The organism is Maribacter antarcticus DSM 21422 (assembly GCF_000621125.1).
GTDB lineage: Bacteria > Bacteroidota > Bacteroidia > Flavobacteriales > Flavobacteriaceae > Maribacter > Maribacter antarcticus.
On record NZ_KK211214.1, the window covers coordinates 1022670 to 1080340 of the forward strand.

At 34.5% G+C, this 57671-nt stretch carries 46 protein-coding genes and 1 tRNA gene (2 of these 47 cut by a window edge); 30 read left to right on the top strand and 17 right to left on the bottom strand.

What is annotated here, in order from left to right; translation table 11 throughout:
- From Q360_RS24150 to Q360_RS0121095, 26 genes are all read left to right on the top strand, one after another.
- On the top strand, positions 1 to 465 hold the 3' portion of the coding sequence (locus Q360_RS24150) for a GntR family transcriptional regulator (protein ID WP_051554849.1). The gene continues 39 nt to the left of window position 1, outside the view; only the last 465 of its 504 coding nucleotides appear in the window; the start codon falls outside the window, past its left edge; it ends in the stop codon at positions 463 to 465.
- Positions 466 to 680: 215 nt separating this feature from the next.
- Positions 681 to 3803, top strand: coding sequence for a TonB-dependent receptor domain-containing protein (locus Q360_RS0120975; RefSeq protein ID WP_027078828.1), 3123 nt, complete (start codon positions 681 to 683; stop codon positions 3801 to 3803).
- 4 nt (positions 3804 to 3807) lie between these two features.
- A complete protein-coding gene (locus Q360_RS0120980; RefSeq protein ID WP_027078829.1) occupies positions 3808 to 5394 on the top strand; it encodes a RagB/SusD family nutrient uptake outer membrane protein in 1587 nt (528 codons plus the stop codon).
- A 228-nt stretch (positions 5395 to 5622) separates the two neighbouring features.
- A complete protein-coding gene (locus tag Q360_RS0120985) occupies positions 5623 to 6657 on the top strand; it encodes a TRAP transporter substrate-binding protein (RefSeq protein ID WP_084273517.1) in 1035 nt (344 codons plus the stop codon).
- 8 nt (positions 6658 to 6665) lie between these two features.
- Positions 6666 to 7175, top strand: coding sequence for a TRAP transporter small permease (locus tag Q360_RS0120990; protein ID WP_084273518.1), 510 nt, complete (start codon positions 6666 to 6668; stop codon positions 7173 to 7175).
- A gap of 1 nt (position 7176) precedes the next feature.
- On the top strand, positions 7177 to 8457 hold the full coding sequence (locus Q360_RS0120995; protein WP_027078832.1) for a TRAP transporter large permease: 1281 nt from the start codon (positions 7177 to 7179) through the stop codon (positions 8455 to 8457).
- 40 nt (positions 8458 to 8497) lie between these two features.
- On the top strand, positions 8498 to 9541 hold the full coding sequence (locus Q360_RS0121000; protein WP_036196355.1) for an aldo/keto reductase: 1044 nt from the start codon (positions 8498 to 8500) through the stop codon (positions 9539 to 9541).
- 20 nt (positions 9542 to 9561) lie between these two features.
- Positions 9562 to 10662 carry a mandelate racemase/muconate lactonizing enzyme family protein gene (locus Q360_RS0121005; protein WP_027078834.1) on the top strand — a complete coding sequence of 367 codons (1101 nt, stop codon included), beginning with the start codon at positions 9562 to 9564 and terminating at the stop codon, positions 10660 to 10662.
- Positions 10659 to 11420: an SDR family NAD(P)-dependent oxidoreductase gene (locus Q360_RS0121010; RefSeq protein ID WP_027078835.1), complete on the top strand. Its 762-nt coding sequence runs from the start codon at positions 10659 to 10661 to the stop codon at positions 11418 to 11420. Before Q360_RS0121005 ends, Q360_RS0121010 begins: the two co-directional genes overlap by 4 nt.
- A gap of 15 nt (positions 11421 to 11435) precedes the next feature.
- Positions 11436 to 12815 (top strand): M24 family metallopeptidase, encoded by a 1380-nt coding sequence (locus tag Q360_RS25010; protein ID WP_027078836.1) that lies wholly within the window; start codon positions 11436 to 11438, stop codon positions 12813 to 12815.
- Between the two features lie 25 nt (positions 12816 to 12840).
- The gene (locus Q360_RS0121020; protein WP_027078837.1) at positions 12841 to 14550 is read left to right on the top strand and encodes a DUF885 family protein; all 1710 of its coding nucleotides are present in this window, start codon (positions 12841 to 12843) and stop codon (positions 14548 to 14550) included.
- Positions 14551 to 14731: 181 nt separating this feature from the next.
- A complete protein-coding gene (locus Q360_RS0121025) occupies positions 14732 to 15793 on the top strand; it encodes a hypothetical protein (RefSeq protein ID WP_027078838.1) in 1062 nt (353 codons plus the stop codon).
- A 384-nt stretch (positions 15794 to 16177) separates the two neighbouring features.
- The gene (locus tag Q360_RS26240) at positions 16178 to 17638 is read left to right on the top strand and encodes a hypothetical protein (protein WP_027078839.1); all 1461 of its coding nucleotides are present in this window, start codon (positions 16178 to 16180) and stop codon (positions 17636 to 17638) included.
- A 14-nt stretch (positions 17639 to 17652) separates the two neighbouring features.
- Positions 17653 to 18999, top strand: coding sequence for a M24 family metallopeptidase (locus tag Q360_RS0121035; protein ID WP_169734686.1), 1347 nt, complete (start codon positions 17653 to 17655; stop codon positions 18997 to 18999).
- A gap of 11 nt (positions 19000 to 19010) precedes the next feature.
- The gene (locus Q360_RS0121040) at positions 19011 to 20660 is read left to right on the top strand and encodes a DUF885 family protein (RefSeq protein ID WP_027078841.1); all 1650 of its coding nucleotides are present in this window, start codon (positions 19011 to 19013) and stop codon (positions 20658 to 20660) included.
- 26 nt (positions 20661 to 20686) lie between these two features.
- Positions 20687 to 21412, top strand: a complete 726-nt coding sequence (locus Q360_RS0121045) for an urea amidolyase associated protein UAAP1 (RefSeq protein WP_027078842.1) — start codon at positions 20687 to 20689, stop codon at positions 21410 to 21412.
- A 6-nt stretch (positions 21413 to 21418) separates the two neighbouring features.
- Entirely contained in the window at positions 21419 to 22054 is a 636-nt protein-coding gene (locus tag Q360_RS0121050; protein ID WP_027078843.1) for an urea amidolyase associated protein UAAP2, read from the top strand.
- Positions 22055 to 22065: 11 nt separating this feature from the next.
- Positions 22066 to 25665, top strand: a complete 3600-nt coding sequence (uca, locus tag Q360_RS0121055; protein WP_027078844.1) for an urea carboxylase — start codon at positions 22066 to 22068, stop codon at positions 25663 to 25665.
- A gap of 1 nt (position 25666) precedes the next feature.
- Positions 25667 to 27463, top strand: a complete 1797-nt coding sequence (gene atzF, locus Q360_RS0121060; protein WP_027078845.1) for an allophanate hydrolase — start codon at positions 25667 to 25669, stop codon at positions 27461 to 27463.
- A gap of 66 nt (positions 27464 to 27529) precedes the next feature.
- Positions 27530 to 27868, top strand: a complete 339-nt coding sequence (locus tag Q360_RS0121065; protein WP_027078846.1) for an SUMF1/EgtB/PvdO family nonheme iron enzyme — start codon at positions 27530 to 27532, stop codon at positions 27866 to 27868.
- A gap of 277 nt (positions 27869 to 28145) precedes the next feature.
- Positions 28146 to 28316, top strand: coding sequence for a hypothetical protein (locus Q360_RS0121070; RefSeq protein ID WP_156950211.1), 171 nt, complete (start codon positions 28146 to 28148; stop codon positions 28314 to 28316).
- 2 nt (positions 28317 to 28318) lie between these two features.
- Positions 28319 to 31054, top strand: a complete 2736-nt coding sequence (locus Q360_RS24160) for a WD40/YVTN/BNR-like repeat-containing protein (RefSeq protein ID WP_051554851.1) — start codon at positions 28319 to 28321, stop codon at positions 31052 to 31054.
- A 61-nt stretch (positions 31055 to 31115) separates the two neighbouring features.
- Complete coding sequence (locus Q360_RS0121080) at positions 31116 to 31346, top strand: branched-chain amino acid transport system II carrier protein (protein WP_027078848.1); 231 nt, start codon at positions 31116 to 31118, stop codon at positions 31344 to 31346.
- 27 nt (positions 31347 to 31373) lie between these two features.
- Positions 31374 to 32192 (top strand): hypothetical protein, encoded by an 819-nt coding sequence (locus Q360_RS24165; protein ID WP_211251611.1) that lies wholly within the window; start codon positions 31374 to 31376, stop codon positions 32190 to 32192.
- A 25-nt stretch (positions 32193 to 32217) separates the two neighbouring features.
- Positions 32218 to 33426: a hypothetical protein gene (locus tag Q360_RS0121090; RefSeq protein ID WP_036196357.1), complete on the top strand. Its 1209-nt coding sequence runs from the start codon at positions 32218 to 32220 to the stop codon at positions 33424 to 33426.
- A gap of 73 nt (positions 33427 to 33499) precedes the next feature.
- Positions 33500 to 34438, top strand: coding sequence for a hypothetical protein (locus tag Q360_RS0121095; protein WP_027078850.1), 939 nt, complete (start codon positions 33500 to 33502; stop codon positions 34436 to 34438).
- Between the two features lie 355 nt (positions 34439 to 34793).
- Here the strand turns inward: Q360_RS0121095 and Q360_RS0121100 are convergent, their stop codons facing one another.
- From Q360_RS0121100 to Q360_RS0121110, 3 genes are all read right to left on the bottom strand, one after another.
- Positions 34794 to 35696: an Abi family protein gene (locus tag Q360_RS0121100; protein WP_036196358.1), complete on the bottom strand. Its 903-nt coding sequence runs from the start codon at positions 35694 to 35696 to the stop codon at positions 34794 to 34796.
- A gap of 226 nt (positions 35697 to 35922) precedes the next feature.
- On the bottom strand, positions 35923 to 36504 hold the full coding sequence (locus tag Q360_RS0121105; RefSeq protein ID WP_027078852.1) for a hypothetical protein: 582 nt from the start codon (positions 36502 to 36504) through the stop codon (positions 35923 to 35925).
- A complete protein-coding gene (locus tag Q360_RS0121110; RefSeq protein WP_027078853.1) occupies positions 36501 to 36878 on the bottom strand; it encodes a hypothetical protein in 378 nt (125 codons plus the stop codon). Before Q360_RS0121110 ends, Q360_RS0121105 begins: the two co-directional genes overlap by 4 nt.
- A gap of 974 nt (positions 36879 to 37852) precedes the next feature.
- Between Q360_RS0121110 and Q360_RS0121120 the strand changes: the two genes are divergently transcribed.
- Positions 37853 to 39043, top strand: coding sequence for an AAA family ATPase (locus tag Q360_RS0121120; RefSeq protein ID WP_027078854.1), 1191 nt, complete (start codon positions 37853 to 37855; stop codon positions 39041 to 39043).
- Positions 39044 to 39074: 31 nt separating this feature from the next.
- On the opposite strand, the gene Q360_RS0121125 is transcribed toward Q360_RS0121120, so the two are convergent.
- From Q360_RS0121125 to Q360_RS0121170, 10 genes are all read right to left on the bottom strand, one after another.
- The gene (locus Q360_RS0121125; protein WP_027078855.1) at positions 39075 to 42356 is read right to left on the bottom strand and encodes a DEAD/DEAH box helicase; all 3282 of its coding nucleotides are present in this window, start codon (positions 42354 to 42356) and stop codon (positions 39075 to 39077) included.
- Between the two features lie 3 nt (positions 42357 to 42359).
- Positions 42360 to 44279 (bottom strand): site-specific DNA-methyltransferase, encoded by a 1920-nt coding sequence (locus Q360_RS25015; protein ID WP_051554853.1) that lies wholly within the window; start codon positions 44277 to 44279, stop codon positions 42360 to 42362.
- A gap of 3 nt (positions 44280 to 44282) precedes the next feature.
- A complete protein-coding gene (locus Q360_RS0121135) occupies positions 44283 to 47027 on the bottom strand; it encodes an ATP-dependent helicase (RefSeq protein ID WP_027078856.1) in 2745 nt (914 codons plus the stop codon).
- A 77-nt stretch (positions 47028 to 47104) separates the two neighbouring features.
- Positions 47105 to 47758: an NUMOD1 domain-containing DNA-binding protein gene (locus tag Q360_RS0121140; RefSeq protein WP_027078857.1), complete on the bottom strand. Its 654-nt coding sequence runs from the start codon at positions 47756 to 47758 to the stop codon at positions 47105 to 47107.
- A gap of 116 nt (positions 47759 to 47874) precedes the next feature.
- On the bottom strand, positions 47875 to 48993 hold the full coding sequence (locus Q360_RS24175) for a VapE domain-containing protein (protein WP_051554855.1): 1119 nt from the start codon (positions 48991 to 48993) through the stop codon (positions 47875 to 47877).
- A 537-nt stretch (positions 48994 to 49530) separates the two neighbouring features.
- On the bottom strand, positions 49531 to 49791 hold the full coding sequence (locus Q360_RS24180; RefSeq protein ID WP_027078858.1) for a hypothetical protein: 261 nt from the start codon (positions 49789 to 49791) through the stop codon (positions 49531 to 49533).
- 68 nt (positions 49792 to 49859) lie between these two features.
- Positions 49860 to 50840: a DUF3871 family protein gene (locus tag Q360_RS0121155; RefSeq protein ID WP_027078859.1), complete on the bottom strand. Its 981-nt coding sequence runs from the start codon at positions 50838 to 50840 to the stop codon at positions 49860 to 49862.
- Complete coding sequence (locus Q360_RS0121160) at positions 50824 to 51714, bottom strand: AAA family ATPase (protein ID WP_027078860.1); 891 nt, start codon at positions 51712 to 51714, stop codon at positions 50824 to 50826. Before Q360_RS0121160 ends, Q360_RS0121155 begins: the two co-directional genes overlap by 17 nt.
- Positions 51715 to 51826: 112 nt before the next feature.
- Positions 51827 to 52171, bottom strand: a complete 345-nt coding sequence (locus tag Q360_RS24185) for a hypothetical protein (protein WP_036196359.1) — start codon at positions 52169 to 52171, stop codon at positions 51827 to 51829.
- Positions 52172 to 52327: 156 nt separating this feature from the next.
- Positions 52328 to 52837, bottom strand: coding sequence for a hypothetical protein (locus Q360_RS0121170; RefSeq protein WP_027078861.1), 510 nt, complete (start codon positions 52835 to 52837; stop codon positions 52328 to 52330).
- Positions 52838 to 53003: 166 nt separating this feature from the next.
- On the opposite strand from Q360_RS0121170, the gene Q360_RS26895 reads away from it, so the two are divergent.
- Both Q360_RS26895 and Q360_RS0121180 read left to right on the top strand, forming a co-directional pair.
- Positions 53004 to 53156 (top strand): helix-turn-helix domain-containing protein, encoded by a 153-nt coding sequence (locus tag Q360_RS26895; RefSeq protein WP_262493243.1) that lies wholly within the window; start codon positions 53004 to 53006, stop codon positions 53154 to 53156.
- A 189-nt stretch (positions 53157 to 53345) separates the two neighbouring features.
- Positions 53346 to 54842, top strand: coding sequence for a P-loop ATPase, Sll1717 family (locus tag Q360_RS0121180; RefSeq protein ID WP_027078862.1), 1497 nt, complete (start codon positions 53346 to 53348; stop codon positions 54840 to 54842).
- Positions 54843 to 54891: 49 nt separating this feature from the next.
- Here the strand turns inward: Q360_RS0121180 and Q360_RS0121185 are convergent, their stop codons facing one another.
- Together Q360_RS0121185 and Q360_RS0121190 are read right to left on the bottom strand one after the other, a co-directional pair.
- Positions 54892 to 56091: a site-specific integrase gene (locus tag Q360_RS0121185; protein WP_027078863.1), complete on the bottom strand. Its 1200-nt coding sequence runs from the start codon at positions 56089 to 56091 to the stop codon at positions 54892 to 54894.
- A 221-nt stretch (positions 56092 to 56312) separates the two neighbouring features.
- Positions 56313 to 56385, bottom strand: a tRNA-Lys gene (locus tag Q360_RS0121190).
- Between the two features lie 137 nt (positions 56386 to 56522).
- Here Q360_RS0121190 and Q360_RS0121195 point away from each other — a divergent pair.
- Positions 56523 to 57038, top strand: a complete 516-nt coding sequence (locus tag Q360_RS0121195; RefSeq protein ID WP_027078864.1) for a shikimate kinase — start codon at positions 56523 to 56525, stop codon at positions 57036 to 57038.
- Here the strand turns inward: Q360_RS0121195 and Q360_RS0121200 are convergent.
- Both Q360_RS0121200 and Q360_RS24195 read right to left on the bottom strand, forming a co-directional pair.
- Positions 57030 to 57527 (bottom strand): phosphoribosyltransferase family protein, encoded by a 498-nt coding sequence (locus Q360_RS0121200; RefSeq protein WP_027078865.1) that lies wholly within the window; start codon positions 57525 to 57527, stop codon positions 57030 to 57032. The two genes, Q360_RS0121195 and Q360_RS0121200, sit on opposite strands and share 9 nt — an antisense overlap.
- Before the next feature lie 41 nt (positions 57528 to 57568).
- Positions 57569 to 57671 carry the 3' end of an RNA-binding S4 domain-containing protein gene (locus Q360_RS24195; RefSeq protein WP_051554857.1) on the bottom strand. 329 nt of this gene lie beyond the right edge of the window, so only the last 103 of its 432 coding nucleotides appear in the window; its start codon lies beyond the right edge, outside the window; its stop codon occupies positions 57569 to 57571.

The following is a 57671-nucleotide window of genomic DNA, read 5'->3' on the forward strand; positions in this document are numbered from 1 at the left end:
CTAGCAGAAAAAGTTAATCAAATTTTTGAAGAAATGATTGAAACATTAAAGTTGCAGCCAGGAACTATAATTTCGGAATCCGACTTACAAGAGAGACTAGAAATAGGACGAACACCTTTAAGACGAGCACTCAAAAGGCTAGCACAAAAAAGATTGGTTACCATTCTTCCTAGAAGAGGAACGCTTATTAGTAAGGTTGATATTCAAGCACAGCTGGAAATTGTAAAGTTGAGAAAAGTAGTAGATAAACTAATTGTAGGCGAAGCGACAAAGCGACTAACCTTAAATCAAGCTTTGCGATTGGGCGAAATAGCCGAAGAAATCGTAGTTGCCGCTGAGCGTGATAATATTTTAGAATTTATTCGGTTGGACAATGAATTTGACCAAATGCTTCAAGTAGCGTCACGTAATTTTTTTGCATCTCATGTAGTGGAAACTACACATGCACATTGCCGCCGTTTTTGATTTATCTATAGGATTGACAGTGATTTGGCTGATTCTGCAATCCTACATGTTAACATGGTGAAGGCCATCGCTAGAGGTGATATGGCTGAAGCTGTGAAAGCTTCCGATTTACTGAGTGATTATATAAAAAGATTTACTAAACCAATAATTAATAACTAAAATAAATGCCAACAAAAAAAAATAATTAATAACTAACTTTTTAAAATTATGAAATTATGAAAAATTTAAATGTTTATCTTTTGCGCAATAGGTACCGTGATAAGTCTTTATCCTTTATTATTAAGATAATCTTTTTTATGCTACTGACCAATAGCGCTTTCGCGCAATCTCAAGGAACTTTAACTGGAGTTGTCTTAGATGGTCAAACTCAAGAACCGCTAGTAGGAGTAACAATTTATATTGATGAACTAAACGTATATGCCATAACTGATTTTGATGGTAAGTATTCCATAACAAGCATATCAAGCGGCACATACAAGGTAACTTGTAGTTATATAGGCTATAAAAATATAATACAACAAATTACCGTTGATGGTCAACAACTGACACTTGATTTTAATATGAAAGTCGATGTACTATCTCTAGATGCGGTTGTAGTTACCGGCGTAGCTTCTAAAAATTCAAAGGCAGTTGCAGCTGTAGCCGTTGCACGTGTTAATGTAGACGATTTAACAGATAAAGTCAACTACAATGGTGTGGATGACTTACTAACTGGTAAGGTCGCTGGGGTATCAGTCCAAAAATCTGGAGGTGGATTTGGTTCAGGATCAAGATTTGTAGTTCGTGCTGGTGCGGGAATCAATGGAAATGGACAGCCATTAATTTTTATTGATGGCGTAAGGTTGGAAAATAACTCATCTACAGGCACTGGTGGAAGCGGTAGAGGTTCTGGGGGTATATCTTCTTTGGTGGGCCTAAACAATGAAGATATTGCCAATATAGAAGTTATTAAAGGTCCTGCAGGCTCTGCCTCATATGGAACAGGTGCCGCTAATGGAGTCATTTTAATTACAACTAAAAGAGGTGCCGCAGGCGGGTTGGAAGTTAATTATAGAAGCACAGTTGGTTTTCATGACGTCGGAAATGTTTTAGATGAAAGAAATTATAGAAATCATGAATTCCTTAGAAGTGACGTTTTTCAAACGGGTGCAATTTTTAAAAATAGTTTAAATGTATCTGGTGGTAACGATGTTTTCAGAGCTTTTTTCTCAATAGATAGAAACGAAGAGGAAGGTATAACTCCAGATAACAGTATAGAACAAACGAGTACCCGTTTTAATATAGATTTTAATCCGTCTTCAAAGTTTAGTTTAAAAGGAAGTACGCAATATAGTAGTACAGATATATTATTGCCTCAAAGAGGTCGTGGAGATGGGGAATTTGGATCTGTAAGTTTTAATCCAGCTAATTACAATCCTGATTTTGACCCAACAAGACCGTCATTTTGGGATACATCTTCAGATGATAATAAAATAAATAATTTTACGGCTTCTTTTCAAGGAAAATATATCCCTTTTGCAGAAAGTGGAAGTGCTTTAAAAGGTCTATCAGCTGCTTTTACTGCAGGGGTGACAAGTAGAAATGAAAATGGCAAATTTGTTCAAAAACGTACGAGCGAAGCTATTGAAGGAGTGGATAATCCTGGAACAGTAATTGTGGCCAATGATGAATCTAGTAGTTTAACTTTTACTAATAATATTGATTATAGTTATGATTTCGGTAAATTCTCAGGTTTAATATCGGTAGGATCGCAAATTTTTAGCCAGCGTTCTACTGGGAACTATATTGCAGGAGAAGATATCCCTCCAGGATTTAGCACATTAAATGCTGCAAATACAATTTTTCCACCGACTGAAACTGCTTTTAATTCAAAATCTGCTGGAATCTTTGCTTCAACCGAATTATCTTATGACGATATCTTTTACTCAACTTTCATGATTAGAAGAGATTATTCAAGTGTTTTAGGTAACCTAGCACCAAGCATATCATATCCTGCGGGAAGTTTTCTAATTAGATGGGATAAATTTGATTTTATGCCAGAAATATTCAGCTTTCTTAAAACCCGGGTTGCTTATGGTGAATCAGGAACATTACCTGACGTTACTGCAGGTATTCCTTTTCTTTATGCTCCAGGAGCATCCCAGTATGGCGTAGGTCTTGATGTGACTTCACTTGGAAATCCGCTTTTAGAACCCGAAAGAATTCAGCAATTCGAGGTAGGCTTAGAAGCTGAAGTTGGAAACTTTGGTTTAGAACTAACGTATTATACCAACAAAGCCAAAAAATCTTTAGTACCAAGACCTCCATTATCATCAACAGGTTTGGCTAATTTTGCACCATTTGTAAATGTTGGTTCTGTGGAAGGTTCTGGTGTAGAACTTACATTGAGTACGAGTTTTGGTGGTGAGGCCTTAGGTGGATGGAGAGCAGGCTTTACCTTATTAGGAGCATATCAAGAAAACACCGTTACAAATTTAGGCTTTGATGGCCAGATACAAGGTGGACCTGGTGGAGGAACTCAAGTTTTTAGAACTGGTTTTCCTAGAGGCGCATATGTTAATTCAGTAACCTTGGGAGCATTGTTTTCAGATGGTACGAACATACAACAAATAGAAGGTTTGCCAAATGAGGGAGAAGTTGTACCTGTAGGAGCACTTTATGATTTCCAAAATAGTGATGGCGATGTATTTATTGGAGTAAACGACCCAGCATATACAGCGAGTTTTAGTACAAATATAAGCGTAGGAGACTTTAGTTTTTATGCGCTATTAACAGCTAAAACTGGATTTGAAGTCTATAATGAACAAACGATTGATCAAATATTTTTTGGACTAGATACTGATTATTTTAATGGTACTGGAACAAATTATTTGGCATTTGACAGATTGTACCAGCAGTTGGGATATGGAGACTTTGGTACAGGAGATGCTGTCTTAACACCTGGCACACCCGCTTATACAGATGCTGCTAATCAATTCGCATCTTTATCCCCTTTTAATGATGCTAATGGCATTCAAACAGCTGATTTTTTAAGACTTCAAGAGATAAGTTTAAGTTATAATTTAAAAAAATTGGCTAGTAAATCAAAATTTATCAAGGCTCTTAATATTGGAGTTACAGCATCCAATGTTTTAACCTGGTATAAACGTACAGCAAGCAGACATACAGTGACATCGATAGATACTGGCGAGGAAATAGAACGTTGGATATCTGGCTATTCTGGCTTAGATTCTCAAGCTAATGCAGGTGCATTTACAAGTAGTCCTTCAACGGGAGTACAATCTGGACAACTTCCTCCAAGTAGAACGTTTAGCTCATTTGTAACCTTAAAATTCTAGTAGAATGAAATTAAATCTAACAATTATGAAAAACATAAAACTAATTATTTGTTTTGTTTCGATCTTAGGTTTTTCCTTAACATCGTGTGAGAGTTATGTACAAGATATAGATCCACTTTTGAACCAAGTGGAAGGAGATGATTTGAATAATGAAACCAGTTTGCAACTACTCGTAAAAGGAGCTAAAGGCCAAATGGGAAGTACTGGTGATCAAGGAGAAGGGATTGAACGTATAATTTGGCGAGTTGCGGGCTTTTCTGACGAAATGATTCTAGGAGCATTTGGTTCTGCGGCTGATCATATAACATTTGTTCAGGATTTACCAGGGAACCTTACTTTTTATGAAGAGGATTGGAATAATTATCAGCTTTTACGTTTTCTAGGAGACGATTTAGTGCGTAGAGTAGGATTTATTGATGCCAACGGAGGTTTCACTAATGAAGAAATAAAAGGAAATGCCTTGTGGTGGGGTAACTTTTTAGGAGGTTTATCACGTATGTATTTAGCTGACCATTGGGGTGCAAGAGCGACAGTTGGGGACTCACCAGGTGCGTCAATTACAACTAGCGAGCAACTAGCAAATGGTGAAATAGGTTCCTTTTTTAGCCCAAATGAGTTACGAGCACTAGCCCGCGATAAATTTAATGCATTGGTTGGCATAGACCCAGGTGATGTTCCAAACCCAGAGAAATTAGCATGGTCCTTAATTGCAAGAACATATTTATTTGATGGTTTGTATACGGAAGCAAAATCTGCTGCTGAGCAAGGGTTACAACAAGGAGATGAAGCGTTCAGTATAATACATACGCCTATTAACCCGAATCAAATGTGGTTACAATCTGGCAGGACTAATGATGATGGGGAATTTATTTTTAGCCCACATCCAAGATTTATTCAATATGTATTAGATGATAGAAAAGAAGGTGAAATTATTTCTGAATTAAACCAAGAGAATTTAGATAATGGTATTGCTTCAAGATCTCTTCGAGGTTTAGAATCTAATAGTGGTGAACCTGGAAATGCTGCAACTAATAATCCAAGAATCGGTTTACTTAATCAGAATGAACGTTTACCATTATGGGAAAAAGAGATTACCACAGCTTCAGTTTCAGGAATCAATGGGGCCACACAGTGGTCAGAGTTTGCTACTGGGGCTAATGCCACCCAAGATATATACACAAGTGCGGATAGCCCTTTTTATATTATTGATTGGAGAGAAATGGAATTAATTTTAGCGGAAGTCGCTATTAGAGATGAAGATAACATCACTGGACTTACACATATTAATAATGTACGTACTTTTCATGGTTTAGATGCTTATACTGAAACCCAAATGGTTGCTTATGATAATTCTAAAGGAGGGGCAAGTGCAGTAGGCATCGGTGTAAAAGCTACCTTATCGGCTACAATAAATTATACAGGCCCTTTAGGTTTATTGATTGAAGAAAGAGATAAGACTTTATTTTTAAAAGGCACACGCATAGTGGATCAGGCTAGATTTGATCTTTGGCATTTAGAAGGAAATGTTTTTAAATTTTATATGCCAATTCCTAGAAGTGAAACAGATATTAATCCAAATATCCCGAATTAATATATAAAATTATGGCATATCTAAATCTAGATATGTATCACTTAAAATTTAATGCCAAGCGCATATAGTATAGACACGCCTCCTTAGGTAGCAAAATATTTATATTTGAGTTAGTTTAAGTTTAGTGTTTGATTTGCAAACGTAAAAGGAGGTGTGTTTTTTAATTCATGGGAACATTTTATATACTGTTAATTACTAAACGATTACGGTAAGTAAACAGAAAGAATTATGGATAATTATCATATATTTCCCAACAAACTGAAGAGCAAAATGTTTAGAAAAAGTAATTGGTATTTATGGCCATTGTTAGTTTTGACCGTGGGTCTTTTTTCCTGTAAGTGGGATAATGGTGGCAAGAATATCGTCATGAAAAATTCGCATAATGCCGGTGAAAAACATTCTTTTCAGAAAGGATACTTTTCTATGAAAGAGCATTTGGAAAAAGAAAGTGAAGACAAAATTGATTTTCAAATTTTTCCTGCGGCACAAATTGCTACAGAAAAAGAGGCTATTGAGATGGTGAAATTAGGGGTAATTGCTTCCTCGCCAGTTAATGTAGGTGCGCTGGCATCTTTCGTTCCAGAAGTCGATTTATTTAATTTCCCTTTTCTTTTTAGAGACACAGAGCACTTTTATAATGTCGTAGACGGACCAGTAGGCAAGCAAATTGCTAAAAAAATTGAAGCTAAACTAGATTGTATCGTTTTAGGATGGTGGTTTGGAGGGGGTAGAAATGTTTGGAATAAAGAACGCCCTATTCATAAACCTGAAGACCTTCAAGGATTAAAAATTCGTGTAATTGGAAGTTCAATAATTTTAGACGGGTTTAATTCCTTTGGCGCCCAAGCTACTAACATGTCATTCAATCAATTGTATTCAGCCGTTTCGACAAAAGTAATCGATGGTGGAGAATGTGACAACACGGATCTTCTTGATATGAAATTCTACGAAGTAACAAAGTATATTTCCAAGACAGAACATTTATTTCCAGCGATAGCATTAATTTTTAGCAAAAAACAATATAATAAACTACCTCCGGATATTCAAAAAGAAATTTTGGAAGCAGGGCGTATTTCCGTCGCAGTTCAGCGCCAATCAATGAATCAAAAAACAAAAGAAGCAGTGGCTGAACTTGAAGAGCATGGAATGATTTTTAATGATGTGAATAAGAAGCCATTTCAGAATCTTGCTAAAAAACTCTATATACAATATGCAGAGAAAGTTGGTGGCATGCAATTAATTGAACAAATAATAAATCAATAGTTCTTACTATGAAAGTAAATACATCATCTATTGAAATAGATATAAAGAATTTGTGGAAATACCCGCTAGAGTTGATACTTTGTTTAATGCTTAGTGGTATTGTTATAGTAACTTTCCTACAAGTTGTGTTTCGTTTTTTTCAACTACCTCTAGGATGGACAGAAGAATTGGCCACCTATTTATTTATGTGGGTTTCAGGACTTTCCGTAGGTTATGCTTTTAAAACGAAATCTCATTTCGCACTTCGTTTCGTGGTAGATTGCTTTGGTTCAAAAGCACAACGAATGGTGTCTATATTGGTTTCGACAATAATGGTTATCTTTTTGGTATTGTTTACATGGAAATCTATAGAATTTACTATTGGCGCCTCAGATTCTACTGGCCCTGGTACAGGTTTGTCATTGTCAGTACCTTATTCTTCGTCAATTTTCGCAGGTTTTATAATGCTATACTATGTGATAAAAAATTGGTTTGATGAAACCATAAATACACAATTAATAAGGAAAGATATTAAATAATATGTGGTGGATTGTAGTAATTGTATTGATTTTAGCATTGCTTTTAGCAGTGCCTGTAGGCATGGCTTTAGCAATTACGGCCTTAACTGCTATGCTTCTATTGCCTAATGATATTCTAATTATGATGCCGCAGAAGTTTTTGTCACAATTTGAATCTTTCCCCTTAATAGCGATTCCTTTGTTTGTGCTCGCCGGCCAGCTTATGGCACAAGGAGGGTTGGCAAAACGGATTGTTGATTTGGCCATGGTTTTTGTTGGAAGAATTTATGGAGGTTTAGGATTGGTTGTAGTATTATCAACAATGTTAATGTCCGGTATATCGGGATCCCCTAGTGCAAATACAGCGGCAATTGGCTCTGTTGCTTTACCTGGGATGAAAAGAATGAAATACCCTCCGGAATTTGCAACGGCACTTTTAGCTGCTGCAGGTGGGGTATCTACTTTAGTACCACCGGCAATAGATTTAATTATCATTGGTGTTATCGCGAATATTTCTATCGGAGGGTTATTTGCGGCAGGAGTTGTACCGGCCATTTTTAATGGTTCGGCTATTATGGCCTTGGCGTATTATTATGCCCGTAAAATGAAATTGCCATTAGCGAATAAAATGCTATTGAAAGAAAAGCTTCATGTTATAAAAGAAGGTTTTTTACCTGTATTAATGGTAGTAATAATATTGGGTGGTATATACGGAGGCGTTTTTACGGCCACGGAAGCCGCATCGGTAGCTGTCGTTTATGGTTTAATTGTATCGGCTTTTGTGTATAGAACATTAAAAGCAAAAAACTTACCAAAAATATTATTGGATACCTGCGCTCTCACCGGTGTAATAATGCTTGTGTTGGGAATGGCCTCCATGTTTTCTTTTGTATTGACTTTTGAGAGAATACCCCATGTAATGGCAGAATGGATTACAACCTACGCGGATAGTCCTTTGGTGTTTCTTTTGTTCGTGCACATTATTTTTCTAGTTTTAGGAATGGTAATGGATGCCTTACCCCCAATTATTGTTTTATTGCCCATTTTGGTTCCTATAGGAGTTACATTGGGTATTGATCCAATGCACTTAGGAATTATGATAGCTGCCAATGTAGGTATAGGAATGATATCACCACCCATGGGTATTTGTCTTTTTGTAGCTTGTGGTGTAAATAACGTTCCTATAGAGAAAGTCGTAAAACCGTTATTACCATTTTTATTGGTTTTAATATTTACCCTTGTAATAATTACGCTTGTACCAGATATCACTTTGTTTTTACCTAGGTTGATGGAGTCATTCTAAAACTAAAAAATAAATTAAATATATCAATAGAAAATAAATTATGGAATATAGGACTTTAGGGCGTACAGGTGTAAATGTATCTTCATTGGTTTTAGGCACGGATAACTTTATGGATCCCTCTCCAGCAGCCGAATGTGAACGTATATTATTAAAAGCGTTAGATGCCGGTATTAATATGGTAGATACAGGAGATGTATATGCGGACGGGGAAGGCGAACGTATTATTGGTAAAATCTTAAAAGAGACAGGTAGGCGAGATCAAGTAATTATTGGTACAAAAGTAGACCATGGACAACGCAGACCTGGTTTCACACTAGAAGAATACAAACCAGAATTAGGTCCAAATCAACACGGACATACACGATTAAATATTATTCGGGCCTGTGAAAATTCATTGAAAAGATTGGGGACAGATTATATTGATTTATATCAATTACATCGTCAGTCTCCTAACATCCCTATGGATGAAATTTTACGCGCTTTAGATGATTTAGTAACATCTGGTAAGGTACGTTATATAGGTTGCTCGACACATCCTGCGTGGGCTGTTGTAGAATCTATCATGTTGAGTGAAATGAAAAATTATGTTCGTTTTGTATCTGAACAACCTCCATATAATTTATTAGATCGTCGTATTGAAAATGAATTAGTGCCAGTTTGTCAAAAATTTGGAGTCGGATTAATTACTTGGGCACCAATGGCCATGGGCGTATTAGCGGGTCGTTATACCAACGCTAATAAATTTCCTGAAGGTTCTCGTGCAGCACTTCGAGGAGGATTTTATGCCGATAGAGTTACAAAACGAGGTATTGAAGTAGGTATTGAATTCACCAAAATAGCAAATGAATTAGGATTAACACCAGCTCAATTAGCGGTTTTATGGTGCAAAGACCAACCTGGCATTACGGCGCCACTTATAGGCCCACGAACTGTTGAGCAATTAGAACCTCTATTACCAATTCTCGAAATGAAACTTACAGATGAAACAAGAGCTGCTTGTGATGCGCTCGTGCCTCCAGGAAGTACAGTAGCAAACTTCCATAATACGGCAGATTGGATGATAGGTCAAATAGCAGATAGTTAATATAAACTAATTATTGAAAAATGAAAATTACCAAAATTGAAACTATTGCTTATGGAATTCCTGTAAAAGGTTTTGCTGATGCCTATACAAGTTTTACAAGATCAGATGCTATTTTAGTAAAAATATATACAGATGAAGGGTATGTTGGTATTGGAGAAGCTTGCGCTTGGGAACCTGAATTTTATGGAGAAACACGAGAATCAATTGAATCCACAATATTAAATTACGCAGCTCCAAAAATAATAGGTGAAGATCCATTTAATATAGGTCATATTATGAGAATTCTGGACCTCAACTTAGCACGTATCACATGTGTTAAAGAAGGAATAGATTTAGCGTTACATGATTTATTAGGGAAAATTTTAAATGTGCCCGTTTATAAATTATTAGGTGGAAAATTTAGAGATAAAATTGAAATAGGGTCCGAAATTGGAATTAAGTCACCTCAAGAAATGGCGGATAATGCTTTACGTGTTTTAGAGGAAGGCATTAGGGTTATTAAGATTAAGGGGTCTGATAATATGAGATTAGATGTTGACCGAATAAAAACGGTTCGTGCTGCTGTAGGTGATGATGTAGAATTACGTCTAGATCCCAATGCAGCATGGGATACCATAGGTTCTATACGTGTAATGAGAGCTGTAGAAGATTGTAATTTACAATTATTAGAACAGCCTATTCCTAATTGGGACTTAAAGGGAATGGCTCATATTCGTAGTAAAATTGGAGTTCCTGTAATGGCAGATGAGAGTATCTGGACACCGCAAGACGCCGTGAAAATTCATGATTATGGAGCTGCAGATTTACTGAATCTCAAAATAGCAAAAACCTGTGGATTGTATTTGGGAAAAAAAGTAGAGGCTGTAGCCGAAGCGTTAGGACTTCCTTGTATTGCTGGAACTGAACTAGAACCAGGCATTTCAGCAGTTGCAAAAATTCATTTAGCTGCATCCATGAAGATACATCCAATAGCCAGTGAATTTACAGAACTTACCCAGGTCGATGGCAGTATTCTAAAACAACCGCTTAAAGTTGTTGATGGCTGTTTAGAAGTTCCCGAAGGACCAGGATTTGGAGTAGAAATTGATGAAGATGCATTAGAGAAATATAGAATTAAATGAATAGTAAATTGAATACAGAACAAGTAATAGTTATTACAGGCTCATCAACTGGCTTGGGGGCTTCCCTAATTAAACACTATGCAAAGCAGGGATTCAAAGTAGTTATCAATTACATCAATGAAGAGCATGCTTTTAAACTCTACGACGAGATAGCAAAGCAATTTGGCAAAGACAAAGTTTTAAAGTTTAAAGCTAATGTTTCCAAAAGATCTGAAGTGAAAGCTATGTTTGATGGCGTTATTAATGAGTTTGGAAGCGTGGACATACTAATTAATTGTGCGGGTATAAATAGAGATAGTCTTTTTATCGATATGACAGATGATTTATGGGATGAGGTAGTAAATACGCATCTAAAAGGACACTTTATAAGTAGTCAGGAATTTGTTTTTCATAGTCTGGATAATAAAGAGGGTCTCATAATCAATTTAGGTGCCGCAGCTGGTCAGATAGGAAGAAAGAACGGAGCTAACTTTTGTGCTGCCAAGGGTGGCGTATTTGCACTTACAAAAGCTATGGCCTTGGAGCTTGCACCAAGAATTAGGGTTAATTGCCTGGTACCAAATGCCATTAAAACAAAAGAGGTTATAGAAAGATACGACTTGTCAAACAAAGTAGGTCTTGCCAAAGAATTATCAACCATGCCAATGGCCCGTCTTGGTGAATATGAGGATGTCCATCAGATGATGGATAGCATCATAGGTGCGAAATTTACCACGGGTTCTACTTTTTATGTAAATGGAGGACAATATATGCATTAAATAAAATATATTTAGATGATAAACCACCAACTTAAAAAATACAGGATACTCATATTATTGACCATTTTGGTCTCAATTGGATTTCAGTCTCAAGCACAGAAGGACCTTGAAAGTATCCTGCCTATGCGAAATCGCGTGCAGCTGATGGATGGTTTTTGGAAGTGGAAGCTTGAGCATGTTTTACCAGCGGTCATGCGAGAGCAAGGGGTTGACCTCTGGATTATCCGCAGTAATGAAGCAGATCTTTATTATAATAATGAAGGACCTATTTTCACCTCGTTATTGCCTACCAATTTTGAAGGAATGACCTATGCCAGCAGTTATGCGGGTCCGGGTTCTCAACAATTACCATCATTTCTGATGTTCCACGATACGGGTGCAGGGCTTGAGTATTTAGAGCCCGAGAATTATGATCAGATTACCACTTTGGTAAGAAAATTTTCGCCCTCCAAGATTGCTATTGGTGAATACAACAATGAGGCAATGCTCAAGGCTCTTGGTAAACACAAAAATAAATCCATTGACTCTTGGACATTAGGTGTTCGGTGGTTAGAAACCATGTCAACTGATCAAATCCTAATCTACCGACATGTTCAAAGTGTGGCCAATGATATTATTGCAGAAGGTTTTACCAATGCAGCAGTAATCCCGGGAATCACTACCACCGATGATTTAAACTGGTGGTTTCGACACAGATATCTGGAAGCTGAACTAGAAATCGAAAATCATCCATCTGTTGTCGTCAAACGGCGACCTGCCAATATCAGCAAATACAAGTATATCGATGGTTCTGAAAAATTTAGGAATGGGTGCACCAGCAACGGAATCAGTGTAACCATTCAGCCTGGTGATGTAATCAGCTTAGATTCAGATATCATGTTGATTGGTTTGGTCACGGATTCTCATCAGCATGCTTATGTACTTCAAAAGGGAGAATCAGAAGTTCCGCAGGAGCTTAAAAATGCCTTGAATACAGTCAATAAAATGCAAGACCTTTTTGCAGCTGAATTTAAGTTTGGAAGAACGGGTAAAGAGATTGTTGCAGCCTCAGACAAGATTAAAAGGTTACCTGGAGTTATCGAATCAGAATTAGGATTTCATCCACCACCCATGTTTATAAGACGATATTTAAAGGGAGGCTACATGTTTTCTCATAAAACCTATGTGGCTGGGATGACTTCCGGACCAGGGTATTATCCCACCTCCATTGTTACCAACAATCACAAACTTTTTTATAATACCATGTATGCCTTTGAGCCACATACGTCTATTGCGGTACCCGGTTGGGGGGAGCACGGTCTTGAGATTGGAATTGGGCAGATTGCGGTATTTGAAGAAGATGGGTTACGGTATCTGGATAGACCTCAGGAGACTAAATGGCATGTGATTAAATGATTATGGGAAAGGAAAAAGTAGAAATATGAGGTATTCAATAAAAGCATTTCAATTAATTCTGATAGGATTACTTCTTTATAGTTGTAGCCCGCAAGAAGAAACAGGTACCCATAAATCGTCGGTTAAAACAACCAATGATTATAATGATTTGGTGAGTTTTTTTGAGGAATTACGTGATTTCCAAATTGCTCCATTAAATGAAGGCGTTCCTGACTATTCTAAAGCTGCCATGGATCAGAAGTCATTGAATCTTTCGGATTATCAAACGAAGCTTTATGCCATAGATACCACTGGCTGGTCGGTATCAGAAAAAATAGATTACTATCTGGTATGGGCTGAGATGAATGCTGTTGAATTTCACCTGACCAAATACAAACCCTGGGCGACTGATCCTGGATTTTACTCCTTTCGATTGACAGACGCAGGTTCTTCCATGAATCTGGATGGCATCATGCCACCACTGTTCCGTTATAAGCTTCCTTTGACTGATGATGAAGTCTCAGAATTTAGAGGGTCTTTAAAATTAGTTCCGAAAATTATGCAACAGGCAAGGGTTAATCTGACTCATTCGGCAGCTGATTTTGCTGATTTTGCGATCAAAAATATGGCAGCGGAGGCCACTAGGTTTGAACGGATGGCGGAAGATCTTCAGGAGTATCATCCTGAATTAGTTTCCGTTGCTCAAGCTGCTGCTCAGGCCATGAAAGACTACCAACAATGGATAGTTGATAACAAAGCAACCATGACCGGTCAAGCGGGGTCAGGAAAAGAAAATTATAGTTGGTGGATGCATAATGTACAACTTTCACCCTGGGGTTGGGAAGAAAACAACTTCATTATTCAGAGGGAATATGACCGTGCAATCACCTTCCTCAAATTAGAGGAACAACGAAATCGCAAACTTCCTCCACTTGAAGTGGCTATGACGGAAAGGGCTTATGAAAAGAGCTTGCGTCAGGCCTTGCATTATGTGGTTAAGTTTTTAGACGAAAATGAAATTATGACTATTGACGATTGGATCAACCCAGCTGATTATTACTCAGATGATTCTGAGTCGGTACCGGCACTTTCTGAATTGAGTGATGAAGCAGATGAAAAATTCTTCCCTGAAAATTCTAATGTAGACTTAAAGTATAGACAAAGGGAGATACTGCCAGGTGAAAACCATGAATATGTTGGCCACATGTTAGACTATCAGCGTCAGAGTCAACTCGATCTTAGCTATATACGAAGAGCCGAACGTAAGTTTAACATGGGTTCTATGCGTCTCGAAGGCTGGGCTGTTTGGATGGAAGAATGCCTGATGCAAGCTGGAATACTTGATGAGCGCCCACATAAAGGACGTGAAATGGTATACCTGATGTATACCTCTCATATGAGTCTATCAATTCCCGATATGAAGATGCATGCAAATGAGATTGACCTTGCTGAAGCCAGAAAGCTTTGTGCTGAAATAATGCCGAGAGGATGGACACAGGAAGAGGAAGACGTCGTTTGGTTTGAGATGCAATCGAATTTAAGAAATCCCGGTGGATTTCATAGCAATGTGGTTACTGGTAAGGCCTATTTTATGAAGCTTTTTAAAGAATATGCGGTACTTAAAGGAGACGATTTCGTTATTAAAGACTTTATGGATGAATTTCTTTCCTATGGGATTATTCCAATGCCATTGATAAGATGGGGAATGACAGGTAATAGCGACGAACTAAATAAAATAAAAGAGTTGTATAAATAAAAATCATTACAAGTCAAGTTTATGAATTTTAAATAGAGGTAGTACGAACGACATAATGATAGCCCAATCTAAATTTATCAAAGTAAGCCTTGTTGTTAGCGCATTAGCAATACTACCACTAGGTTCTATCGATATGTCGAATAAAAAATCAGTAAGATAATATGGTATTAAAACAACAATTATGGATAAAGTAGTAATAACATTAATAATTATATTATGCTTCGGAGCGGTTCATGCTCAGAAGCCCGTTGTAACTGATGAATTTGATCGATTTCTGGTAACAAAGCAGACGAAAGTAGGTGATGTGATTGGTCAGATTGAATTGGTTGAGCCAAATCCCAATCCCACGTCTTGGTCTCTTGTTAAACCAATACCGGGTGGAGATCGAAGGAATTATCTAAAGGAAGGTCAAAGTGATGCCACTAAAATTGTAGAAATTGATGCCAATACTGCAGAGATCAAACTTAAAAAGAAGCCACTTATAAATCCAGGACATTACTATGCCGAAGTTCGAGCTACAAACGTCGATGGTTTTATGGAACAGGTGCTCATTATTATCGTCAAAGAGGAAAAGCCAAAACTGGAAGATGCACTCCGTATATTTACTCAGAAAAGAGAGGCTGGTGGCATGAAGTTCTATGCAACAGAAACTGTAGATAAAGAAAAGATTGATTACGCTGCCAATATCTCTAGGGCGTTGTTATTAAAAGATAGGCAAGGTTCTGGTTTAATAACAGAGCAAATGAAGAAAACGAACGCTGGGATGACACTATTCAAAACCTTTGAAGAAAGAAATACTGCCATTGGTTTTTACATGTATCAAAGTGAAGTAGGAGTCCAGACACAGGATCTGGAGGATGAAGAGATTATTCCTAGCTACATCCGTCTTGGAGGACCTAGAGATCTTAGACGTGATGCTTCAGCGGAAGAGATCACACATATGATTCATCGTGGTGGTATTATGAAGGTTTACCCTGGCGTTCAAAAACGTCTTGAAGCCGCTACAAAAGTAGCTGTTGAGCGTGGTTTTTATCAACCGCAGGATGGGTTGCCAATAGAAGATTATGCCGATGAGTACTTAGCTTTTGGGGTCGACATTAATTATGGTGTGCTTAGCCATCGATCTTTTGAAGGCAAACGACTAACCCCAGAAAATCTTCAGGAAATGGATTCTGAATTATACGATATTCTTCATTTTTTATTTCCAAATCGTGTTGAGTTTTTTAAGGCTATGGGATGGTAACTAAAAGAACTAATCAAGGAAAAAGTTTAAATCTATTTTAAAAAACAGTTTGCTATTAAAAATACAGGTGATAATTGACCAGATTTTAACCTTGTTAAGTAGTACTTGAAAGAACGATTTCCTAGAACCAATGAAGTGAAGTACGTGATAATCGACACTTACTTATAGAAATTGATGAAGACCTTAGTCTCTCATTTAGGCAATCTCTATAGATTTAGATTCACAATTTAAAAGAATTGAGAGAGAAAAATATAATATCCATATTATTAGTGAATGGCATAAAAATTACAAACAGAATTTTGGTTTTCGAAAACCATTGTTACGATTGGGGATATCAATCTCAGGTCTCATTGATATAGAAGTATATTATAAAAAATTTTAATTATGAAAAAACACGATTTAAAATCATCACTTATCATTTTAATAGCCTTAACCATTCAAGTTCATGCTCAAAACAAAGCTGAACTACCATCTATGCAAGAACTAGAAAAGATGGGTATGGAAGACTGGAAAAATCAGATAAGAAGGGAGAAGTTCGATATGATTCTTCCAAAAATAATGAAAGAAAATGGAGTTGATATGTGGATACATGTCATGCGAAGTGGCCTTGAAGATTCCTTTGGTTCGGAAGACCTAGGTTCTTCTTCAGGATTAATTGTTTTCACTGATACGGGTAACGGTAAAATAGAACGTTCGGTTTTAGGTAGAAGATGGGGAGCGACCCAGAGAATAATGCAAGAAGGGGTTTATGTGACCCCTGAAAGTACTGGCGTGTATGATTTAATTTATCCTTCTGTATTCGTCACAGAATACCTCGCTGATCCTATGACTGAATATGACTTCCGTTTCAAAGGACTTCGGGAATTTATTGATGCAAGAAACCCTAAGGTAATTGCAGTAAACTATCGGGAAAGCTTGGGTCCCTGGGAAACTAATCAAAATGTAAACGATGGAATTTCTCGTACAGATTATATGCTTTTGTTACAAGAACTTGGCGATAAATATGCACAACGACTAATTTCTTCAGAATACCTCATGATGTACTATCAGATTAGTCCAGTTCCCAGCGAAGTAGAATTGCTTAAGAAAATGAGAGCCGACGAAATGATTTTGGTAAAGCAAGTTTTTGATGGTATTAAACCAGGCATAACTAAAGTTTCCGATTTGGGTAAAACAGAGCACTTAGAAGTTGATATTACCGCTTTTAGAAGAATGAATACAGGGTTGTCTCAGCGTGGAAGAAGTGCTGGTTGGGAAGACGCGGTGGTTAAGGGTGGTGACCTAATTGCTGCGCCTAGCCAAGGTAAGTTTGCTTATGTACTTAAAGAAGGTGAGAAACGACCTCCAGCAGATATTAAGCGTATTTGGCAGGAATACTTAGACGTTGAGAACGTGCTTTATGAAACCATAAGAGCTGGTCGTACGCCTAGAGAAATCGTAAAAGATTATACCCAAAAGCTAGTAGAAAAAAACATTATTGTGGTTGGCCCTCAGCTGCATATGTTTCAACCGAAAAATAATTTCCCTACTTACTCTGCTGGTCATGACGCTACCAAAACCCTTATTTCTATTGATTTACACGGTAAGGGAATGGGAGCAACGGCCAATAAGCACGACATTTATTTAGGACCTAGAATAGGTTCTTACGGACCAGAATGGGTATTAGATATTCCACTATCAGAAAACCATCACTTTGTATTGGAGTATTTCTTTTATATGCCATCCAAGGCATCAAAGGGACAAGACCAGTATTTACTTTTTTGGAATCACGAACAGGCCATTGCTACAAAGACCGGCGTGGAATTATTATTTCCAGCACAGAAAGAATTGATACTCATAAAATAATTAAAAACACGAGCATGCGTAAAGTTAAAATAATAATCATTTTACTAATAAGTTGTTTTGTACAACCTGTATGTGCTCAATATTCGCAATCAAAAGCCAATCATGAGCTATTAAATTTGATAAGAAGTGAGAAATTCAGGTTAATACTTCCAGGAGCCATGCGAGACAACAACGTTGATATGTGGATTCATGCCATGCGAAGAGGAGACCATGATGCATTTAATATTGATTTTGGTGTAGATATGGGGTTTGTAATTTTTACAGACCACGGTGACCGCATTGAAAAAGTGGTAGTTGGTATAGAATGCTGTGCTAAAATTGCAGATGAATCGCTTTATGATGCTATCATGGGTAATATTGATTTAGCAAAATATATATCGGAAAGAGACCCTAAAAAGATTGCCATAAATATGTCAAGCTTACTTACCCATGGAGATGGACTTTCACATACTAATTATGTTGAGTTGGTTAAAGAAATTGGAGATAAATATGCAAATAGGTTGGTTTCTTCGGAAAATGTGATCACCGATTTTAGGGTGCGTAGAATACAACCAGAAATTAGAACTTTTGCTAATATTTGTGAATTACAGCGCCAGGTTATGGAAACTGCCCTGACAAATATTGTTCCTGGAACAACAACTATTAATGATGTTTATTGGTGGTCGGAAGATCAATTATTAAAAAATGGTATTGCAGCCTCGTATTACGGTGGACGAACACCTAGAGTTTTACACTCTGAGGTTTCCAAACCTTCAGAGTATAAAAGTTACGATTATAAATTTCAACCTGGGGACCTCATATCTTGGGATTGGGAAGTAGTCCATCTCAATATGGGAACTGATTATAAACGAAACGTTTATATACTGCGTGATGGTGAAACGGAGGTCCCAGCAAGTGTGCAGCATGCATGGGAAAGGGGATTGAAAGCTAGGGAAATTATTCGAAACGAAATTGTGGTTGGCCACACAGCTGGAGAGACAATGAAAGCTGTAGTCGCTGCACTGGAAAAGGCTGGTTACGTTTATACGCCTTTTGAAGATACACCTAGAGATCTTGAAATTATTGATGCGCTAAAAGGCGATAAAAAATCTGGTTTCTCAGTAGATTTCCATTGCGTAGGAAATACAGGAAATAGTGAAGTTGCTGTTGGCCCAGCATTTGCACCTTTCCGTCCTTATCGCTCACACTTTAAAATTCAGCCAAATCATTTATTTTCCTTTGAATATATGGTACACACCTATGTGCCAGAATGGGGAAAAAGGATTTCTATTAATTTTGAAGATAATCATATAGTCACTCAGAATGGAGTTGAATGGTTATATCCACCAAATAAGAAAATTCTTTTAGTAAATCATAAATAATAGACAGATAAATGAAGATTTTAATAAATATACTTTCAGTATTACTTTTAATTTGCTCATTGGCTCAGGCTAAAGAAATTGAGAATAGGAGTTATTACAGTACACCTTCAGACTATGCACAATTAGTTGTTTTGTTAGCGGAATTTAGGGAATTTCAAAAAATGAAATTGGAGGCTGGCGTTCCAGATTATTCACCGGCTTCAGTAAAAGATAAAAGTTTGGGTATTACTAGTTTTCAACAGCGTTTAAAAACCATAGATACAACGTACTGGTCAGTTACTGAAATGGTTGATTATCACCTTGTTCGTGCTGAAATGAATGGTATGGAATTTCAATACCGTGTAGTGAGACCATGGTCAAGGGATCCAAGTTTTTATTTACAGACGCAGCAAGGAAGCGGACCAACACGTTATGGTTATCTTAAAGTGAGTGATTTTCCAGTTGCCAAATCTGATTTGGTAGATTTTAAGATAAAACTGAAGGCTATTCCCAAAATATTTGAGCAAGCCAAACAAAACCTTACTGAAGGCGCAGCAGATTTTGCAACACTAGCACTTCAGCATTTAAATGAAGAGCTTAGTTATTATAATGAAATTTATAATTCGGTGGCTAGTAATCATCCATCATTAAAAAAAGATGCACAAAACGCCATTGAGGCGGTAAAAGACTATGGTATATGGTTGGAGAAAAATAAAATTTTAATGACCGCTAAGGCAGGCGTTGGTAAAGAAAATTATGGTTGGTTAATGAAGCATGTTTACTTGTTTCCTTACTCATGGGACCAAATCAAGATGATTGTAGAGTTAGAAGATAATCGAGTTAGAACCTTTCAGCGTTTATTGGAAAACAAGAATAGGGATATTCCTCCAATTATGCCGGTGCAGAGCAAAACAGCTTATAAGGCTAGCGTAAAAGAAGCGCTGGACTACATCATAAAATTTCTTAAAGATCAGGAAATTTTTACTATGGAAGATTATTTAACTATAGATAATTATTTTGGTAGCTGGCATGATTTTGATAAACCATGGCCAGAAAAGCATGACTATTTTTTTAATTTTTCCCACCGGGATCCTGTTATGGAAGAAACACATGAAATGGTTGGTCATCATTTTGATGATCTCAGGGCAGATAGAAACCCTCACCCTATTAGAGGAGGCATACCACCGTTTAAGATATCTACAGCTAGACACGAAGGTTTTGCTTTTGCATTAGAAGAGCTTATGATGTATGCAGGTTACCTTGACGAAAGATCGCCACACGCTAAAGAAATTGCATATGAACAAGCTGCTTTTCGAACTGTAAGAGCCTTGTCTGATGTTTATATGCATAGCCTAGATTGGACCTTGGAAGATGCTGTGAATTATTGTGTGGCTAATGCGCCTCACGGCGAGCTATTAGCAGATAGTCATCACCTTTGGTATGAAATGGCTACTACATTGCGTGGGGTAGGACATCATATGCTCATGGTGGTGGGGAAGGTGCAGTTTATGAAACTATTTCGGGACAGATCTAATCAACTTGGTGATGCTTTTGTATTGAAGGATTTTATGGATGAATTTATTTCTAGTGGTTCAATTCCATTTGCATTGACTAGATGGGAAATTACAGGTTATGATGATGAAATAAAAATGCTAGTTTTAGAGAAACAGCAAAACGATTAAGAACTTTAAACGAAATATAATAGTTCATGGTAGATTCAAATAATATCTTGTACACAGACTCCCTTCCTGCTGGAACACATTGGTCACTTACAATGAAAAGAGGGCATACGCTGCGGTTAATTGATGATGAAGGAGGAGCCAATGTAGGCATGCTTTTTTATAATCCTTATAATTTATTGGAACGTATTAATATTCCAGATACTTTAAAATGTCAGCATACTTTTAAATTAACCAAAGGCAATTGTCTTTACTCAGACATGGGACATATTTTTTGTTCCATAATCGAAGATACTTTTGGCTGGCATGATGGCGTTTGTGGAAATACCAATCAAGCTATGGTCGCTAGCAAGTGGGGAGCTAAATCTTATCAGGAATTTCGAAATGACTGGCGACAAAATGGTAATGATTCGTTTCTTGTAGAGTTAGCAAAATATGGTCTTGGTACAAAAGATATGGCAGCAAACCTTAATTTTTTCAGTAAGATTGCTGTAGATAATCATGGTAACATGTCTTATGATACTTCTATTACCAAAGCTGGTTCAGCTATTGATCTCAGGTTTGAGATGGATACCTTGGTTGTTTTTCATACATGCCCACATCCATTAAATCCTGTAGATGAATATCCAAAGCATCCCGTGACGTATCAGATACTAAAAGCAGATTCTGTCCAAGATGATGATTTCTGCAAGAATTCTTGTGTTGAAAATCAGCATGGATTCATGAATAATTATTTATACAACTTACAAAACTAAAAGGGAATGATTTTTAAAAGCACATTATTAATTGAAAAGGCAACGTTTCGAGAAATAGTCCTTGCGGGAAATTATTTTATAAAGAAATTAAATAAAGGGCAGACTATTAGAATTTTGGATTTGGAAGGTAATCAGGCAGCTGACACCTTATTTTTTAGTGCAGAAGATCCATCAGAGCGTTATAGCGCGGTAGATACCATTCGTAATCAAAAAAATGTATACTTAACAAAAGGTACTGTTTTAATGTCTAATGGATGCAAACCATTGCTAGAAATTGTTGCCGATACTTGCGGGAGGCATGATACATTAGGCGGTGCTTGTGCTACAGAGTCGAATACGGTGCGCTATGGTTTGGAAAAAAAAAGTATGCATGCCTGTAGAAATAGTTGGATGTTGGCAGTAAGTGAAAACAAGGAGTTTGGATTAACAAAAAGAGATATTACGCATAATATTAATTTTTTCATGAATGTACCCATTACTAAAGAAGGTAAACTCACTTTTGAAGATGGTATTAGTGATGCAGGTAAATATGTAGAATTGGAAGCTAAAATGGATGTTATTGTGCTCATTTCTAATTGTCCCCAGTTGAATAATCCTTGTAATGATTTCAACCCAACCCCAATTGAAGTGATTATTTGGTAAAAAAAATATAAATGTTTAAAAAGGTATTAATTGCCAATAGAGGTGCTATTGCAGTGCGTATTATTAGGACTTTAAAGAAGCTCGGTGTAAAAGCCGTAGTAGTTTTTTCTGAAGAAGACAGAAATAGTCTTCATGTTGATTTGGCAGATGAATCTTATCTTCTTGGGAGTGGCCCAGCGAGAGCTACATATCTTGATCAGCAAAAGTTAATAGCCATTGCTAAAAGTTCGGGTGCTGGTGCTATTCACCCGGGATATGGTTTTCTTAGCGAAAATACAGAATTTGCTGAATTGTGTAAAACGGAAGGCATAGTGTTTTTAGGTCCTACTCCCGAGCAAATGAGGGTATTTGGACTAAAGCATGAAGCTAGAGCTCTTGCAACAAAGGCAAAGGTTCCTTTACTTCCTGGAACAGCATTACTTACTTCCCTTGAAGAAGCGAAAATGCTAGCTGACCAAATAGGTTACCCCATTATATTAAAAAGCACGGCTGGCGGAGGTGGTATCGGCATGGAAATTTGCCATTCAGCCCAAGAACTTCACGATAACTATGAAAAAGTAAAAAGCCAAGGAAAGAACAGTTTTTCTAATGCAGGCGTATTTCTCGAAAAATTCGTAGCCAGAGCAAGGCACATTGAAGTACAGGTTTTTGGGGATGGAAAAGGAAAAGTAATAGCATTGGGTGAGCGAGATTGTTCGGCACAGCGTAGAAATCAAAAGGTGGTTGAAGAGGCACCTGCAACTAATCTTTCGGAAACTGTAAGGTTGCAATTATATGCCACAGCAGTGCAGTTGGCTTCCTCGGTAAACTATCAAAATGCAGGTACAGTTGAGTTTATCTTTGATCAATCGGATGAAAAATTTTATTTTCTCGAGATGAACACCCGACTGCAAGTAGAGCATGGAGTTACAGAATACATATTTGGAATGGACTTGGTAGAATGGATGGTCCAACTTGGAGCAGGAACGTTGCCTTCTCTAGAAAAATTAGAAAAGATGCATGGTTCAAAAGGTCATGCGCTTCAGGTTAGAATATATGCGGAGTCACCAGGAAAGAATTTTCAACCGAGTGCAGGATTACTTACTAATGTGCAATTTCCAACTATAGAGAATGGACGAATTGATACTTGGGTGGAATCAGGAATAGAGGTGCCAAGTTATTATGATCCTTTAATCGCAAAAGTAATTGTACATGCAAAAGATCGTGCAACTGCCATTGTTCAATTACAAAATGTATTGCGTGATACTACGCTTTATGGTATTGAAACCAATATAGATTATTTAAAAACTATTCTAGCCGAAGATATTTTCCAAAAAGGAAAGATTTACACCCAGTATCTCAATAAGTTTAAATATAGTCCTAATACTATCGATATCATTAAACCTGGAACGTTTACTACCATTCAGGATTACCCCGGTAGGACTGGATATTGGAATGTAGGTGTACCACCATCCGGGCCTTATGATAGTTTAAGTTTTAGATTGGGTAATGAATTGTTAGGTAATCCTGAGGATACGGCTGGACTTGAAATAACTGCAAATGGGCCTACATTAAAATTTAATGTAGCTACTCAAATCGTTTTAACGGGTGCAGAAATAAATGCCAGTTTAGATGGTAAAAAAATAGCATGTTGGACAACGACTCAAATTTCTCCGGGACAAATATTAAAATTAGGTCAAGTAGCCCCTTTTGGTATGCGTGCTTATTGTTTAATTAAGTCTGGTATTAATTGCCCAGAATATTTGGGATCGAAATCTACCTTTACGCTTGGACAATTTGGAGGCCATGCTGGAAGGCAACTACAAATAGGAGACGTACTAAAAATTAAACCAGAAGAACAAATTCTTCTAGAAACAACAATCTCGCCAAAAGATCGTCCCCAAATTTTAAATCAATGGAAATTGAGGGTAATTTATGGACCTCACGGAGCTCCTGATTTTTTCACAAAAGAAGATATTGAAACCTTTTTTAAAAACACCTGGGAAGTCCACTATAATTCCAGCAGAACAGGTGTTCGATTGATTGGGCCAAAACCAGAATGGGCAAGAACTGATGGCGGTGAGGCGGGTATGCACCCTTCAAATATACATGATAATGCGTATGCTATTGGAACTGTAGATTTTACTGGGGATATGCCAGTAATCCTCGGTCCCGATGGACCATCTTTGGGTGGTTTTGTTTGTCCAGCTACTGTTATACAAGCAGATTTATGGAAGCTTGGACAGTTAAAGGCAGGCGACAAGATTAGGTTTGTGCCCGTTGCTATTGAAGATGCGGTAGACGTTTTTATGGAACAGGCGGAACAGATTAAACTATTTAAAATTAAAGAGAAAGAACTTTCGGTAAAAGCTCCTGAGTCACCTATTCTAGAAAAGATTGATAAACAAACGTATGGTGTAGAAATTGGTTATCGAGTTTGTGGAGATGCTTTTGTTTTAATTGAATATGGTCCTATGGTATTAGATATTAATCTAAGATTTAGGGTTCATGCGATGATGCTTACGTTAGAAAAGACATCTTTTGAAGGAATTCTAGAGCTTACACCTGGCATTAGATCACTTCAGGTGCACTATAATCCATTAAAAATTTCAGTTAAAAAATTACTCGATTTTCTTAAAGAAGCAGAGTCTTCACTTAAAAACCTTGATCAGATTAAGGTGCCTGCAAGAATTGTTCATTTACCAATAAGCTGGAATGATACCGTATGCCAGATGGCTGTAGAAAAATATATTCAGTCTGTTCGTAAAGATGCACCTTGGTGTCCAGACAATATTGAATTTATAAGACGTATTAATGGATTAGATTCTGTTGATAAAGTTAAACGTATTGTTTTCGAAGCTAGTTATTTGGTTATGGGGTTAGGTGATGTCTACTTGGGTGCACCAGTAGCTACGCCAATTGATCCGAGACATCGTTTAGTAACAACTAAGTACAACCCGGCTAGAACCTGGACAGCAGAAAACTCGGTAGGAATTGGAGGTTCTTATTTATGTGTATATGGGATGGAAGGGCCAGGGGGCTATCAATTTATTGGGAGAACACTACAGATGTGGAATCGTTACCATCAAACCAAAGATTTTAAATTGCCTTGGTTATTAAGATTTTTCGATCAAATACGGTTCTATGAAGTTTCTAATGAAGAGTTAAGTATTATTCGAAGAGATTTTCCTAAAGGAAACTATAAGCTCAAAGTAGAAGATATTGAATTTTCTCTGGCAGAGCATCAAGAGTTTCTATCTAAAATTGATGATGAGGTTAAGGTGTTTCAGCAATCTAGAAATCATGCTTTTGATCAGGAATTGGAAAGATGGGTAGAAAGTGGTCAAATTAATTTTGTAACCAACAAAAACGATATACAGCAGGGAGAGGAAGAGCAACTTGCTGAAAACGAATTTGCTATACAGGGTCCCATTTCAGCGAGTATATTGAAAATAGAAATAAGCATAGGACAAACTGTGCTTGTAGGGGATGCTCTTATGACATTAGAATCCATGAAGATGGAATTTCATATACTCGCAGAAGAACCAGGAATTATAAAAAAAATACTTAAACAACCAGGAGAGGACGTAAAAGTAGGACAAGACATTTTGATTCTAGAAAAACATAAATAAAATGGAAAATAATGTATTAATAAATGCGCTTTTGTTAGGGTATCGCGAAGGTAGTGTAACACCTGAAGTAGTTGTAAAACAAATCCAAGAAGCCATTAAAAATTACGAAGACTACAATATTTGGACCTATTGTCTAAATGAACAGGAGATTAAACCTTATCTAGAAAGGCTAAAAGATTGTTCTATAGATGAACTACCGCTTTATGGAATTCCGTTTGCAATAAAAGACAATATAGATCTTAAAGGGATACCAACTACGGCAGGTTGTGAATCATTTGCCAGAATTCCAGAAAAATCTGCAACCGTAGTAGATTTGTTAATTAAAGCAGGGGCTATCCCAATTGGAAAAACCAATTTAGACCAATTTGCAACTGGTCTTGTTGGAACGCGTTCGCCAGAAAAATGGGGTGCATGCAGAAATGCTTTTAATAAGGACTATATTTCTGGTGGCTCAAGTGCTGGCTCAGGTCTAGCGGTTTCTTTAGGCCTCGTTAGTTTTTCATTGGGTACCGATACAGCTGGCTCCGGGCGTATCCCAGCAGCATTGAATAACATAGTCGGGTTAAAACCAAGTAAAGGTTTGATTAGTACACATGGTGTTGTACCTGCTTGTCGTAGTTTGGACTGCGTAAGTATTTTTGCTTCTACGCCTCATGACGTTGCGAAAGTTTTTGATGTCGTATCTGTACCAGATTCTAAAGATGAGTACAGTCGCCACTTTCCATTTGCTATTAATCATCAAATCTTTGGAAATTTAAAAGACATGCCAGTAATTGGAGTTCTTGCAAAGAACCAGATGGAAACATTTGGCGATGAGGATACGATTAATCAATATGAAGCAGCTGTTGCTACGTTGCAAAAGTTTGGTGTTAGGACAAAAGTTATTGATTTTACTGCCTTTATCAGTGCAGCCAAATTACTCTATGAAGGTCCGTGGGTTGCAGAGCGTTATATAGCAACGTCAGACTACCTCAACGATATGCTTGATGTTACAAAAACTATTATTTCACAAGGAGCTAACTATAACGCTATAGATGCTTTTAATTCTGAGTATCTACTAAAAAAATATAAAGTCGCAGCCGATATAGAATTAAATTATGTTGATATGATAATTACACCATCAGCACCAGGTCATTATAGTCTGGCGGAAATTGAATCCGAGCCAATAAAAAAGAATTCGCAGCTCGGGTATTATACAAATTTCATGAATCTTTTAGATTATTCTGCTGTTGCTGTTCCTTCAAGTTTTAATAATGTAGGATTACCGTTTGGAGTTACTTTTTTTGCTGACAAATTCCAAGACAAAAATTTATTATCATTTGCGCAGTATTATCAAAAGAATAGTGGGTTGACGCTTGGTGCAACACATACAATCTTTCCTGAATATGCTCTGGAGAAAGGAAATAATGGGCGGGTAAATATTGTTGTTTGTGGAGCGCATTTAAATGGCTTTCCGCTTAATTGGCAGCTTACTGAAAGAGGTGGTTTTTTGGTGAAAAAGACCAAAACGGCGGCATGTTATCGATTTTATGCACTTGCTGGTGGCCCACCACACCGTCCTGGTTTAATTAGGGATGTTTCAGGTGATTCAATTGATGTTGAAGTTTGGTCGCTACCAGTTGAATATTTAGGTTCATTTGTAGCAAATATACCTGTACCATTGGGTATTGGAAAAATTGAGTTAATTGACAACAGCTGGGAGACTAGTTTTATTTGTGAGTCTTACGCTATTCCAGAAGCACTTGATATAACGCATCTTAAGAGTTGGGAATCTTATATTGACGGTTTAAACAATTAAATCAGATATTTTATACTTCTTTTTTAGAGAATTAAATTATTTCCATGTTTTGATTCAAAAACTATTATGTGCAATATTGCAGGTGCCATTGTCCAGTCCAGGACCTTTGTAAATAAAAACGATTATAAAACAGAAGTTTTAAAAGAAGGAAATAAAGTGCCTTGGGTTTGTGAAGTTAAAATACGAGAATTCGAGACAAAATTTGGATATAATTGGAAAAATGCTTTCAAGAAAAATACCATCGCAAGACTCCCTGAGATAACTACTAATGACCAATATCCTGTAGTCAATATAACTTGGCTGGATTGTATAGTATATACCAAGTGGGTATCTAAAAAAAACAGGATTAAATTTCACGTTACCTACCGAAGCAAAATGGGAATATACTGCAATAGGAAAGGATGAGTGCACATAGCCTTGGGGTAACAGGTTACCTTATGGTACTAGAGCAAATTATGCTGACGAAAGTTTTAATAAATATTTTTTTGGTCCAGAGGAAGCACTAGTACATTTTGGAGTAGATGACGGTTACCCTATTACTTCACCAATAGGTGTTTTTCTATAAGGAAAATCGCCAATAGGGGCATTAGATTTGGTTGGTAATGTTAGATAATGGGTGTATAATTATATTAAGGATGAGGTTTCAAACTCTATATATTTAGAAGAAAATAATATTAAATTAATGAAAGGCGGATTGTGGTCAGCTTCAGCAGGAAGATTTAATTCTAAACCCAATGAAATAAACATGGGGCATAATATTCGATCAGACGCTAGACAAGCTTTTGAGCACGATAATTCAGATGACCATTCTGTTTTTAGAATTGCCATATTCTACACAAAAAGACCAATGTAATAATGAAAATAAAATCAACATATTTTTATAATAAAAAGGTCTTGGCTTTTTTCTTGTACCTAATGTTTCCTTTTGTATTGATTGCACAACCTAGTGTTGAATCATTAATTGAAAACGTTCATTTTCGCCAAATTGGGCCTACCCGACAAGGGGGTCGTGTTGTGGCCTTCGCGGTTTCCCCCCAAAATCCTTTTCTGTTTTATGTCGCAGCCGGCCCCGGGGGTATCTGGAAAACTGAAAATAACGGTAATACCTTTTACACGGTTTTTGATAATGAAGATATTGCATCGGTCGGTGATTTGGCAATCGCTCCTTCTAATGATAATATCGTTTGGGTAGGTAGTGGCGAAGCCAACCTAAGAAATAGTACCTACTATGGCAATGGCGTGTACAAATCTACTGATGGGGCAAAAACTTGGCAGCATATGGGACTTCCTGAATCGCACCACATTGGTAGGGTTCTGATTCATCCCACCAACCCTGATATTGTTTACGTAGCGGCGCAAGGACACTATTATTCCGAAAACCCTGAACGAGGCATTTATAAAACTATTGATGGAGGAAAAACTTGGACAAAATCATTAGCGGTAAACATTGATGGGCGAGATATTGGTGCGACCGAAATTAAAATGGATACTAATAATCCTGACGTGTTGTATGCAGTTACCTATGACCGTTTGCGTACACCTTGGTCGTTTAAAACAGGAGGTACAGGTAGTGCGATATACAAATCAGTTGATGCTGGAAAATCTTGGAAAAAATTAACTACTGGATTGCCAAATACGAACTTAGGGAAGATTGGATTCGATATTTTTCATAAGAACCCGAAAGTTTTATATGCCACTATAGATGAGCAACAAGATAATACTAGTACCCATGTTATTTATAGAAGTGACAATGCTGGAACATCATGGAAACAAGTGAGCGCAGCTACTGAGAGTATTGGTAATCGTTCCAATTATTATGGACAGATTATTATTGATCCAAATGATGATCAGCATATTTATGTACTGAGTGAGTTAGTACAGGAATCTTATGACGGCGGTAAAACTTGGAAACAATACATACAGTATGGAGGAGACAATCATGTGCTTTGGATAAACCCAAAAAATTCGAAACACATGATGATGGGCTATGACTATGGAATGGCTATTACCTATGATACAGGTAAGAACTGGTATCACCCAGACGAATTGCCTATGGGTCAATTTTATGCTATTGGCGTGGATATGGAGTATCCTTATAACGTTTATGGTGGTACTCAGGATTTTGGTTCATGGAAAGGACCCAGTACAAAAAAGGGGCGTTTTCCTATTCGTTTTGAAGACTGGGAACATGTAAATGGCGGAGATGGTTTTTATAATATAGTTGACCCAACGGATAGTAGGTGGTTGTATTCGAGCTCGCAATTCGGACATATTACCCGCATTAACCAAAAAACTGGCGCAAGAAAAACCATTGTTGGAGATGATACCCAGAACCTTCGTTTTAATTGGAATACTCCTATATTGATTTCACCACATAATAGTAAAACCTTATATGTTGGAGCGCAAAAAGTAATACGCTCTGCAGATAGAGGTGATACTTGGCAAGATATTAGTCTAGATTTAACAGAATTCGACATAAACAAAAAAGGCTTTGGACCTTTTGTTTATGGCACATTGACAACACTAGATGAATCCCCAGTTAAAGAAGGTGTTATTTGGGCTGGTACAGATAATGGCAATGTTCATATTACAACTGACGGTGGTAAAAACTGGAAAAAAATAAAAATCATTGGTAATCCAGAATATTGGGTTACTCGTGTATCCACATCACATCATCATGCAGGGACAGCTTATGTTACGTATTCGGGTTTACGGAGAGATGATTTCAGACCTTTTATTTATAAAACTACTAATTATGGAAAAACATGGATTTCTATTTCATCGAATTTACCCAATGAATCTATCAATGTTATCAAAGAAGATTCTAAAAACCCAAATCTTTTATTTATAGGAACAGATAAAGCGGTGTATGCTAGTTTTAACAGTGGTAAATTTTGGTCTAAAATGGAGAATAATATGCCAACGATTGCTGTGCATGATTTGGTGATTCACCCTCGTGAAAATGATTTGATTGTGGGTACGCATGGCCGAAGTATTTTTATTGCTGATATTTCTCCTTTACAAGAACTGACACCTGAAGTTTTAAATGAGGAAGTTCATTTATTTGACATTGAAGCCAAAGTTCAATGGAGGATGACAAGTCAAGCTTCGGTAAGTGCACAGAATTTTACTGGAGAGAATGAGCCGTTTGGAGTTATGATAAATTATTATTTAAAAACTCCAATTAAAGGAGAAGTGAAACTAACAATTTATGATGGCGATAAGTCAATTAATGAACTAATAGGAACAAATAATACAGGTGTCAATTGTGTGCAATGGGGAATGACTAAACGCATGCTAAGAACCTTAGAAGAAATAGAAGTATGGAAAGAAGAACAAAAAATGTTGACCGAAGAAGAAGAGTTTTTCGATTATTATGATACGGTTGAAATTTTTCCTGAAGAAGGCGAAGAGGTAGATAGATACGGGCGGTCAATGCGGACTCGTGTTCATTTTAAACCAGGGCTTACAGATATAGATTTTAAATATACACGGGTAAAACCAGGGGAGTACAAGGTGGTATTATCTGCTAATGGAATAACATTCAGTAGGAATGTAACAATCTTAGAGGATAAGTGGTACGATGAGTAACCCTATTCAAAATACGAGCGCACTAAATGAAGGAAATTGAAAACACCTCATAGTATATAAAATGAATAGAATTAAGGAAGCAAGCGCCATAGAGTTTGCGATTTTCGTAAGTATTTTTGGTGTGGGGAAATTAATTCTCCCCCCTTTCTTAGGTTTTAATGCTGGAAATGATTGTTGGTTAGTTACTCTTGAGTTTTTAATTTCAGCGGTCATAACCCCAATATTAGCTGTCTTGGCACATGCCAGAACTCAATGGACCATTGGGGCTCATCGCTGTTTATATTGGGCATAATGTTGGCTTTTCATAAAAATAAAGAAAATGAGATTTATAAAAAAAATAGTTTTAGTAGTAATTGTTTTGCTCTTGGTAGGATTTGTTTTTTTAAAAATAATCATTCCAGATGAGTTTAAAAGTCAAGAGAACCCAGCATCAAATTCTCCGTTAGATATGTTCGATAAATCTGCAGTTATTTTTTATGCCATTACTATCTATGGTACTAATGGTGTACCTGCCGAAAAACTAAAACATGCCGCAGAAGTTACAGCGCAATGGCTCGATAATAATCAAGATGGGCAAATCGATGATAAAAATCTACAAAAAGCCTTAATTAAAAATAAAGCAGTGGTCATTATGTCTCAAGATGGATTTTCGATGTTACCGATGCTACAGATTATGTCAAAATTTTCGGGACATGCACTTCAAGATTTATCGGCAGAAGAAACCAACAATCCAAGTAGGAGGGATGCTTCACAAGAAGAAATTCATCATATTATCATGAATGCGGGATTTCAGAAAATGTTGCCCAAAACGTTTAGCGACCAAGAAAGTGATGGCAGCAAACTCTATAAGATTTGGAAGTATGCGAATGACAATGGTTTTTATGCCTACGATGACCCAACCTGTGATGATGCTTGTAAAACTACCGAATTCGTTTATTTGGCAACTGCCGCTTATTTAGATTCTCAAGCTGATTTATTTTCAGATGAAATGCGTGTAAAAACAAGAATGGAGCTAAAAGAAAAATTACCAGGAATACTAGAACTATTTGAATCCAACGCCTATATATATCCCATCCATATATGGCCTGATGGAAATTATAAACATGCAAAAAATATCAAGTATTTCGGACTAAAATAATTTAATAACCTTTAAATTAAGAGGGATGAAAAATAGCATAAGCAATAAAATACTCGTTTTAGCATTACTTTTAGTTACAAGTTGTGGCTTAAAAAAAGTGAAAGTATCTAAAGTAACAACTAACACTACGTCAGGAATAGAAAATATTTTTAATCAAGAATTGGGTATAGAAACAGTACCGGAAATTTTAGGGAAGGAGTATACCAAAAACTTTGAAAGATATACCAAGGTGCTTGCACCAAATGGCAAACCCATTCATATCGTTATTCAAGATGATATTACCGATGGGCAAGCTGTGCGCTGTCGAGGTATTTTAGAGCATTTTTTAAAAGATTACCCAGGCTCTAAATATGGCAATGATAAAAGTGCTATTGCCAATAAAATGGCAGAAAATAATGCTGTATTAGCTTTAATGAATGGGCAGGATGATGGTAAAACTGAGGTTAGGGTAAACGCGCAATCTTTATTTAAAAATGAAATTCAGGTAGAAGGACATTCTTGGTATACCAATCAAAATTATGAACATAGAGATGCCGCTTACGAAGAGATTTTACATTTTGTACATGATAATGGTATTGGTGTTGATGGTCCGAATACAATGCCTGGAGCTGCTCCTGAACTTCAAAAAGAAATACGGGCCGCACAAGTAAACGGTCTAGCCAATAAATTATGGGCAGATAACGAAAGAGCAAAAGATTGGATCGAAGAACTTGCTGAAGAAAATAGCTTATCTCAAGAATACTTGGCAGCTGTAATTGATGTTTACTATGGTTTATGGGGAGCTTTTGACGAAAATGCAGGAATGGGTGGTTTGTATGTTGCTAAAGTTAGGGATGCTATAAAAACCAAAGATGCAATGGCTTATGAATTGATGAACAATAAATTTTTTCATCCGTATATAACCTATAATGCAAGAATTGATAGTGAATTTAAGGGTGTTTTCTCCTTAAAATTTGATGAATCTATACCCTATACACATCACGCCAGATATTTAAAAGATATTACTTTATTAGGAAATAATGATACGAATGTTCTAGTAAACCAACTGGATAATGATATTACCGGTAACGAAGGAATCAATACCGTTTTTTTTCCTGGTAATTCCTACGAATATGAAATTCTAACAAAAGCTGGGATGACTACCGTAAAAGATAATACCCAGACTCGAAACGGACAAAATACATTGCGAAATATCGAGAAACTACAATTTGCAGATAAATCTGTTGATTTATAATAGTTAATGAGCTTTGTTAGTTTTTTTGCTAATCCAAAAAGTTTAAACGAGTTTAATTAGAAAAACTAAAAACATGAAATTTTCAAAACAAATTAGAAATATAAGCTATGTTTCCCTTGTAGTGCTCTTTACTACATTTGGTTGTAAAAATGCAAAGACAGATACTTCAAAAGAAGAAGTTGAAATAGAAGAAATTAGTGAAGAAGAAGATAAAATAGGAGGTTTTTTGCCTAAAACATCATTTACCGATGAAACAGTAGATCTTGAAGATTCTACAGTTGTCATAACGGATTTTGATGTAAAAGGCTTCCCGAAAAAAATGGAAACCTACGGAACGTTATTTGTAATGATGGACGGCGTTCCTGATGAATTTGTAAAAGAAGTAGCACTTACATTCCATCAAATGTTCCCACAAGATTCATTATTAGACCTAAAACAACAACAACAAGTATTAAGTACTATGCTTCAATACAAAAGTTTGATACCTGTATTAAAAGGAAGATATGAATCTCTTGGAGACGATTTTGAGCAAAGCATGGAGACTTTATCAAATGACTATAGTATATGCGATATTATTATGTACAAAGATGGTACAGGTAGGCAAACCATGGAAGTTGTTGAACACCTGCTACATTATGTAACAAGTATAGGTTTACATTTAAATTTGCCAAAAGAATGGAGTTTTACCGATGCCGACTCTGAAGTAACAAAAGTTATGAATAAAGCTGTTGAGTTAGGCTTATATGATATTAGTGGCTATGGAGATATGAGGGATGAAAAAGAAGTGTATCAACGTATAATTGTTCAAGAATTCTCGTATTGGTTAATCAGTACGTATTGGGATTTGCAAGAGCCGTACGGTAATTTGGAAGAGGAAGAGTGGAATATTGATAATAAAAAAAAATTATTAGAAAAGTTGCCTGATGGATATAATTTGGTAGAAACTACGGTAAATAAATTTATGAAATCGCCATCAATGGAATCGCTTGAGAAATTTAGAAAATATAATTAATAAAGCTTCGGTGAATTGGTAAATTCACAGATATTTATTTTATTTCCTTTTCAGGATTTGTAACAGCTTTAAATCATCAAGAAAAACTTTAACCTTCGGAGAAGAACATATCATTTCATATGATTACCTAAAAATAAAAAAATCTTGCTAATCATAAGATTAGCAAGGTTTTGGTCTCGGATGGTCTCCGATTAAGTGACCTGGCCGGGGTTTTATATTTGCACTTAGTGACCACCTAAGGCAATCATAGTCCTGATTTAGTGCTAACTATTTATATATTATCCTTGTGTTAGGTATAGTTCGCTATCTTATTGGTTGAGAAGATGTTGTGAAGAAATTGGATAGCTGCGATAAGTTATAACCACAAAAGATTTTCCTCCCAGTTCTCCGGGAATCCCATTTCTTGTTTATCCACAAAATCATTCTCTTTAAATAAGATTTTTAATTTCTCCTTTTGACTATGACCAGGAGATACTTTATTAAGAACATATAGTAAACATGAAATCAGATAATACATAGAACGTGGGTCCGCTGGTGGACTTACAAAGTTTGAATTTGGTTTCCCTAGTATTTTTGGTGGTAAGTGAAGTTTTCTGTTCCATAAGCGACTATGGTGAGCAATAATATTTCGCGTTGTATTGAATGCTAACAACCAACTTTTTAAAAAATTGCTATTAGGTAAATCAAATTCGGAAGCAATCCTGTTCTTACAAACTATATCATTTCTAAGATTACTATATATTTTAGACAAACAGCCAAAAGATACAACCTCTAATGTTTTGTAAGCTGGCGGTCTATTTGTTGATCCATATTTTTCATAATGTTTTTCCACAAAAACTTCTTTTGTTCTTAAAAGTTCTTTATCAATTTCTCTTACTGATTCATTGAAAAAATCTTTGGAGTGAAAACTTTTTAAGTCTTCGAACCACCATTGTCCGAGTTCTATCGATGGATAATAGACGAGTTTGGTTCTCAATGCTATTTCAACACGCTCTATTATATCAAATAATAAAAGTTTTAATTTTCTATCAAACGTATATAGGTTTATTACATCTGTAAAATTTGTACCCTCTTTAAATTTATGGTTTTGTTTGTCCGTTTGAAATTCCCACCAATATCCTTGAAGCCTAAAATAGCTAATGTTTTTAAGATATTGTTTTGCGATGTCATCGTCGTTGATTATTAAACCACGGTTTCTTAAACGTGCAATTTGTTCATCTAGATTTATTATTTTTTTTGGGTACTCTGTCTTTTTCAATTTAATATAAAAAAAAGACCCGCCTGGGTGCGCTGAGAGGAAGCGTGGCGAGTTCTGTTACATCAAAGATATAGTAAAGTGGATAAGATTTTAAAAACAATTCATTCGAATTATCTATGAAAAAGTATTCTAAAATAGAGAATTATTATAGAGGGTTATTTAGCGCGAAGTAAATTTCACACTTCTTAAGTCCCTTTTAATAGATTTATTTTTTAGGTATTAAAAATTAGTTATGAATAATTGTTGCAACTTTGACTCTACCACTTGGAGTGTATCTAACTTTTTGGGCAGAATTAAAAACCATTCTAGAGCTGATGTTTTCAATTTCTTTTTTAAGCTTTCCAACTTGATTTTTAATAACTGAAACGATGTACCATATAAACATAGGTATGCATAAGTAAGGAAATAGACCACCATGGTTCGCTACTAATGCACTAATGCCTAATTCAGTCATTTCTCTTTCTATATTTACTAATCTATTGTTTTTAGATTTTTCAGTTAAGTTAAGAACGTAATCGGAAACTTTTTTATAAGCCTTATCCTTCTTGTACTCTTTTTTAAGTAACATGTAGTTTGTAATAGTAATATCATCAATGGAATAAATCAAACTATTTATCGAGTCATCTAGAATATTAAATAATATTTTATCATTTTTATGTTCGATTCCATTTATATTTTCCGATCTAAGGTCATCTCGCAACTTATAAAATTTATACTTAAGACCTTGCTTTATGGTTTCGGAAATTACTTGTTCATAATACAAATGCCATAATCCAAGAACAACGAATATTACAAATACATATGTCATACGTCTTTTTTACTTGATGATAGTTCTCTACTAGATAGATGGTTTTGCAATTCCGTCTTTTTCTCGGATATCCTATCTATCTCAAATTGGTGTATCTTTTTTAAGTATTTAACCCTAAATGTTGAAATTAAGACTATTGCAACGAACAACGCCCATCCTAATATACTAAAATTCTCCAATAGTTGTATTACATTTTCGATGAACGGTAGTATTTCACCACCCGGTATTTTCATTACTGAGATTACAATAATTAATCCAAAAACCATGTAAAAAAGTTGACCTTTATCAAAAGCTTTTGATAATAATTTTAAAATTACAAAATTAAAATTTGGAGTGTAGGGGTTGTGCTCTTCTTTTTTCTTACCTCTAGACATTCATAATTTATTTTTTGATTTATTCGAGTGCTAAAAATAAATTAATTATTTAAACTTTAAGCCTTTGTAAAAAGTTCTTTATAAATAAATAGTTTTTTTAGCCCTGCTAACTGATGATTAAAAGTCCAAGTATTAATTTTCTTTAATTCTAGTCTACAAACCCGAATACTTTAAGTGTTACCGCTATAAATGCTATTATTAAGGCTGATGTAAACAACCACCTTCAAAACTTGGTATTTAAGAACCAAAACCTAGAGTCGTCATTATATTGTCTGAATAGCATTGTGTAAGTATAGTTTTTTTAAAACATGGGTCCATATGATTATTTAACACTATCAGATGAAGAGCAATAGAAAGAACTCTGGGACAATGGTAAGCATTTAGAGAATATGGTTCTTATAGATACTAAATACTCGCTTTACGCCCTCCATATGTTCTTTGTAGAGGTAGAGGTTTCAAAAAAAAGTAAAATAATAGAAAAAAAAGAATTCAAGACAGGAGAGTTATTGAATAAGTAATCCATTTAGAATCATACTTGCTTACAATGCATTTAAACATTCTATATTTAGTATAAAATTTATTTACACTTAGTATAATTATACTAAGTGCAAACTACAAATATATTCTATTCAGTCTGTTGTCATTTTAACGCAACAAAGACAAACTATAACAAGCAATAATATCTATGATTTAAACTATCTATTTAACTAATTGATAACCAGGGTTATGTGATAATAATTTGTTGAGAAGCGGTTGTGAAGAAAGGGTCTAAAACTAAGTAAGCCACTGATTATCAGTGGGTTAGTAGTGACCTGGCCGGGGCTCGAACCCGGGACAGTAACTTCTTTATATCCAACCTTTTGCCAAATTGTCAACTTTTTAGGGATCCGAATTGTATGCCTTTTTATTTTTATAATAATACAATATACGCTGTCCTGTCCGTTATAGTATAAATAAAATGGACACATTTTTTTATGAGTAGAACTGTAATAATAAATAAACTATTTAGTAATGAACCAGAATTTAAATCATTACATACATTTCTGTTAAAATGCAGTGATCAGCAGTTTGATGAAATTATCGCCTCCACTATTGCTAAAAAAGAGTCCGCTCCATTACTACAATTAAAAATACGTAAACAAAACTTAGTTAACCTTTCAAAGTTAAAGCATCTACAGGAAAAAATACCAGAACCAACAAAACTAAAGTCAAAGTCAGCTGTTGGTCAAACATTCCAAGATAAGTCAATATATACTGCGTTAGACCTTTATAACTTAAATATCGCGGAAGTCCCGAAATTATTAAATCCATTTTTTCAAAAAGTAGGTATTGCTGCTTTAGTAGGTACTTCTGATTCTGGAAAATCTACTTTTCTTAGACAACTTAGTCTCGCTATAGTTTTGAAGCAAGAAACTTTTTTAGGTTTTGAATTGGAATGTAAGTATAATAGTGTCATTTATGTAAGCACAGAGGATGATTCGCATACTGTAAGCTATTCTATTAGGAAACAAATAAACCATCTAAAGAATGAAAAGAGCAAACTGGATGTAAAACTACTTAGCAAACTTAGTTTTATGTTCGACTCAGATAATCTATTAAAGAACTTAGAGAAGAAGCTTATAAAGCAACCTGTAGATTTAGTGATCATAGATGCATTTGCTGATGTATTCACTAAGGAAATTAATGCCAATACTCAGGTAAGACAATTTCTAAATGGATATGATCAATTAGCCAAGAAATATGGTTTTTTGATTCTTTTTTTACACCATACAGGAAAAAGAACAAATTCTAAAATACCCTCAAAGGATAATATAATAGGTTCTCAGGCATTTGAGGCTAAAATGAGGTCCGTTATAGAGCTTAAGCCTCAGAACAATAATCCCAATAGAAAGGATTTATGGGTATTAAAAGCAAATTTTCTGGAACTAAAACACAAAAACAAAAGTTACATACTTGACTTTGGAAAAGATTTACTTTTCTCTTATACAGGTAATAGGGGTACATCAACAGAAAGTAAAACTACCAATCCAAAACTGATTAATAAAGTAAGAGAACTTAGTAATAAGGGTATGTCAGTAAGGAAAATTGAAGAGGAATTGAAAGGTACCGAGTATGAAATTGGAAAATCTACTGTCAATAAAATTTTACAAGACTACAAGGGCTAAGACTTTTCTGTGCCAATTAAAGCATACTCTATTAGCTAATTTGAAATTTAACACCTATTACTTTAAATTCATCTATTTTTTGTTCTACTTTAATTTTCTTTTCAATATAATTTGATAAAATTATAGTACGAACTGTTTCATCAAACATTCCAATTTTTCGAGTAACCTCCTGATAATTAAAAGATTTTATAGTTAAGCCTTGCTTTTTATATGAATCATCATCAATACCAGGATGATAAGCTAAAATAGTTTTGTTTTCTAATTCTTCAGGTTTTAATGGTGTATTGTCAAATAACACCCATTTGTTTTTAAATTCTTCACCTAAATCATCATTTTTAACCATAGTTGCAAATACATTTTCTGAATATACACCAGGTTTAACTTTTAACCATTTTAAAGATTTTGAATCTTTATGTAGAATGAATTTTGAATATGCTTGTTTAGCCTCATATGCCGGTATATATTCTTTAAATTTAAGTTCAGCAGGCACTTCATCTTCAGCAATTACTTCCGATTTTGTTTGTAGCTGATTAAAGTATTCTTCTGCTTCTGCTCTAAATACATCAAATGATTTAGCTAAATCATTAAGATTTTTCATCTGAACTTCAAAGACAACCATACCAATATAATTATCTACTTTTCCAATGCCTTCAACATTGTTCAACTCTAATAATAACCTGTTCTTTTTTACATTTGAAAATGCTTCTCCCTTAATCTCAATAACGTAAATTATTTTATTATAGAAGAAGATGAAATCAGGAAAATACTTATGCGTACCATACTTAAAATGGATATTACGCTCGTTTCTTAACCAAAAAGGTTCTGCTTTATCAGGTTCTTGTTCGATTAGATAATTTACATAATCTGCTAACTGCTTTTCTGGAAATGAATCAAACTTGTCATAATCGTAAGCTGAATTTTCATAACCATAGAAATAATATCCATTCTTAATAAGCGCAACTAACTCATCCTTATCTTTTATTTTTCTTGAATCGTTGTTTTTGTCTTTAGTACGAATTTTAATCTTTTCTGTTTTAAACTCGTTCTGTAATAACCAGGTATTTGATTCTGAATCTAATGTATCAAGGTCAAGTTCAAAATACTCATTCTCAACATAATGTATATAGAAGTATGTAAAACTGTCTTTAAATCTATTTATAGCCAATTTATAATCTACATCATCTAAATTATAGAAATAAAAACCTACATCATTTAATAGTTTACCGTACTGTTGGAATGTTGTATATGTTTTAGGAACATCCGGTATTGCTTGTAATTCCTTTAATACTCTACCATATACTTCTTTCATATCTTTTTCAGATATTTCTAAGGTATCATAATTCCAATCTTGGTCTTCTCCTAATTTATGAAATATATTTTCATCTGTAAATAGGTCAATTTCGGTAAAGAAACTATTTGGTGTATATTTTAAAAAGCTCTTGTTTGCTGAATCTATTTCTCTATTAAATGAATTAGATATTAAAAAGTCTTTAATAATCTTATCATAATTCGTAATAACATCTTGAATATTAGCACCTTGCTTACGTTTAAAATCTATAGTGATTTTAGGTATTTGAATACCTTTTAGCTTTTCTGATTTAATTTTATTCTCAATAACTTCTTCTGCACCTCTTTCCATTGCAAAAGTTTTGTCATTTAAACCAAATTCTTGTTGAATCTGTAATACTACCTCTTCAAAAGAAGCTCCTTTGTCACAAATAATATGTAATTTTTCTGTATGTGTTAATAGGTCATTATTTTGAACATCGTCATAATCTCTTTGAAGTTTATTAAGTCTTACACCACGACCTACAATTTGTTTTACAGACGTTTTAAATTCTGAAGGTGTGTCGTTAATAATAACCATTGAATAAATATTGGGCATATCTATTCCTTCATTTAGCATATCAATAAAAATTACAATTTCTACATTATTCTTTTTAATATCATCAAATTGCTTTTTAACAAATTTATCTGATTTAGAATGTAGTAATATTGAAGTCTGCGCAACTTTATTAATTTCCTTTAGTAATACTGAAATATCTGAATTGTAATCCTTTTCAAACATATCCAGAATTAGATTTGTAGTTTCGGTATCTTCAGCTTTTGCCTTTTCTAAAATAACTTCTATAATATCAATATCTGTTGCTAAAACATTTTTAATATAAGTCTCAACCTTTTCTGCAAATACAATTTCATTTTTTACTTTAACAAAACCAATAGGCTTTAAGTCTCTACATATAACATCGCTATTTAGTGCTTTCTTTTTTACTAAATGCACTAAAAAGAATGTGTGCAGTTTATATTTTTCTATATCTGATAATTCTGTTTTTTTACCTCTTTTTTTAGATTCTTGTCCTGGCAACGCCAAAACACGTACTTTTTTACCATACTTATCTTCTAAAAACCTTTTAATATCATACTTATATACTATAGTTTGATTTTTCTTTTTCTGGTTTCTTTCAGTCTCTACCGCTGTTGCTGTAAACTCAATAACTGCTAGAGGATGAAACTCATTAATTACTTTTTTTGCTTTCGTACTTTGAGCATGATGTGCTTCATCTGTTATTATAACTAAATCATTTTGAGCTAAAAATTCTAATAAGCTAATTGTATTACCTTCTTTATCTTTCCAATCAGAACCTTCCCATTGCTTTTTAGTTTGAGTAGCATTTGTACCAAATTTATCTATGTTAAATACAAATATATTAGCATCTGTATCCGTCGCAAATAAGTCTTTAGTGTCTTTATAATTATCACCTGTAATCAAATTAAATTTAAAAGGTACTTCATCATGCCAGACTGTTTCAGCTGTACCCTTTGTAAAATTACGAATTGTTTTTTTATAGATTTCTGTTGATGATGGTGTTACAATTAGAAAGTTTTTGACATTATGGTATTTATTTAAGTAATAAACTGTAGCTCCCATTAGCATAGTTTTACCAGAACCAGTTGCCATTTCATAGCCAATAAAAGGTGCTAACTTACCCGTTTCTTTATCTACCTTTTCTAGTAATGGTTTTATGTGTAAATACTCTTTTCTTCTTAAAACATTATTTTGGATTGATACTGGTGACCTACAAACATCTATTGCTTGAGCATATATAGAATGAAGTGTGTAGATAGCTTCTTTTTGGTAATATCTAAATTGGTATTTAGTAACACCTTCTGCTAAATCTTTAAAAAAGGATGCTTCTGGTGTAAGATTGCCAAATATATCTCCAGCACTTGTATCAATTCTACCTTTTATATCTTCTAATTTAGAATGTAAAGTTTTTCTAAACTCTTGGTAATATGGTTTAATTACTGGCATATTCTATCTTTCTAATTCTGAAAATATTGCGTGAGGTACTTTTATAATAGCCAAATCTGATGGGATTGTATCTTGTGCTATGTCAATACCTTTGTTACTATAAATAACTAATGATTGAAAATCTGGTTGCTTTCTTAAAGTACTGTAGATGGTTTTAACATCCTCGTTTGTAATTGTTAAATTACTTTCTTGTGGTGTTGCTAAAAAGGCTAAACCATATACAGCTTTATTTGAAGAACCTGACAATTTACCAACTGTTGGTTTATTTGCTTGATCTTGGAATATTTGAGCAGGAAATACATTTATATCTTGCACAACGAAATCATACGATTGTAGTAAAGACTCTTGAATAAACTGCTTACCTAAAGACCAATTAAATTCTCCTTTTTTAGTTTCTTCATCTATACTAATAATAGATTCTCCTAAATGATAATATTTAAAAGAGCCACCACCTTTCCAATTTATAGATTTAGATATTCCTGATTGTTCTGTACCTATAACAATATCCGACAAACGAGGCAATATATGAGTATCAGCGTGGTTACCAAGCTCAACACCAACCCATCTTCTGTTCATTTTATGAGCTACCGCAAAAGTACTACCACTTCCACCAAAACAATCTAAAATTATGTCACCTTCTTCTGTAACTAAACTCAATATTCTATACAATAATTCTTCTGGTTTCTTTGATGTAGGGAATGAAACTCCTCCTTCGTTTTGAGTGTTTTGAAAATCAATATCATCCCAAAAATCACAAAGTAATATTGATACATCATCTCTTAACTTATTATTATAAAAGACCTTATTAACACTTGATGAAAGTGGTGAAAGTTGTCTTCCATTATAAAACATAGATTCATTACTTTCATTTTCATTTATAATTAAAACTTTATCTTTAAGTTGTTTTGATTTATTCTTTATTTCTTCATTTTTAAAAGATTGAGTCTGACAAATCACACCTTTATTTAACATTATAAACTTATAGTGTGTTTTATTTGATAAATCTATATCCTTTAGAGATTGACCTGATTCGAGAATACTTTGTTCAATTAAGAACTCTTTCAAAGAAGAAACTGTTTTATTTGCTTTATCAACTATATAATTGAAATGTGTGTCCCATCTCTCTTTTCTTTTATATTGTGGATTAATATTTATACGGTCTGAGTTTTTATAAAAAAGAATGGTATCTTTTTGCTTTAGAATAGTTTTGTCTTTATGAGCTGTTTTAGGACCACTTGGTGTTGACGATTTGACTGAAATTGAATTTACAAATCTGTCTCTACCAAAGATTTCATCCATCAATACTTTTAAATAAAAAACTTCATTATCATCAACGTGTATAAAAATACAACCATCATCTTTTAGTAAATGTTTTAAGATTAACAATCTATCTCGCATTAAAGTTAACCATTCTGAATGAGCTAAATTATCATCATAATGGTCAAAAGCCGCACCTGTGTTATATGGTGGGTCTATGTAAATACATTTGACTTTTTCATTATCTGGTAACTTGTCAAAATGTTTTTTTAACGTATTTAATGCTAAAAGGTTATCCCCTTTAATTAAGATATTTTCTATATCTGTTGTATCTTCTTCGTTCAAAATTTCTTTAATAGTATATTCCGAATCTGTACTAGGTAAAGATCCTTCTTTATCTTGCTCCACAGCTTTAAAACCTTTTTGAAACACTAAAGGTCTTGCTTCTTTAACACGTATGTCATCTCTATTTACCCAATATGGTTTATTACCTTTTCCTTCTTCTTCATTTAGTTCATAGAATAAGGCTTCATCTTTATTAATCCAATTAATACGAGGTGCAGAAATATCATTTGCTGATTTAATGCTATTCTCGTCAAGATTTACTATTGCTTTTTGTTTATTAAACCATTCCAGACTTAATGAACCTTTATATTTTTTAGCCATAATTTAATTTGCTTTTATACCAGAACATAATTGTCTTTGCCAACAGTTGGTACAAGTCGTTGGTGGGCAAGATTTCTGTAATTTATTTTCTCTTATATCGTTAGCAGAAGTAATGATGCGTTCTTTTATTTCATTAATTTTTGAGTTGTCTAAACGCTGTGTGTGTTTTGAGTTTTTATCTTCATCTAAATTAAATATCTGAAGTCGGTCTGCTGTTTTACCTGTTAGTTCCTTATAACCAAGCGCATACATAGATAGCTGCTCCATTGTAATATCTTGGTCTTGTGATTCTTTTTTACTTTTAAAGTCAATTATAGTAGTACTTTCATTACCATCTAAATCAATTCTCTTGATTAAATCCATTCTACCATTTACCATAATGCCATCGCCTAAATCTATTTGAATTTCTTGTTCAGCATATTCTATATTATCAAATTCTTTATGGTTTTCTTCCAGGTATGCTTTTGCTACATTATTTGTTGTTTTTTTTATGTTTTCTAAAACAATATTAGTAGCATAAGGTATGTGTACATGACTTTCTACTAACTCATCTATATTAATACTTGAAACATCCTCACCGCTTAAATGTCTGCGATGCATTTCCATTAGAACATTGTGTATGGAATTACCATATCCCATACGTTCTGTAATTGGTGAAACGAAACCGTATAAACTAATTAGTTTAAAACGATAAGGACAATCAAAGAATGCCTTTAAAACAGAAAAGTTTAATTGTATTGCACCAGCTTCTTTTTTAGTTGTAGGTGTTAAATTTGCTAAATGTGAATAATCAGGATTTTTATCTGAAATGATATATTCCGAATTACTTATTTCTTTTGCAAATAGAGATTCTTTTTGATATAGTCTATTTTCTTTACTTCTCGTTATAAAAAGGTACTTTTGAGAACGGGTAATTGCAACATAAAACAAACGTCTCTCAGCTTCTTCACTTACTTCTAATCTATGTTGGTCTTTAATCCAGTCTCGCTCAATAAAATGCCATATTTGTTTGCCTCCTGGTCTTTTAATGGGCAAGTAGTTTTTATTTAAACCGGGCACAAAGACAATAGGAAACTCTAAACCTTTAGATTGAAAAATAGTAGTTAATTGAACAGCATTAGGCGTTTTATAGCTATTGTTTAACCATCCTTCTGGATAATAACCATCTGCCGAATAGTTTAAAAAATTTAAAAACCCTTTTAGTTTATATATTGGTTTATCTTTAAAATGAATTGTTGCAAAATCATTGATTATTTGAGAAAACATACCAAGATTATAATAGATAACTTCATTAATTTCATTGCCGACAAAGCCTGCATGGTCTTTATCTACAAAAACCTCTTCTGATAACTTCGCTTTTTCAATAAACGTCCAAAATATTTCCTGGATATTGAACGTACTAAAGTACATTTTTGGTTTTGGCTTCTTTTTACCGATTGCTTCAATAGCTAAATCTAAATTCTCGCTTTCTATGTTATCTGATACAGCTTCCCAATATGCTTTTAATGTATCTTCTTCAATATCATTGTTTAAGTATTGGTAAATTGCTTTAGATGCTTTAATCTCTGGTCTTTCAAATAGGTTATTTACACCACTTACAACAAATGGTATATTATGTTCTGCTAACTTCTCCATTATCGAGACAGCTTTTTTCCAGGTTCTTAATAAAATTGCACAATCTGAATAATCTAAACCTCTTAATGCTCCTTTATTTTTGTCTTGGAATTCTTTACCTCTTAATTTCAGAATTGTTTCTGCTATAAACTGATTTTCACTTTCAACATCTTCATATTGATTATAAATTATATCACCATCTTTAAATCGCTGGTGACCTTTAGCATTCATTATTTTAGGCAAGCGTTTTGTATTGTTTGTAATACACTTTAATGCAGAATCAATAATACCTTTTGATGATCTAAAATTATCTTCTAATTTTATATAACTAACATCCTTATAACGTTCTTTAAATTGCTGAATATATTTAATATCAGATAAACGCCATTCATATAATGTTTGGTCATCATCACCAACTACACATATATTGCAGTTTGATTTTGATAATTCTTCTATTAGGTTTTCTTGAACTGGGTTTACATCCTGGTATTCATCAACCACTAAATATTTAAGATTACTTAAAATATTATCTTGAAAATCTTTATTTGACTTTAGGTTTTTTATAACCTCGGTCATAATCATTGTAAAGTCAAAATATGAATGTCGGTGAAGTGTTTCTTCATAACTATTAACAGCATCTTCCCATTCATCTGGTAACACAACTCCTTCATTTAATTCTGCTTCTCTAAATAATGACATAATTGCAAGAAAACGACCTGTGTCTTTATATCTGTCCATACCAACAGAAGCCATTCCAATAAAATTATAATACTTATCCACAAACAGTTTTTGTTTAATATCATCTAATATGGAATATTTTTGATACTTAAATATGTTATCCTGGATAGCTTGTAAACACCAAGAGTGAATTGTACCAATATACATATCAGCAAGCCCTTTTATATCGCCAAGTTGTTCCCGGCATAACTTTAATACTCTTGTTTTAAGTTCTGTAGCTGCTTTTTCTGTGTAAGTAAAAGCAATAACGTTTTTTGGCTCAACATTATCTTGTTTGAGTATTTCTACTAAACGTTGGCTTATTACTTGTGTTTTGCCAGCACCCGCACAAGCAATAATTTGTAGATTATCCTTAATAGTATTTATAGCAATTTCTTGCTCTTTGGTGTATTGCATCTAAAAGAAAAGTATTCGAATTACATATCTTATAAAAATACAGAAAGGCATTTCAAAGACTGCCTTTCTGAATAATTTTAGTTAACATACTTCCAAACAAATCGTCTACTTTGTCCACGTTCGCCTCTACAGCACTTGGATATACAGGTTTTAGACAATCCTGTTAGTTTAGATGCCTCAGAAACAGAAACATACTTGGCTAATAAAACGCCATTTAAATTAAACTGCAGTACTTCCTTCCTTCTAGCATCCTTTTCAGGTTTGAAGGGTTCATTATAGCCATAACTCCAAAAGTACCCAGCAAACCTTTTATTTATACTTAAACAAGCCCTAGATAAGTGCTGTTTGGTGGTGTTTACTTCTTTTGCAGCATTATCTAAGCATTGAAACGTGTTCTTCAATCTACCAGTGAACAAATCATACTGATATACTGTTTTTTTAAATCCTCCTCCTGTATCAGAATTGTAACCCTTTTCAATTGATTGGTATTCCATTATGTACTGTTTTTCTTTTTGCGCTAATTCATTAGTTGAATTTGCCGTATCAATCAGTTCCCAGGTGAAGGCTTCAGGACCATAGGTGCTAATGGCATTGTGAAACTTATTTGGTTCCCCTCTATTAGCTCTTTTTGTATGATCTTTTTGACGCTCATTTAGAGAGTCGGAGGTTGCCCCTACATAAGAATGACCATTTTTAGTATTTGTTACTTTGTATATTATTCCTTTCATCATTTTTAATTTTTGAAAGGTTGGTTGGGTCAGAAGTTTTTGCAAACCTTGGAAATCTTATTCTATACTAAATATTCATCTCATAAAAACAACTTACCTAACCTACCTTAGTTACCTTTTTACTTTTTTATTACTACCAGATATTTATTAAGACCATCCACCTTCATGGTTTGAAATCCTTTTGATTTAATAAGTTTACCAAAACTTATAGCATTCAAACTCAAATAAGTGTTAGCTCTAGCCTTTATGTAGCTTATTATTTCGGAAGCATTCATTTTTGAGATGGTCTCACTTTCGTTAGCCGTTGGCTTTCTGAAGTACTTATCAAAGTATTCCTCCTCAATATCGGTCTGTTTGAACTGCTCATTGTTTGCCTCTATCTTAATAATATCTTCTATGTCAAAAAAGTGTTTAAAACCCTGTTTTAATAATGACATAGCTTGAGCATAAACATTATCCATGTTTACCTTTCTTAAATAATCTATATCCAAGGACTCAAACACTAAGAACCTTCTATTTCCAGTGACATCTATTAAAATATCTTTATGGTTGGAACTCCCAACGAAAGAAGCTCTTCTAACGTAATTTTCAGTAAAATAGCCATAAGCCCTGCGTTCACTAACCGTGTCCTTTGTAATTAATTCTTTAAATGCCTCAACCTGATTTTTGGTGTAGGATGCCAATTCGTCCATATTAATTAATATACGCTCCGAGAGTAAGATGTTAGAATCTTTATTGTCAGGTTTAATCTTCCCTGAATAGCAGTATTCCTTTAATTTGGATGGAACTAAATTGGTCAGCCAAGTAGTCTTACCTGAACCTTGTTTTCCTGTAAGTATTAATACTGAATGATTCGTTGATCCCACCTCAATGGCACAAGCTACAAATGCAACCATCCATTTTTTAAACGCCCATTGAAATAATTCATCATCGGTGGTTTTCACCATTTTAGACAGTTTTTGGATGTAATCTGTATGACCATCCCATTGTGGTAAGTTTTGAAAATATTCCTTAAAGGGGTCAAATTTGGGTACATAATCAGATAATAACAAGCTTTTTAGACCTTGTACAGACGTACTTATACCGTTGTTCTTTAATTCCCTGTATATAGAGTTTAGCTTGTAATCTTGAAGCAACTTGAACTCCTTATTTCCATTGATATCTTTATAAAGGGTTCTACCTAATACGTCATTATATTTAAATATATATTTTTCGTTTAGAAATTTTTCTATTTCCATAATTGTAATTTTAAAATAACTTCTTCGCTCTCCTATTCATCTTCGTTTGGTTCCATTCTGCCGAGAGTAATTGCCTCGATTTTACCCATAGGTATATTATCGAGTGTTAGTGTTTCAAATCCTTTACTTCACTAAATCGGAATAAATAATTATTTTGACTATTTCATATAACTTGATTTATCGTTTCTAGTCTGTTGACGATAAAATCAGTGGTATTCTGAAATTGTTATGGAAAGAATACTGCGCATAATTGCAGTTAATCATAAGTAGTAAATATACAAAAAATAAACGAAAAAAGCAAGTAAAATCGTAATTATTTTGTAACTAATAACATGACAATCAATAACTTAAAAGATTATTATGTGTCATTAAAAAAATTATTTTTTCATACTAAAAAGAGAATTAGGAAGACATAAATTAGCCCTCCTAATTCTACTAAATGAGCTCAAAATCATTTTCAGTGGTTCTTTGATAAAGCAGGAACCGTCTCAAAAGCTTGGTTATCCAAAATACAGCATGACTGCTTAATATCTATAGCTATTCGATAACTTCGTGCAGAATATCAAAATGATGGTAATTGTACGCTTTACCCATAATGATAAACACTGTTTTCAGTTCCATTGTCACCTTAACCTCGTCCACCCACAAAATTGTTCCTAAGCTAAACCCTTCTAAGTCCTTTGTTACAGATACTTTAAAAGGGGTTATAAGCAGTTTTAAAAGGTTGTTCCAGGTAACTATGTAAAGTTCGTTAGGGGAGCTGTATTTCAATATTTCAGCCAATTGTTTATCTGTCATATCTTTATTTTGTAGATGCTATTCACAACCTTTAAAATTTGGAAAAGATGCAAATGGCTATAATATAATTATGACAAGAGCCAATTGGAAGTTCCATTTTGAATGGAATTCCCTAGGTTATTCACTAACTCGTACGCATTTACATTGCGTTCAAAATTGCTATCTATGTAGGAACTCTTGTTTGCTTCGGTGAACATATTGTACAGATTCCATAGGTTTACGGAACCATCTGGACTCCTTCCAAAATTGGGGCAGCCATAATAGTTCTTAATCACATTGTTTATTTGGCTATCATTCAAGGCTATTGGGAATACCGTTTTTTGTTCTGTTTTATCCAAATGTTGGTACATGCGTAGTTTCCCGATAAAATGTGCAAACTGCCTTTCAGATAGTTTGTACTTGCTCATGTCTACCATTATACCCAAATGTTGCTCCGTGTTATAGTTAGAAAACAATGGCCCCATCTGGTGTTCTAAGTCAAGAATAGAACCAATCCGCACTTCATTTGAAAAACCATCCGTACTGATGCAGAGGTTAGTGCATACGCTATTTTTAAACCCAATGAAGATTTTGAATTTTTCTAGGGATTTCCCACTATACAAGTTCTCTTGATTGTAAGCCCTTACACCTCCAATACTTAAATTAAGCTCATTGCCATTGACCGTATGCTTCATTCCTGGCACTTCAATAATGAAAGCACAGCGTTCATAGTAAATGGTTTTCTCATGTGCCAAAAGTTCCTTAGCTGGTTTCCCTACTGCTGATGGTATTCTACCCTTCACCACATGACTAATCCTAACTTTAGGTACTGCAATCCCCATATCAGGAAAAAGACGCGTCATCGCTTCTTGAGCTTGGTTAATAAATTGGTAGTGGGAAATAGTAGTTTCGTTGTCTTTTGAAAAAACTGGAATAATGCAATCATTTTTTAGGTGTTCCAAAGAGACCTCTTGTGTATTGGCTTCAATAAATGGACTGGTTGAATTATTCATAGGCTCTGCGACATCTTCTATCATAGAATACGGATTGTGATTAGTTATTAGTTCCATGTTCTTTTGTTTTTAATGGGTTAATAATTTCCTTTTTGGATACTACTTGGCTGTGAATTGCTTCCAATTCAGCCTTACGATTAATGATTATAGGGTGTGTCAGTTCTTTTAATCCAATATACTTTTGGTACAAATGTCTTAACCCCTCTATGGTTGTGCAAACTTCTATTTCTTTTCTAGCTTGGTCTACCGACAATCCTTGATTGCACCATTGCATCAACTTTCTACCCGTAGATGCATTTATAACAAACTCAGGTTTTCCAGAAAATAATTCCGTTCTGTCCTTAGATGCCTTTGCCAAATGATTTTCATTTATCAGCTCGAAGTTTGCTGTCAGTTCATACTCGAAACCTTCACGTGTAATGGCTTTTAAACCATGTTTGACCACCTTTGTCTTCCCATTTGAAGTAGAGTCCATGGAATAGTCAACTTTACGCCTTACCGTAGTAACTACATGACATTTTGCATGTAAAATGGCATCAATAAATGCTTGATGCCTTGGTGTAACTTTAGCCCAGTCTTGGAACCTTCCTCCTAATTGTTCATGTATCTGTAGGCAACCACCTTTACCTTGCCACTCATGGGTAATACTATCGATGATTATGACCTCCATAGAAGCCTTTTCACATGTTTTAAGGGCATTTATATACTGTTCTGGAGTATAGGGCTCATTCAAGGGCAATACGTTAAAACTGCCAAGATGAGCGTAAAGGTTTGCGCTGTTATTTTCTGTATCAATAATAGCAATCTTAGACCAATCATTGGTTATGCCATAAGCTAAAAGCAATGCGGAATAGGTTTTACCAAATCCACTAGCTCCACTGAGTCCAAGCCTTAATTTTACTTGGTTTCTTTGTGCTTGTTGTAATTTCATAATGTTTTTTATTTAGGTTTATAATTAAAAATATGAGGCTTGGTCATCTGCTTTGGAACAAAAAAAGACCCCTAAAAAGAGGTCCTTTGTTCTTGTAGATGCAAAACGGTAATTATACCGCTAGTGCCTTATCTATTACATTATTATTGACTATACTTTCTTCCTCACCAATATATTCGTTTCGGTGGGTTAGATTTATGATTTCACCAGTGCTTGGAATGGCATATTCATAAGGCTCAACATTCACTTTTTTGATTCCTCCAGGAAGGGTAGTTCCTTTAAGGCTTTCACAGGTCATAATATCAAAAGTGCAGGGTACCTTGGCAGTCTTTGCCGTTAAATAGGTTTTGCCACTTTCTTTACTTTTGACAGCTTCAACTCCTCCTTGAACCACAAGTGCGTGGAATTCTGACCCATCTTTTCTTTGATAGGTTTTGTAATCTACAATCGTAACCATAGTTCTAAAATTTTAAAGATTAAATAATACGGGGGGTATCCCCAAAACCATAAAAGGGTGGGGGTTGAAGTCTATGTTAGGGCGTTCTCACTTTCAAAAAAGAGTTGAAAAAAATATCTTGGGAAAATTTTTAAACATGAAAAGAGAGATGAAATATTAAAATTTGACTAGCAAATTTTGTATTCTTTCCCAAAAACTTAGGTTTCGAACTAGTTTTTTTATTTGAATATCATTGACCATTTTCTCCATAGCATCTACAGACTTAAAATCAATTAGAATCCCTTTATCAAATGTTAGATGCAAAGTATGTTCGTAACTGGGTAAATAATTATCGTAATCGTAGGTAAGAACCTCTCCATGAGGCACAGCTATTACCCCAGAAAACCAGTTTGCAAAAACTTTCTGTTGACCAGGGAATAAGTATTCCATTCCTACTTCTATAATGGTTCTAGATGCTTTATCTACCTTATTCCCCTCTAAACATACTAAATAGAGTTGGTCATGCTCTAGCTTCCATGTTCCTCTATAGCCCCGCCAACAAGCCGTTGTTCTGAAATTGAAATTTTGCACTTTAGATAACTTATTTAGATACGGTTCTAATGGAGTGGAGTCCATACCATGCTGTTCATCATTAATTATTATTATCTCTCTTATTTGTGCGGTCATGGTTTGTTATTTTAGTTGATTAATTTTTAAAAGCTTTAATATGAATAACTTAAAATTTGAAGATGTACCAACGGCTATGGAAACAGTTATAGAAAAACTATCACTGATTCAGCAAGAACTGGAGGATATCAAAAAGAATTTTTAGCCGAATGAGCCTCAGAAGTTAATGACTAGGCAAGAAACAGTAAATTATTTCAAGGTAAATATGTCTACTCTCCACAACTGGACGAAAAAGGACCAGCTACTTGCCCATGGCATTGGTGGTAGGGTTTACTATAAAAGGAGTGAAATTCAAGCTAGATTAATTAGGATAAATTGAAATGAACACAATCTATGTTAATACTATTGTTCTTGAGTTTATGCAGGAATTTTATTGTTAATAGCCTAACTTCAGGAATTTTAAATAAGATTAACACATCGATTTTATACGATTATCTTAGCATTAGAATGTATTTTACATTTATAAAAGCAGGTAGGCAAACATTTAAGAAAATACTAAACCAAATTAATGACAAGTAAACTTAATCTTAGTTTGGGGTTTTCTAGAAACCCATTTTCAAAATTTTCTGCAGAAGAAGAAATAGAATTTCATAATGAGATTTTTTATGAACCTACTTTTTATCAAACTTTATTAGATGATTTGAAATCTGGCACAAGTAGATTTATTCTAGGTCAAAGGGGGCACGGCAAATCTTCAATAATTCATAAATTAAAAACAGATTTAGAAAAAGAGCAAGTTTTAACTATAATTATCGACCGATTTGATGAAGTATCATTGACTGATAATAAAATTGAATTATTAAATTTAATTTTGCAGGAATTTGTAACTAAATATGTCCTGTTTTTAGATAAAAACAAAGTTTATTTAAAAATGCTAAACAAAGAAGATAAAGAAGCTTTGTGTTTATTAGTTAAACTTTTTTTTCAACCAATAACTAAAACCGAATACGAAACAAGATTTGATAATATTAATAGTATAAAAACAAAAAATTGGTTCATAAATTTATATAATCGGGTTGTTAAACCAACTAATTCATTGATTGGTACTGGGATTTTAATAACATCAAAACTAATTGCAGATTCGTTAAACCTGAATAGTGTTGAAACCAAAACTGCTTATATTGAATATCTGTCTGAAATGGATAATATCAATATTTCAGCAAGTCATCAAGAACAAGAACTTAAAAATAGTAAACGTCACCTGAAAGAACTTCTAAATAAATTAAATTTAATAACGAAAAAAACTTACTATAAATCTTCTGTTGTACTATTCGACAAAGTGGATGAATTTCAAGAGTTAAATCAAGAAATAGGTAAAATAGCAAGTTTTACAGAAAGTATTTTAACAGATACCGAGCTGTTATTACAAAATGACATTGCAATAGCATTTAGTTTATGGTCAGAAGTAAAACCAATCCTAGCTAAAAAAGTGCGCTTCGATAAATTTAAAGAAATAGATATTAGTTGGAGGAAAAATGATATGGAGCCATTAATTGATAAACGAATTTCACATTTTTCAGGAAATACAAGAAGCTTTTCAAGCTTATTCCTTCTCGAGGCTGATAAAGATAATGTTATTAATATTTCAAATAAATCACCAAGGGATTTAATTTCATGTTTATCCGATATCTACGATTATCAAACCTCTAATAGCGATTCTTCAATCTTTGAAACTGAATCTGTGTCAAAAGGGTTAATAAAATTTGCCAATAGATATGATTATTTATCAATGTACCCATCAAGGACAGGTAAAAATAAAGATGTTATTAGTATGATAAATTTAATTTTACGAACAAGGAAAATTAATATTACAATTTTAGATTTTAACACAACTTTTAATCAAAAAACAAGATGGAGTACAGGGAAAGTAGAATCTATGGTAAAATACAAATTGGTAGAAGAGGATTCAAAATTAGGTCCAAAAAACGAAAAAATTTTTAACGTTTTAGACCCAAAATTAATGCATCTAATTAAAAGAGGTATTACCAGTTTAGAAAATAACTAGATGCAACAACGTATTCTCGGTAAAGCTCTAGTTCAGTTCTCAGAAGGAACTATTTCTTCATCAACCTTTTCATCTCCTCACTAACTCTTTTCTGCACAACCTTCCCATAATACTCTTGGGTTATTTTTATACTTGAGTGTCCTAGCAATTCACTCACAATCTCCATAGGTACGTCATTATAAAGGAGCACAGTAGATGCAAATGTCTTTCTTGCCATATGATGACTTATTCGCTTCTTTATGCCAACAACGGCAGCAATTTCCTTTAAGTAGGAGTTGATTTTCTGGTTGCTGAATTTTGGTAATGCAGAATGTTTATCATCCTTGTACTTATCTAAAATTGTCTTAGCTTTAGGTAAAAGGGGTACAGAAATCATCTTTCCTGTTTTCTTGCGTTTCATTTGAATCCATTCATTGCCATCAAAGCCTTTTATGATGTGTTCTCTTTGTAAGATAGACATTTCATGATACGCCAATCCCGTATAACAACAGAAGATAAAGAGGTCTTTGACTACTTGTAATCTAGGTTGAATAATTTCATAGTTTTCAAGGGTATCTAATTCTTCCACAGTAAGAAAAATAACGCCTTTTATGACCCTTCTTGGCTTATGAAGCACAAAAGGGTCTTTATCTAAATATCCCTCACCAACAGCCGTTAAAATAGGTTTTCTGAAGCGTTGTATGGTCTTGTTTACAGTAACCTGACGCTGTTTCTTCTCTGTTTTCAAATAGAACTCAAAGTCGTCTAAGAATTGTATAGTTAGCTTACTGAAGGGTATATCTTGCTTCTTATACTGCCATCTAATAAAGGATTCTGCCTGTATGCAAGCATAATAATATTTCTTCCAGGTGGCTAGTTCTATGTCGATGCCAATTAAATTATTCTTTTTTTCAAGGAACTTCTTAAAGTAGGCTATCAAAAAGGTTTCCTGACGGCTAGGTTCACCTAAATAATGTTTAAATATATCTTCAACGGTAAATTCAATTTCGGAAAGCTGTAGTTTTAAGTATTCCTTTTTGATATTTCCCTCAATAATCTGTAATTGAGTATTTAGTTGCTGACTTGCTATTGATTTTGAAATTGAGACTTGTTTTTTAGCATTCCAGTTATCAGGATTTACAAATAAGCCTGTAGAAAATGCTTTTCTTTTAGATTTGAATGTAAGTCTGCATGAGATAGCACATAGACCTTGCTTATTAATTTTCGCTTTGAGTATTACGAAACGAATAGATAATTTGTTTGGGTTCATAACCAATTGATTTTAATGTTAAACAATTGGCATACAATTCAAATTTCAAAAATGGTAACCTCGAGAATAATAATGGTAACCTTAATGGTAACCTTTTTCATTCTTTAAACTTGACAAGTTGACTTTTAGGAGGAATTTGCTAAAACACCTTTAAAACTAGTAGGGGTAGGGTTTTAAACGAAAAAATCCAATCTAAATAAATAGATTGGATTTCATTAAAGTGACCTGGCCGGGGCTCGAACCCGGGACCCTCTCCTTAAAAGGGAGATGCTCTACCAACTGAGCTACCAGGTCAAAAACAAATCAGGATATTTCCCTCATTGCGGGTGCAAATATAAGAGGATTCATTTACTATACAAGTGCATTTTAAGAGAATTTTTTTTTTTTTTGAAATCGATTAAAATTAGTTCAATTTTACACAAAACAAACACGTGAAAATAGTATTGGTAGGGTATATGGGTAGTGGAAAAACTACGATAGGAAAGTTAGTAGCTAAACGCTTGAAAATTAAATTTTTAGATCTGGACGGGTATATCGAAAAAGCAGAAGAACAAACCATAGCGCAGTTATTTTTGGAGAAGGGTGAGCTGTATTTTAGAAAAAAAGAATTTTTTTATTTGAATGAAATTTTAAGTTCTGATTCAAATTTTTTGTTGTCCACTGGTGGTGGAACACCATGTTATGGTGCAAATATGGAGGCAATAACTCATAAAACAGCAAATAGTGTTTATCTGAAGGTTTCTTTAGATGAACTAGTAAGGAGACTTTCTACAGAGAAGGCTCAACGGCCACTAATCAGGGATATAGCAAATGCCGAATTACCAGAATTTATTGGGAAACATCTTTTTGAGCGGAGTTTTTACTACAACCAAGCCAATATTACCATTTCTTATAACGAAACTACTCCCGAAGAATTAGCTAACGAATTAGTGAAGCGGTTAGTTTAAAAACACCCGATCATTTTTCGATTCAAACAACACATTTACATGTTCTTGCAAAGAAGTGGATAATGAAATTCCTTTATAATCTGCTTTTACAGGATATTTTTTATGGTTTCGGTTTACCAGAACGGCTGTTTTGAGCTGTTTTAATGGTGTTCTCAAAAAATGATGCACGCCATAGATAAGAGTTGTGCCTGAGTTTAGCACATCGTCTACCAGTACTATAGACTTGTTTTTGAAATCATTCTCCGAAATAGAAGTGCTAACACCACTTTTTAGTGGGTTGCTCTTATCCATCATTACCTTGCACAATGTTATTTCTGCATTAGTAATCTTACGAAGTACAGCGATTATCTTTTTTGCAAACTTGGTGCCTCCTCCATCTATTCCTGCAATGATGATTTGTTTCTCATCTACATTAGCTTCATAAATCTGGTAGGCGATACGTTTTGTCTTGAACTGTATCTGGTCATGGGAAAGAATAAGTTGTTCCATTAGTCTAATACTTTAAGTTTTAAATATAACGTGTGTTTTACCTATGCGTCTTTATCTATTTCTGAATCGGTTGGCTTGTCTGTTTCATTTGGTTTTTCCGACGTTATTGGCTCATCTAAATAGTCATCTATTTCTCTACGGTCT

Excerpts from the sequence above, each read along its gene's own strand:
- Q360_RS0121160 (WP_027078860.1), bottom strand. The coding sequence starts at position 51,714 with ATGAAATTACAACAAGCACAAAGAAACCAAGTAAAATTAAGGCTTGGA.
- Q360_RS0120990 (WP_084273518.1), top strand. The coding sequence starts at position 6,666 with ATGAAAGTAAATACATCATCTATTGAAATAGATATAAAGAATTTGTGG.
- Q360_RS0121155 (WP_027078859.1), bottom strand. The coding sequence starts at position 50,840 with ATGGAACTAATAACTAATCACAATCCGTATTCTATGATAGAAGATGTC.
- Q360_RS0120995 (WP_027078832.1), top strand. The coding sequence starts at position 7,177 with ATGTGGTGGATTGTAGTAATTGTATTGATTTTAGCATTGCTTTTAGCA.
- Q360_RS0121065 (WP_027078846.1), top strand. The coding sequence starts at position 27,530 with ATGTGCAATATTGCAGGTGCCATTGTCCAGTCCAGGACCTTTGTAAAT.
- Q360_RS0121090 (WP_036196357.1), top strand. The coding sequence starts at position 32,218 with ATGAAAAATAGCATAAGCAATAAAATACTCGTTTTAGCATTACTTTTA.
- Q360_RS0121140 (WP_027078857.1), bottom strand. The coding sequence starts at position 47,758 with ATGATGAAAGGAATAATATACAAAGTAACAAATACTAAAAATGGTCAT.
- Q360_RS24175 (WP_051554855.1), bottom strand. The coding sequence starts at position 48,993 with ATGGAAATAGAAAAATTTCTAAACGAAAAATATATATTTAAATATAAT.
- Q360_RS0121010 (WP_027078835.1), top strand. The coding sequence starts at position 10,659 with ATGAATAGTAAATTGAATACAGAACAAGTAATAGTTATTACAGGCTCA.
- Q360_RS26240 (WP_027078839.1), top strand. The coding sequence starts at position 16,178 with ATGAAAAAACACGATTTAAAATCATCACTTATCATTTTAATAGCCTTA.
- Q360_RS0120980 (WP_027078829.1), top strand. The coding sequence starts at position 3,808 with ATGAAATTAAATCTAACAATTATGAAAAACATAAAACTAATTATTTGT.
- Q360_RS0121170 (WP_027078861.1), bottom strand. The coding sequence starts at position 52,837 with ATGACCGCACAAATAAGAGAGATAATAATAATTAATGATGAACAGCAT.
- Q360_RS0121080 (WP_027078848.1), top strand. The coding sequence starts at position 31,116 with ATGAATAGAATTAAGGAAGCAAGCGCCATAGAGTTTGCGATTTTCGTA.
- Q360_RS24185 (WP_036196359.1), bottom strand. The coding sequence starts at position 52,171 with ATGGTTACGATTGTAGATTACAAAACCTATCAAAGAAAAGATGGGTCA.
- Q360_RS25010 (WP_027078836.1), top strand. The coding sequence starts at position 11,436 with ATGATAAACCACCAACTTAAAAAATACAGGATACTCATATTATTGACC.
- Q360_RS0120975 (WP_027078828.1), top strand. The coding sequence starts at position 681 with ATGAAAAATTTAAATGTTTATCTTTTGCGCAATAGGTACCGTGATAAG.
- Q360_RS24160 (WP_051554851.1), top strand. The coding sequence starts at position 28,319 with ATGAAAATAAAATCAACATATTTTTATAATAAAAAGGTCTTGGCTTTT.
- Q360_RS0121050 (WP_027078843.1), top strand. The coding sequence starts at position 21,419 with ATGATTTTTAAAAGCACATTATTAATTGAAAAGGCAACGTTTCGAGAA.
- Q360_RS0121035 (WP_169734686.1), top strand. The coding sequence starts at position 17,653 with ATGCGTAAAGTTAAAATAATAATCATTTTACTAATAAGTTGTTTTGTA.
- uca (WP_027078844.1), top strand. The coding sequence starts at position 22,066 with ATGTTTAAAAAGGTATTAATTGCCAATAGAGGTGCTATTGCAGTGCGT.
- Q360_RS24180 (WP_027078858.1), bottom strand. The coding sequence starts at position 49,791 with ATGACAGATAAACAATTGGCTGAAATATTGAAATACAGCTCCCCTAAC.
- Q360_RS0121095 (WP_027078850.1), top strand. The coding sequence starts at position 33,500 with ATGAAATTTTCAAAACAAATTAGAAATATAAGCTATGTTTCCCTTGTA.
- Q360_RS0121000 (WP_036196355.1), top strand. The coding sequence starts at position 8,498 with ATGGAATATAGGACTTTAGGGCGTACAGGTGTAAATGTATCTTCATTG.
- Q360_RS26895 (WP_262493243.1), top strand. The coding sequence starts at position 53,004 with ATGACTAGGCAAGAAACAGTAAATTATTTCAAGGTAAATATGTCTACT.
- Q360_RS0121005 (WP_027078834.1), top strand. The coding sequence starts at position 9,562 with ATGAAAATTACCAAAATTGAAACTATTGCTTATGGAATTCCTGTAAAA.
- Q360_RS0121185 (WP_027078863.1), bottom strand. The coding sequence starts at position 56,091 with ATGAACCCAAACAAATTATCTATTCGTTTCGTAATACTCAAAGCGAAA.
- Q360_RS0121125 (WP_027078855.1), bottom strand. The coding sequence starts at position 42,356 with ATGCCAGTAATTAAACCATATTACCAAGAGTTTAGAAAAACTTTACAT.
- atzF (WP_027078845.1), top strand. The coding sequence starts at position 25,667 with ATGGAAAATAATGTATTAATAAATGCGCTTTTGTTAGGGTATCGCGAA.
- Q360_RS0121135 (WP_027078856.1), bottom strand. The coding sequence starts at position 47,027 with ATGCAATACACCAAAGAGCAAGAAATTGCTATAAATACTATTAAGGAT.
- Q360_RS0121105 (WP_027078852.1), bottom strand. The coding sequence starts at position 36,504 with ATGACATATGTATTTGTAATATTCGTTGTTCTTGGATTATGGCATTTG.
- Q360_RS25015 (WP_051554853.1), bottom strand. The coding sequence starts at position 44,279 with ATGGCTAAAAAATATAAAGGTTCATTAAGTCTGGAATGGTTTAATAAA.
- Q360_RS0120985 (WP_084273517.1), top strand. The coding sequence starts at position 5,623 with ATGGATAATTATCATATATTTCCCAACAAACTGAAGAGCAAAATGTTT.
- Q360_RS24165 (WP_211251611.1), top strand. The coding sequence starts at position 31,374 with ATGAGATTTATAAAAAAAATAGTTTTAGTAGTAATTGTTTTGCTCTTG.
- Q360_RS0121180 (WP_027078862.1), top strand. The coding sequence starts at position 53,346 with ATGACAAGTAAACTTAATCTTAGTTTGGGGTTTTCTAGAAACCCATTT.
- Q360_RS0121025 (WP_027078838.1), top strand. The coding sequence starts at position 14,732 with ATGGATAAAGTAGTAATAACATTAATAATTATATTATGCTTCGGAGCG.
- Q360_RS0121200 (WP_027078865.1), bottom strand. The coding sequence starts at position 57,527 with ATGGAACAACTTATTCTTTCCCATGACCAGATACAGTTCAAGACAAAA.
- Q360_RS0121040 (WP_027078841.1), top strand. The coding sequence starts at position 19,011 with ATGAAGATTTTAATAAATATACTTTCAGTATTACTTTTAATTTGCTCA.
- Q360_RS0121110 (WP_027078853.1), bottom strand. The coding sequence starts at position 36,878 with ATGTCTAGAGGTAAGAAAAAAGAAGAGCACAACCCCTACACTCCAAAT.
- Q360_RS0121020 (WP_027078837.1), top strand. The coding sequence starts at position 12,841 with ATGAGGTATTCAATAAAAGCATTTCAATTAATTCTGATAGGATTACTT.
- Q360_RS0121120 (WP_027078854.1), top strand. The coding sequence starts at position 37,853 with ATGAGTAGAACTGTAATAATAAATAAACTATTTAGTAATGAACCAGAA.
- Q360_RS0121045 (WP_027078842.1), top strand. The coding sequence starts at position 20,687 with ATGGTAGATTCAAATAATATCTTGTACACAGACTCCCTTCCTGCTGGA.
- Q360_RS0121070 (WP_156950211.1), top strand. The coding sequence starts at position 28,146 with ATGAAAGGCGGATTGTGGTCAGCTTCAGCAGGAAGATTTAATTCTAAA.